At 66.7% G+C, this 57671-nt stretch carries 48 protein-coding genes (2 of these 48 cut by a window edge); 21 read left to right on the top strand and 27 right to left on the bottom strand.

All coding sequences use genetic code 11. The features are described 5' to 3' along the window. Window positions 1-461 carry the 5' portion of a M56 family metallopeptidase gene (locus tag LR394_RS43425; RefSeq protein WP_231449038.1) on the bottom strand. The gene continues 307 nt to the left of window position 1, outside the view, so the window shows 461 of its 768 coding nt (coding positions 1-461); its start codon is at window positions 459-461; its stop codon lies beyond the left edge, outside the window. Continuing rightward, entirely contained in the window at window positions 458-850 is a 393-nt protein-coding gene (locus LR394_RS35345) for a BlaI/MecI/CopY family transcriptional regulator (RefSeq protein ID WP_231449037.1), read from the bottom strand. Before LR394_RS35345 ends, LR394_RS43425 begins: the two co-directional genes overlap by 4 nt. Before the next feature lie 166 nt (window positions 851-1016). Between LR394_RS35345 and LR394_RS35340 the strand changes: the two genes are divergently transcribed. Further along, a complete protein-coding gene (locus LR394_RS35340) occupies window positions 1017-3014 on the top strand; it encodes a cytochrome c oxidase assembly protein (protein ID WP_231449036.1) in 1998 nt (665 codons plus the stop codon). Between the two features lie 18 nt (window positions 3015-3032). Here LR394_RS35340 and LR394_RS35335 read toward each other — a convergent pair whose 3' ends face one another. The 4 genes from LR394_RS35335 to LR394_RS35320 are packed head-to-tail and all read right to left on the bottom strand — an operon-like array spanning window position 3033 to window position 8128. Then, window positions 3033-4313 carry a pyridoxal-phosphate dependent enzyme gene (locus LR394_RS35335; protein ID WP_231449035.1) on the bottom strand — a complete coding sequence of 427 codons (1281 nt, stop codon included), beginning with the start codon at window positions 4311-4313 and terminating at the stop codon, window positions 3033-3035. Continuing rightward, the gene (locus LR394_RS35330; RefSeq protein WP_231449034.1) at window positions 4300-5700 is read right to left on the bottom strand and encodes an alanine racemase; all 1401 of its coding nucleotides are present in this window, start codon (window positions 5698-5700) and stop codon (window positions 4300-4302) included. The genes LR394_RS35335 and LR394_RS35330 overlap by 14 nt, the downstream gene beginning before the upstream one ends. After that, window positions 5697-6968 (bottom strand): heavy-metal-associated domain-containing protein, encoded by a 1272-nt coding sequence (locus tag LR394_RS35325; protein ID WP_231449033.1) that lies wholly within the window; start codon window positions 6966-6968, stop codon window positions 5697-5699. The genes LR394_RS35330 and LR394_RS35325 overlap by 4 nt, the downstream gene beginning before the upstream one ends. Continuing rightward, a complete protein-coding gene (locus tag LR394_RS35320) occupies window positions 6965-8128 on the bottom strand; it encodes an aminotransferase class V-fold PLP-dependent enzyme (protein WP_231449032.1) in 1164 nt (387 codons plus the stop codon). The genes LR394_RS35325 and LR394_RS35320 overlap by 4 nt, the downstream gene beginning before the upstream one ends. A gap of 133 nt (window positions 8129-8261) precedes the next feature. On the opposite strand from LR394_RS35320, the gene LR394_RS35315 reads away from it, so the two are divergent. The 5 genes from LR394_RS35315 (at window position 8262) to LR394_RS35295 (ending at window position 12832) form a co-directional block, all read left to right on the top strand. Continuing rightward, window positions 8262-9014: a DsbA family protein gene (locus tag LR394_RS35315; RefSeq protein ID WP_231449031.1), complete on the top strand. Its 753-nt coding sequence runs from the start codon at window positions 8262-8264 to the stop codon at window positions 9012-9014. Between the two features lie 69 nt (window positions 9015-9083). Continuing rightward, the gene (locus tag LR394_RS35310; protein ID WP_231449030.1) at window positions 9084-10112 is read left to right on the top strand and encodes an ABC transporter substrate-binding protein; all 1029 of its coding nucleotides are present in this window, start codon (window positions 9084-9086) and stop codon (window positions 10110-10112) included. Further along, window positions 10109-11116, top strand: coding sequence for a FecCD family ABC transporter permease (locus tag LR394_RS35305; protein WP_231449029.1), 1008 nt, complete (start codon window positions 10109-10111; stop codon window positions 11114-11116). The genes LR394_RS35310 and LR394_RS35305 overlap by 4 nt, the downstream gene beginning before the upstream one ends. Window positions 11117-11177: 61 nt before the next feature. After that, window positions 11178-11951 (top strand): ABC transporter ATP-binding protein, encoded by a 774-nt coding sequence (locus LR394_RS35300; protein ID WP_231449028.1) that lies wholly within the window; start codon window positions 11178-11180, stop codon window positions 11949-11951. After that, window positions 11948-12832: a DJ-1/PfpI family protein gene (locus tag LR394_RS35295; protein ID WP_231449027.1), complete on the top strand. Its 885-nt coding sequence runs from the start codon at window positions 11948-11950 to the stop codon at window positions 12830-12832. Before LR394_RS35300 ends, LR394_RS35295 begins: the two co-directional genes overlap by 4 nt. Here LR394_RS35295 and LR394_RS35290 read toward each other — a convergent pair. The 9 genes from LR394_RS35290 to LR394_RS35250 form a co-directional block, all read right to left on the bottom strand. Further along, window positions 12829-13008: a hypothetical protein gene (locus LR394_RS35290; RefSeq protein WP_231449026.1), complete on the bottom strand. Its 180-nt coding sequence runs from the start codon at window positions 13006-13008 to the stop codon at window positions 12829-12831. The two genes, LR394_RS35295 and LR394_RS35290, sit on opposite strands and share 4 nt — an antisense overlap. Window positions 13009-13160: 152 nt before the next feature. After that, on the bottom strand, window positions 13161-14402 hold the full coding sequence (locus tag LR394_RS35285; protein ID WP_231449025.1) for a DnaB-like helicase N-terminal domain-containing protein: 1242 nt from the start codon (window positions 14400-14402) through the stop codon (window positions 13161-13163). A gap of 76 nt (window positions 14403-14478) precedes the next feature. After that, window positions 14479-15456, bottom strand: a complete 978-nt coding sequence (locus LR394_RS35280) for a hypothetical protein (protein WP_231449024.1) — start codon at window positions 15454-15456, stop codon at window positions 14479-14481. Further along, the gene (locus tag LR394_RS35275; RefSeq protein ID WP_231449023.1) at window positions 15453-17393 is read right to left on the bottom strand and encodes a type IV secretory system conjugative DNA transfer family protein; all 1941 of its coding nucleotides are present in this window, start codon (window positions 17391-17393) and stop codon (window positions 15453-15455) included. Before LR394_RS35275 ends, LR394_RS35280 begins: the two co-directional genes overlap by 4 nt. Before the next feature lie 3 nt (window positions 17394-17396). Further along, complete coding sequence (locus tag LR394_RS35270; protein ID WP_231449022.1) at window positions 17397-18908, bottom strand: hypothetical protein; 1512 nt, start codon at window positions 18906-18908, stop codon at window positions 17397-17399. A 66-nt stretch (window positions 18909-18974) separates the two neighbouring features. Beyond that, complete coding sequence (locus tag LR394_RS35265) at window positions 18975-20738, bottom strand: SCO6880 family protein (protein ID WP_231449021.1); 1764 nt, start codon at window positions 20736-20738, stop codon at window positions 18975-18977. Further along, window positions 20735-22921 (bottom strand): hypothetical protein, encoded by a 2187-nt coding sequence (locus LR394_RS35260; protein WP_231449020.1) that lies wholly within the window; start codon window positions 22919-22921, stop codon window positions 20735-20737. Before LR394_RS35260 ends, LR394_RS35265 begins: the two co-directional genes overlap by 4 nt. 217 nt (window positions 22922-23138) lie before the next feature. Beyond that, window positions 23139-23939 (bottom strand): hypothetical protein, encoded by an 801-nt coding sequence (locus tag LR394_RS35255; RefSeq protein WP_231449019.1) that lies wholly within the window; start codon window positions 23937-23939, stop codon window positions 23139-23141. A gap of 5 nt (window positions 23940-23944) precedes the next feature. After that, complete coding sequence (locus LR394_RS35250) at window positions 23945-24232, bottom strand: hypothetical protein (RefSeq protein WP_231449018.1); 288 nt, start codon at window positions 24230-24232, stop codon at window positions 23945-23947. Between the two features lie 779 nt (window positions 24233-25011). Here LR394_RS35250 and LR394_RS35245 point away from each other — a divergent pair. Then, window positions 25012-26031 carry a C40 family peptidase gene (locus LR394_RS35245; RefSeq protein WP_231449017.1) on the top strand — a complete coding sequence of 340 codons (1020 nt, stop codon included), beginning with the start codon at window positions 25012-25014 and terminating at the stop codon, window positions 26029-26031. Between the two features lie 212 nt (window positions 26032-26243). Here the strand turns inward: LR394_RS35245 and LR394_RS35240 are convergent, their stop codons facing one another. Beyond that, window positions 26244-26621 (bottom strand): hypothetical protein, encoded by a 378-nt coding sequence (locus LR394_RS35240; protein WP_231449016.1) that lies wholly within the window; start codon window positions 26619-26621, stop codon window positions 26244-26246. Further along, the gene (locus LR394_RS35235; protein WP_231449015.1) at window positions 26618-27028 is read right to left on the bottom strand and encodes a helix-turn-helix domain-containing protein; all 411 of its coding nucleotides are present in this window, start codon (window positions 27026-27028) and stop codon (window positions 26618-26620) included. Before LR394_RS35235 ends, LR394_RS35240 begins: the two co-directional genes overlap by 4 nt. Before the next feature lie 116 nt (window positions 27029-27144). Here LR394_RS35235 and LR394_RS35230 point away from each other — a divergent pair, with 116 nt between their 5' ends. Continuing rightward, window positions 27145-27828: a hypothetical protein gene (locus tag LR394_RS35230; RefSeq protein ID WP_231449014.1), complete on the top strand. Its 684-nt coding sequence runs from the start codon at window positions 27145-27147 to the stop codon at window positions 27826-27828. 164 nt (window positions 27829-27992) lie between these two features. Further along, window positions 27993-28466 carry a hypothetical protein gene (locus tag LR394_RS35225; RefSeq protein WP_231449013.1) on the top strand — a complete coding sequence of 158 codons (474 nt, stop codon included), beginning with the start codon at window positions 27993-27995 and terminating at the stop codon, window positions 28464-28466. Window positions 28467-28517: 51 nt separating this feature from the next. Here LR394_RS35225 and LR394_RS35220 read toward each other — a convergent pair whose 3' ends face one another. Both LR394_RS35220 and LR394_RS35215 read right to left on the bottom strand, forming a co-directional pair. Continuing rightward, the gene (locus LR394_RS35220; protein ID WP_231449012.1) at window positions 28518-29261 is read right to left on the bottom strand and encodes a hypothetical protein; all 744 of its coding nucleotides are present in this window, start codon (window positions 29259-29261) and stop codon (window positions 28518-28520) included. Beyond that, on the bottom strand, window positions 29158-29736 hold the full coding sequence (locus tag LR394_RS35215; protein ID WP_231449011.1) for a helix-turn-helix domain-containing protein: 579 nt from the start codon (window positions 29734-29736) through the stop codon (window positions 29158-29160). Before LR394_RS35215 ends, LR394_RS35220 begins: the two co-directional genes overlap by 104 nt. A 456-nt stretch (window positions 29737-30192) precedes the next feature. Between LR394_RS35215 and LR394_RS35210 the strand changes: the two genes are divergently transcribed. From LR394_RS35210 to LR394_RS35195, 4 genes are all read left to right on the top strand, one after another. Continuing rightward, on the top strand, window positions 30193-31419 hold the full coding sequence (locus tag LR394_RS35210; RefSeq protein WP_231449010.1) for a hypothetical protein: 1227 nt from the start codon (window positions 30193-30195) through the stop codon (window positions 31417-31419). A gap of 129 nt (window positions 31420-31548) precedes the next feature. Beyond that, the gene (locus tag LR394_RS35205) at window positions 31549-32493 is read left to right on the top strand and encodes a hypothetical protein (RefSeq protein ID WP_231449009.1); all 945 of its coding nucleotides are present in this window, start codon (window positions 31549-31551) and stop codon (window positions 32491-32493) included. Window positions 32494-32579: 86 nt separating this feature from the next. Next, the gene (locus LR394_RS35200) at window positions 32580-33089 is read left to right on the top strand and encodes a hypothetical protein (RefSeq protein WP_231449008.1); all 510 of its coding nucleotides are present in this window, start codon (window positions 32580-32582) and stop codon (window positions 33087-33089) included. 250 nt (window positions 33090-33339) lie between these two features. Then, a complete protein-coding gene (locus LR394_RS35195; RefSeq protein ID WP_231449007.1) occupies window positions 33340-33942 on the top strand; it encodes a hypothetical protein in 603 nt (200 codons plus the stop codon). A 179-nt stretch (window positions 33943-34121) separates the two neighbouring features. Here LR394_RS35195 and LR394_RS35190 read toward each other — a convergent pair whose 3' ends face one another. Further along, on the bottom strand, window positions 34122-34991 hold the full coding sequence (locus tag LR394_RS35190) for a Shedu anti-phage system protein SduA domain-containing protein (protein ID WP_231449006.1): 870 nt from the start codon (window positions 34989-34991) through the stop codon (window positions 34122-34124). Window positions 34992-35043: 52 nt separating this feature from the next. Between LR394_RS35190 and LR394_RS35185 the strand changes: the two genes are divergently transcribed. Then, complete coding sequence (locus LR394_RS35185; RefSeq protein ID WP_231449005.1) at window positions 35044-36198, top strand: hypothetical protein; 1155 nt, start codon at window positions 35044-35046, stop codon at window positions 36196-36198. Window positions 36199-36389: 191 nt separating this feature from the next. Here the strand turns inward: LR394_RS35185 and LR394_RS35180 are convergent, their stop codons facing one another. Beyond that, window positions 36390-37670, bottom strand: coding sequence for an AlbA family DNA-binding domain-containing protein (locus LR394_RS35180; protein WP_231449004.1), 1281 nt, complete (start codon window positions 37668-37670; stop codon window positions 36390-36392). Between the two features lie 489 nt (window positions 37671-38159). On the opposite strand from LR394_RS35180, the gene LR394_RS35175 reads away from it, so the two are divergent. Then, window positions 38160-39839 carry a ParB/RepB/Spo0J family partition protein gene (locus LR394_RS35175; RefSeq protein WP_231449003.1) on the top strand — a complete coding sequence of 560 codons (1680 nt, stop codon included), beginning with the start codon at window positions 38160-38162 and terminating at the stop codon, window positions 39837-39839. Window positions 39840-40018: 179 nt separating this feature from the next. Continuing rightward, window positions 40019-40951 (top strand): DUF4192 family protein, encoded by a 933-nt coding sequence (locus LR394_RS35170; RefSeq protein WP_231449002.1) that lies wholly within the window; start codon window positions 40019-40021, stop codon window positions 40949-40951. A 418-nt stretch (window positions 40952-41369) separates the two neighbouring features. On the opposite strand, the gene LR394_RS35165 is transcribed toward LR394_RS35170, so the two are convergent. From LR394_RS35165 to LR394_RS35155, 3 genes are all read right to left on the bottom strand, one after another. Beyond that, complete coding sequence (locus LR394_RS35165) at window positions 41370-43088, bottom strand: UvrD-helicase domain-containing protein (protein WP_231449001.1); 1719 nt, start codon at window positions 43086-43088, stop codon at window positions 41370-41372. Window positions 43089-43093: 5 nt separating this feature from the next. Further along, entirely contained in the window at window positions 43094-44836 is a 1743-nt protein-coding gene (locus tag LR394_RS35160; RefSeq protein ID WP_231449000.1) for an ATP-dependent nuclease, read from the bottom strand. Window positions 44837-45072: 236 nt separating this feature from the next. Next, entirely contained in the window at window positions 45073-45891 is an 819-nt protein-coding gene (locus LR394_RS35155; protein ID WP_231448999.1) for a hypothetical protein, read from the bottom strand. Window positions 45892-46296: 405 nt separating this feature from the next. Here LR394_RS35155 and LR394_RS35150 point away from each other — a divergent pair, with 405 nt between their 5' ends. Then, window positions 46297-47433, top strand: coding sequence for a DUF3560 domain-containing protein (locus tag LR394_RS35150; protein WP_231448998.1), 1137 nt, complete (start codon window positions 46297-46299; stop codon window positions 47431-47433). Window positions 47434-47740: 307 nt separating this feature from the next. Next, entirely contained in the window at window positions 47741-48184 is a 444-nt protein-coding gene (locus tag LR394_RS35145) for a hypothetical protein (protein WP_231448997.1), read from the top strand. A gap of 166 nt (window positions 48185-48350) precedes the next feature. Here the strand turns inward: LR394_RS35145 and LR394_RS35140 are convergent, their stop codons facing one another. Both LR394_RS35140 and LR394_RS35135 read right to left on the bottom strand, forming a co-directional pair. Next, window positions 48351-48890: a hypothetical protein gene (locus LR394_RS35140; RefSeq protein WP_231448996.1), complete on the bottom strand. Its 540-nt coding sequence runs from the start codon at window positions 48888-48890 to the stop codon at window positions 48351-48353. 290 nt (window positions 48891-49180) lie between these two features. Then, window positions 49181-49849: a DUF6338 family protein gene (locus tag LR394_RS35135; RefSeq protein WP_231448995.1), complete on the bottom strand. Its 669-nt coding sequence runs from the start codon at window positions 49847-49849 to the stop codon at window positions 49181-49183. Window positions 49850-50214: 365 nt separating this feature from the next. Between LR394_RS35135 and LR394_RS35130 the strand changes: the two genes are divergently transcribed. Together LR394_RS35130 and LR394_RS35125 are read left to right on the top strand one after the other, a co-directional pair. Then, entirely contained in the window at window positions 50215-50814 is a 600-nt protein-coding gene (locus LR394_RS35130) for a single-stranded DNA-binding protein (RefSeq protein WP_231448994.1), read from the top strand. 111 nt (window positions 50815-50925) lie between these two features. Continuing rightward, window positions 50926-51687: a hypothetical protein gene (locus LR394_RS35125; RefSeq protein WP_231448993.1), complete on the top strand. Its 762-nt coding sequence runs from the start codon at window positions 50926-50928 to the stop codon at window positions 51685-51687. 158 nt (window positions 51688-51845) lie between these two features. Here LR394_RS35125 and LR394_RS35120 read toward each other — a convergent pair whose 3' ends face one another. Next, a complete protein-coding gene (locus tag LR394_RS35120; protein ID WP_231448992.1) occupies window positions 51846-52652 on the bottom strand; it encodes a hypothetical protein in 807 nt (268 codons plus the stop codon). Window positions 52653-53203: 551 nt separating this feature from the next. Between LR394_RS35120 and mobF the strand changes: the two genes are divergently transcribed. Beyond that, window positions 53204-57671, top strand: partial view of a MobF family relaxase gene (gene mobF / locus LR394_RS35115; protein WP_231448991.1) — the 5' portion only. The gene runs 512 nt beyond the window's last position; 4468 of the gene's 4980 nt are visible here — the first part of the coding sequence; it begins with the start codon at window positions 53204-53206; its stop codon lies beyond the right edge, outside the window.

Below are 57671 nucleotides of genomic sequence, written 5' to 3'. Positions count from 1 at the left end.
CTACGCTCGTGGGCCAGAATCGCGCGCAGTTCGGCGTCGTCCGCCAGTTCCAGGCATCCTCTGGTCACCACCACCATCGGCTGAGCGCCGTTCGGCAGGCAGTAGGCCAGGGCCCGGTCGTCGTCGACCACGTGCACCCGCAGCTCCGGGTCGTAGATCGCCACCATGGCCAGAGCGTCCTGGTGGCGACGCTGCGAGCCACGCAAGGTGTAGACGGTCTGCAGCAGCCGGCCGAGCATCCACAGCAACAGCAGGCCAGCAATCGCCCAGGAGTCGGCGGAGAACGCCAGGGTGAGCAGCAGCGTGTAGGCCGTCACCAGCGCGTAGACCACCCAGGTGATCGCGGCAGCCTTGGGTGCCCGGCTGGTCCATCGCGCGCGGGACAGCAACACCGGAACCGGCCACAACAGCGCCACGACGACCAGAGGCATCAGGGTCCGCCCGGCCAGCTCCGCACTCACGGGCGGCGTCGCCGGCCCAGCCGCGACGTCTTCGACCCGGCCTGGGGCTCGTCCAACGCCTGACGCAAGGCATCGGCATCTGCGGCGGACACCGAGCGGACGAACATCGACAGAGCCAGCCGGTGGTCGGCGCTGTCCTGCAGGACGCTCAGCATCGCCTGGGCCGTCAGTTCCTCACGGCTCTGCACCGCCCGGTGCCGGTAGACCCGTCCGTCGCGCTCGCGCAGGACCATGTCCTTGGCCCGCAGACGGTCCAGCACGGTGTGCACCGTGGTCAGGGCCAGCTGACGATCAGCGAGCAGGTCGACCACCTCCTGGGCAGTCAGGCCCTTGGGATGGTCCCAGAGACTTTCGAGGACTGCCCGTTCCAGATGATCTCGCCGCACCACGTCGCCGCTCTCCTTCGCTCTACATGATGTAGAGAACCCGAGTGTAGGACCCGGCGACGCCGGGTACACGCCGCGGGGTGGCCGGATGGCCTAGGAATCGTCACTATCCTGCCGCCATGCTTCTACGTGTCGTGGAATTTCCAGGTGCCCGGGCGAGCCACTCCTCATGAGCGCATCAGGCTCCGCCACGCCTCCGTTCCGTCTCCCGGCCCTCGTCACCGTCGCAGCCGTCGTCACCACGGCGGCCACGCTCCAGGCCAGCGGTGGCCTCGAGTGGGCCGGTCCGGCCCGCCATGGCGCACTCGTCCGCTACGGCCTTCCCCTAACCCAGACGGCAACCCAGGTGATGGCCGCGGTCACGATCGGCCTGCTACTGGTAGTCGCCTTCTTGGCTCCGGACCGCTCCAGAGACCGGTGGGCGCTGACCGGGACCCGTCTCCACGCCGCTGTCTGGGCCGGGTACTGCGGTTTCGTCTGGTTCCTCTTCGCGCTGGCGGTGCTCCTACTGAGCGTCGGCGAGCAGACCGGCACCAGCATCGGCTCGCCGGACGCACTGATGCAGCTGTCATTCTTCGTCCAGAACGTCGTGCTGGGCCGGATCCTGACTCTCTCCATGCTGCTCGCCCTGCTGGCCAGCCAGCTCGCGCTGAGCGCGCGCCGCACAAGCACGGTCGGCTGGGCCTTCCTGGTGGCCGTGGCAGCCCTGGTGCCGCCGAGCCTGAACGGGCACTCCTCGGGCGCCGACGACCACGTCAACTCGGTCAACAGCCTGCTGGTGCACTCGCTGTCCGCGGCCATCTGGGTAGGTGGCCTCATCGGCCTGGTCATGCTCTCGCCCTATCTACGTCAGCCCCTGGAGGCGGCCCGCCGCTTCTCGCCGGTGGCAACGGTCTGCTTCGTGCTGCTCGGCCTGTCCGGTCTGGACAGCGCGTGGCTGCGACTGGGTTCGTGGAATGCGATGTTCAGCCCCTACGGAGCTCTCCTGGCCGGAAAGGCCGCCCTGCTGGTGATCCTGGGAGCCGTGGCCTGGTGGCACCGGCGCCGAATGCTCGCCGCCGAGCGCGCCGACCCGCGCCGCACGATGCTGCGGATCGCGGCCGTCGAGGTCGGCCTGATGGCGGTGGCGATAGGGCTGGCCGGCGCGGTGAGCCGCAGCGTCCCTCCGGTCGCCGAGGCGCCATCCAGCAGCGACCCCGACTACGCCTTCACCGCGCTCGTGGGATTCGAGCGTCCACCAGAGATGTCCTGGGCCACGATCTTCACCCAGTGGTTCCCCGACCGGATGCTGATCATGCTCTGCGCCGGTCTCATCATCGGGTATGCCCTCGGGGTCAGGAAACTGAGGACGCGTGGGGACGCCTGGCCGTGGTGGCGCACGGTGTTGTGGGTGGCCGGGTGCCTGCTCCTTCTGTGGGTCACCAGCGGCGGCCCGGTCAAGTACGGGATGATCGCCTTCAGCGGTCACATGATCATGCACATGCTGCTGATGATGGCCGTGCCACCGCTGCTGGTCGCCGGTAGCCCCGTCACCCTTGCGCTGCGCGCCGTCCCGGCGCGCCGGGATGCCAGCGCCGGAGCGCGGGAATGGCTCTTGAGCATCGCCCATTCACGTGTACTGGCCGTTCTGGCCCATCCGGTGGTGGCCGCGGTGCTGTTCAGCGGCGGGCTCGTGGTCTTCTACTTCACGCCTCTGTTCCCGCTGGCCATGTCCACCCACACCGGGCACATGCTGATGACGTTCCACTTTCTGGCCAGTGGTTACCTGTTCTGCTGGGTGCTGATCGGCAGCGATCCGGGACCGCCCAAGGCTGCCTACCCGATCCGCCTGATCATCGTGATGGCGACCATGGCCGTCCACGCCTTCGTCGCCGTCACCCTGATGACCGGCGAGGTGCTCCTGGCGCCGGACTGGTGGCCGCAACTGGGGCTGACCGACGCCGAGGCCCTGCTGGAGGACCAGCGGCGCGGGGCCATGATCGCCTGGGCGGTCGGGGACGGTCCCACCTTGCTGCTGATGCTGGCCGTGACGATCAGCTGGTCCCGCTCCTCGGGCAGGGAGGCCCGTCGTTACGACCGGCAGGCCGAACGCGACGACGATGCCCAACTGGCCGCCTACAACGCCTACCTCTCGGCCCTCGGCAGCCGGAAGGCCCCGCCCTCGTAGTCCTGTAGTCCTCGGAGTTCAGGGCGAGCGTTCCAACAAGAGCCCGGCATCGCGCCAGGCCCGGACACCTCCATCCAGGGCCAGCGCGTGGGCTCCCGAACGCGACAGGATCCCGGCTGCGCGCCGGGCGTACTCCCCCACCGGGCAGGCCAGCACCACGGTCTGGCCCGCCGGAAAGGGGTTGCCCTGTGCGATCATCTGGTCCAGGAGATCGTCCCTCAGGTTGATCGCCCCGGGCAGGTGCCCGATCCGGTAGGCCAGAGCGCCCCGGGTGTCCACCACCAGCAGATCCGACTCGTCCAGCCGCTCAGCCAGATCGGCCGGGGTGATCAACGCCCCCGCCGGGGCTTCCTCCTGGGGCGTCTCACTGCCGAACAGGTCCGGCCGCCGCACCCGCAGATAGGAGAGATACCACTCCAGCCGGTCACAGATCATGATCACCGCCGTGCGGGGTCCGGCTTCGCAGACCGCCAGATGCCGACGGGCCGCAACGTAGGCGGCTCCCGCGGTGGGCCCGCCCAGCACCCCGAAGTCCTTGACCAGGTCGAGCATCCCGTCGATCGCATCGGCTGAGCGGACCGCGGCGATATCCTGGTACAGCTCGCGTCGGAACAGCCCGACCTCCCACATCTCCGACTCCGAGCGGATTCCCGGGATGAAGTCGTCCGCTGCCGAGACCACGCCCACCGCATGCAGATCCGGCACCGCCGCGCGTAATGCCTGAGCGGCGCCTCGGGTTGAGCCGCTGGTCCCGAGGCCGCCGAACAGGTGATCCACCGCACCGAGATCAGCGAGGATCTCCTGCCCGGTGCTCTCCACGTGGGTCTGTACGTTGTCCTCGTTGGTGTACTGCGAAAGGTGCAGGAAGCGGCCCGGAATCTCGGCCATCCGCCGCTCGATCACCGAGAACGCGTCGTCCGGCACGGTCGGGTCCGGGCACTCGGACAGCCCCGGCAACTCCTCCAGGCCCGCTCCGATCAGCCGCAGCACGTCGCGCACCTCCGCCACCTTGGTGCGGTTGCTCAGTGCCAGCAGCCCCGAACCGTGCAGCCCGGCCAGGATGTGCAGCGCCTTCGCGGTGTTCCCGCTGGAGGCCTCGATCAGTGTCTTGCCGTCGCGGATCTCGGCCAGATGAGGTTTGAGCATTCCCCAGGCGATGCGGTCCTTCACCGAACCGAACGGGTTGTAGAACTCCAGCTTGGCGTAGAGCTCCACACCTGCCACCCCGTGCCGGGCCGGATCGAGGCGCAGGAGCGGGGTGTCGCCGATCAGGCCGGTGATGTCATCATACACGGCCATGGTCGGCTCCTTCGGGGGTGGCGGTGAAACCCTGCCCAGAAAAGACCACTTCGAGCTTGGGCAGCAGCGGGTGCCCCAGCGCCGGAGCGGCCGACAGGTCCATCTGGTAGGCGGCCGTATTGACGAAGGCCAGGACGTCTCCGGGCTCCGGAGCTCGCGGCAGGAAGACTTTCCGATGAGTAATCATGTCGCGCTCCAGGCAGAGGTTGCCGGCCAGGAACACTCCCTCGGCAACAACCCCAGACGCGTGCGCGCCGATCAGCACCGGGTCGACGAAGAACTCCTGATCGGCCGGGGACAGCCGGTCCCGGCCAAGGTTCAGCACCACCAGCCGGTGCGGTCCGGCAACGGAGACGGACTGCACTCCGGCCACCGTCACACCCGCGCCGTCCAGCAACGCCTTACCCGGCTCCAGCCACAGTTGGAGCATCGTGTCCTCCAGCACGCGAGCCAGACTGCGCCCACCCTGCCCAGGAAGCGGTGCGGTCAGCGTCCGCTCCAGCTCCTCCGCCGCAGTGACCCGGTTGGCGAACTTCTGCACCACCGGAACGCCCTGAACGACGCCGTCGCGCACCTGGTAGCCCAGGCCGGTACCGTTCCAGGTGAGCGCGGGACCGGCGCCGATCAGCCCGGCCCGCAGAGCGTTCGTGTAGGTATCGAAATCGCCCGGCTCACGGAGGAAGACCTGCGGTAGGCCGCCTCCGGCATTGAGAACCCGGGGACTGAGCCCGAGACGGTGCAGGTCCTCGAAACGCGTCAGCACCCGGGCCAGGCAGCCCAGTCGCTCCCCCAGGTCGACGCTGTCGAGGTGGAACGACAGACCCAGCAGGTCCAGATGATCGGGATCAGCCAGCACCAGGCCGATCGCCTGCCGGTAGGCCTCCTCATCCATTCCGAACCGGCTCGTCCGTCCTGGCGTGGAACTCGAGCACCGCAACAGCACCCGGGCCGGGCGTCGCAGCGAGCGAGCGCGCTGAGCAGCGCGCACCAGTTCCCAGACGCTGTCGACATTGAGGACGATGTCACTGTCCACCAGCGTCCGCACGAACTCCCCGGACTTGGGGCCGCTGCCCTCAAGCCGGCCATGGTTGATCCCGGCCTGCAGGGCGGTTCGGAGTTCGGCCTCGGAGGCAACATCCACCCCGATTCCCGCACGTTCGGCGGCCGTCACGAACACCGGTGCTCGGTTGGCCTTGTGCGCGAAGAAGATCCGGTGATCCACCTTCCTCAGGACCTCGCGCAGTCGCTCCAGGTTCTCGGCGAAGACCTGCGGAAGAAGCACATTGACAGAACCCTGCGCGGCCCACCGGATCACCCCGGAGTCCTGGGCCAGCAGCCGTTCGACCAGCGGATGACAGCGAGGGTGCAGGGTGGGGCCGAGGCTCACTCAGACACCGCTGCGCCGAACGGAATCACCGTGTACCCGGCGTCGCGGACCGCGTCGTAGGCCAGCTCCCGGGCGTCCTTGGTCCGGAAGTCCGCCCGCACGCGTTTGGTCTCCAGATCCACTTCGGACACCGCGAAGCCCTGACCCTCCAGAGAGGCGCGGACCGTGTCGGTGCAGTGCTTGCAGTTCATGTCGGGCACATGGAAGATGCGCTCGTCCTCCGAGACCGAATCCGCTCCGTCCGTGGCCGCATCTGCCTCCTTGACCTTCACCGTCGGCTGCAGCCGCACGAAGGTTTCCACCAGAGCGTCGACCGCCGTGGCCAGGACCGTGAATCGAGTTCCGTCAACGGTGACCGGCATGGCCGCCAGACATCTGGGCGCTTCCCCCTCCGGCAGCAGGGCGTACTGCTTGGCCACGTCGTCCAGGTCGTGGTGGTACTTTTGCACGGCCTCGGCCAGGCCAAGGTGTTCCTCGTGCACGGCCCGGCCGATCACCTCGTGAGCCGAGGCGATGGTCCTGAACTTCATCGCCCGCAGAGTTTCGAGGCTCTCGCCGCTGTAGCGCACCAGAACCTCACCGTCCGGACCCCGACCCGGCCGGGTCTCCAGCCGCACCGGGATCATTCCACGGCGATAGCTGGAGGCCTGGAGTTCCCAGTACCAGGTCGTGGCCACCGACGTGAAAATGCCACTAGCCCGCAGGCCCTGGGCGAACTCGGCCACGGTTGGGTAGGGCAGCTGCGAGGCCAGATAGCTGTGCTGCACCAGCGCCCGTGCGGTTGCCTCCAGTCCGACCCGCAGCAACTGACGCGGCTCGACGTCGGTCGTCGTGGCGGCCAGAACCTGCCGATCGTCCTGGGAGAGCAACTGCGAGCGCCGCACCAGGCGCTCGTCCTGGTCAAGCGCTCGCCACAATGAGATGAGGGCCTCCCGGGCCAGGATGGGGACCACCGGCCCGAAGCCTTCCGGTCCGAAATAGCCGACGTTCGGCGTCCCTTCGCTGTCCACCCAGCTCAGCCGGTGCGAAGCGCTGGTCACCTGGTCCGGGCGGCACGGATTCATGCACTTGGTGAGGTACTTGCGCTGCGCGGGAGTCAGGTGGCTGCGGCGGGCCGGGACGAGGGGAACGCTGCGGTAGGTGATGACGTGTGGCTCCGCCCCGGGCTCGGGGAGGCCAGGGGCCAGGAGGTCCGGGTGCACCAGGCGGGCGATGATCTCCGCCGCCCGCGCACGGTCGTACCCCTCCACCACAGGAAGTTCACTCATCGTCCTCCGATCAGAGACTGAAGACACGCGAGCAGGTCGTCCACCTGGCCGGTGTCGGTGTAGACGTGCGTGCTGATCCGCACGCTGTTCTCGTACGGATGCCCCGGCAGAAGACAGTGCCCACCCGCCCGGACCTGAAACCCGTGCTCCGAAAGCGCGAAGTCGAGGTCATGAGCCGAAAGCCCGTCGATCTGGAAGGACAACAGGCTCGTGCCGGCAGGCACGGCCTGTTCCGACGCTTGTACCGACGATGCCGGTCCTGGTGTCAGGCGGATCCCTTCGATCAGCCGCAGTCCCTCGGCCATGCGAGCGATCAGCGCGGCCGAGTGCTCCGCGATCCGCCGCAGTCCCAGGTCCTGCACCAGGTCGACAGCCGCGCTCAGGGAAACGATCCCCGGCAGGTTCACGGTTCCGGACTCAAGTTCGGCCATCGCGCCCGCGGGCAGGTCCCCCAGAGCCCGGTCGCTCAGGTACAGCACGCCGACACCGGGTAGCGCAAACATTTTGTGGGCTGAGAAGAGCAGAACGTCGGCTCCCAGCACCGAGACGTCCACCGGCAGGTGCCCGATGCTCTGGCTCGCGTCCACCAGCCACAGGGGCCGACGGATGGCGGACGATGTCAGCTCGGTGACGTCGATCCGGGCACCGAAGATCTGGTGGACGTGAGTGAGACAGACCAGTCGGGTGCGCGTCCCGATTCTGGCCAGCAGGTCCGCGGTTTCCGGGCGACCGTCGCGTCCGATGCAGTAACTGGTGGCGGTGATGCCCTGCTGCCTGGCCAGGCGTAGCCAGGGGCGCAGGGCAGAAGCGTGGTCTGTTCGGCCGTAGAGGATCTCGTCGCCCGGCCGAAGCGTTTCCGCACCCCAGAGGTGAGCGATCAGCGAGTGGGAGTGACTGGCGCCGGCTGTGAAGAACACCTGTTCCGGCCGGGCGCCGATGAAGTCGGCGATCTTATGACGGGCCTGAAGCAGGAGCACGTCGGACTGCGCCACCACCGGGTGCCCACCCCGGCCGGCACTGGCCGGGGGCCGCAGAAGCGCCTTCGTCACCGCGGCGATCACCGGCTCGGCGAGCGGTGTCGTCGTGGCGCTGTCCAGGTAGGTGACAGTCGAGGAGGAGAGAGCGGGAAACAGCTGGCGCGAAGCAACCCCGACACCCAAGTTTCGGCCTCTCGTTCGAGGAACAGAGCAGGATTTTACGTCACGTAGAACCCCGGAGGGAATGGCGAAACACGACTCTCTACTCTGTGTAGAAAGTTCGGCACGACACTGGGCACCGGGAGGGCATAAGAACATGGCAGGCAGAGAGTCCATCGGGGACCGTGCGGCGAAGGTTGCGCAGTTGCGCTCGAGGCAGGCGAAGGCCGAGGCTAGAAGACGCACCTTGCTGGTCAGCGGCATCGTGGTGGTGCTGGTCGCCGTCATCGTCGGGTCCTTCGTGCTGGTTCAGAACACCCGTCGCGGCGAGGCGGTCGCGGACACGGCCGCACCTGCCAATCTCGGCCCCTCAAACTCCATTACCCAGGGCGACGACGACGCCCCGGTCAAGGTCGTCGTCTACGAGGACTTCCAGTGCCCCTACTGCGCCGAGTTCGAGGCCGCGAACCGTGAACAACTGACCGCCTACGTGGATCGCGGTGACGTTCAGGTGCAGTACCGGCCCATTGCCTTCCTCGACCGAGCCTCCACCGACCAGTACTCCACCCGCGCCCTCAATGCCGCCGCTGCCGTGTTCGACCGCGCGCCGGAGTCCTTCGTGGACTTCCACAACCTGCTGTTCGATAACCAGCCCACCGAAGGCGGTGCGGGCCTGAGCAACGAGCAGTTGATCGACTACGCCGCGGAGGCCGGCGCCACCGAGCCCGAGATCGCCAGCGCCGTCCGGGACCTGACGTACGAGGGCTGGACCGCCCGGATCACCGAGCAGGCCTCCAAGGAAGGGATTTCCGGCACGCCGACGGTTCAGGTCAACGGCACCTCGCTGGAGAGCCTGGATGCCATCTCACTGAAGACGGCGGTCGACGAGGCCCTTACCCAAGACGGGTAGGGCCACCCCATCGACTTTCTACGACTTGTAGATTGACCGCGAGCCGCCCCCCCCTCAAGGAGCCATTGCATGAAACTCTCCCTCGGCCGAGCCCCCGTCATGGTCTGCGCGAGCACGGCCCTGCTCCTGGTCGCCACGGCCTGCGGCGATGCCGCCGATTCCAGCTCGTCCGGTGCCTCGGGGCCCGGCCCGGCCAGCTCCAGCGCCGCCTACCCGGTCTCGGTGGAAAACTGCGATCGGACGCTCACGTTCGAGTCGGTTCCGCAGCGGGTGGTGAGCTTGTGGCAGGCCCCGACCGAGATGATGCTGGCCCTCGGCCTGAAGGACCGGATCGCCGCGATGGCCGGCAACTACGGCGCCTTCCCCGAGTCGATCGCCTCCGACACCAAGGACATCCCCGCAATCGGCACCTCGATGGCCTGGCCGTCCAAAGAAGTCCTGCTGAGCCAGGAACCGGACCTGGTGATCGGACAGTCGCTGGAGGGCTTCGCCTTTGACACCTCGGCCGGCTACGCCTCGGTGGAACAGATCGAGCAGGGCGGGGCCCAGGTGTACGGCGTCAGCATGTGTGGCGCCACCGACAACCTGAACATGAGCATCGACACCCCGGCCTCGGGTCTGCGTGACCTCGGGAAGATCTTCGGCGTCAGCGACCGCGCCGAGGAACTCGTCGCCCAACTCGAGGCAGACAAGAAGACCGTCGTCGATGCAGTGCAGGGACAGCCGGACGTCAAGGTCGCCTTCTACAACGGTGGCGAAGGCCCGCTGATCGTGCTGGCCGGCGGAATCTACGACAGCGCGATCAGCACCGCCGGCGGTACGAACGTCTTCCCAGCCGACTCCTTGTACATGAGCAAGGAGGAGTTCGCCGCCTCCGACGCCGACGTGATTTTGGTCGGAACCTTCGAAGGGCAGGACTTCTCGACCCTGAGCGACTACCTCAAGAAGACATTCCCCGATCTGCCCGCAGTCCGCGACGGCAAGCTCACTGAGATTCCGGTCGCCGACACCGACGCCTCGATCTCGGTCATGAAGGGCCTCACCCAGATCGCCAACGCACTGCACCCTGACCTGCACCTCCCGGTCCCGCAGTCGTGACCACTGTCCCCACCGCCCCGGCTCCCCCGATGCCCGGCCGGATGCACCGGCCGGGCACCACGGTGTTCGCCCTGACTGTGGCCTGCGCGATCGCGGTCGTTCTCTCGGTTGCGATCGGTTCGGTCTACATTGCTCCGGAGCAGGTGGTTTCGGTGATCGCCGGACACCTGCTGCCGTGGTCGGCTGACTCGTCCGCGACCGATGTCCAGGCCCGGATCATCTGGGAGTTCCGCCTGCCCAGAGCCCTGTTGGGACTCGTCGTCGGATCAGCGCTCGCTGTAGCGGGCGCCGTGCTGCAGGCGGTGGTGCGAAACCCGCTCGCCGACCCATTCATCTTCGGGGTCTCATCCGGAGCCTCGGTCGCCGCGGTGGCCGCTCTGACGCTGGTCACCGGCACGCTCGCCGCAGTCTCGGTACCGCTGGCGGCGTTCGCAGGTGCGCTCGTCACCACTTTGACCGTCTTCCTGCTGGCCCAGCAGCGAGGCCGGGTGACCGCTCACCGCCTGGTCCTGGCCGGAGTGGCGATGTCCTACCTGCTCAGCTCGGTCACCAGTTACCTGGTTTTGCGGGCCAGCGGACCCGGCGAAGGAGTCAGCCAGGTGCTGTCCTGGCTCTCGGGCAGCCTGGCCGCCGCTGACTGGGGCGATCTGGGCCTGCCGACGCTCGTTCTGCTCCTGTCCACCGTCGGGCTGACGCTGCTCGCCCGCGTCCTGAACGCCTTCCTGATCGGGGACGAGACTGCCGCCAGCCTGGGGGTGGACGTCGGCCGCGTGCGCCTGGGCCTGTTCGTGATCACCTCGCTCCTGGTCGGCGTCGTGGTCGCGGTCAGCGGCGCGATCGGCTTCGTCGGGCTGGTGGTACCGCACGCGATCCGGATGATCGTCGGCTCCGACCACCGCTGGGTCCTGCCCGCTTCCGCGCTCGCCGGAGGACTACTCCTGGTCGTGGTCGACATCATCGCCCGCCTGATCCTGGCCCCTCGGAACTGCCAGTCGGCCTGCTGACGGCCACCGTCGGAGCACCGTTCTTCCTGTGGCTGCTACGCCGCTCCGGACGGGGCCAGGCATGAGCGACCTCGAAGTCCAGGGGATCAGCGTCGAGCTTGCAGGCCGCCGCATCATCAACCAGATCACCCTCACGGCCAGCACCGACATCGTCGGACTCGTGGGCCCCAACGGCAGCGGCAAGTCGACCCTGTTACGCACCATCTACCGGATGCTGCGGCCTACCAAAGGCCACATCCTCGCCGAAGGCCGGGATGTGTGGGGCATGCGCTCCCGGGAAGCAGCCCGCGTCATCGCCGCCGTCGTCCAGGACAGCCCCAGCGACCTCGAACTGACCGTGACCGAATGCGTCGCCACCGGCCGGGTACCCCACGGCCGGCTCCTGGGGGCCGGCACCTCCGACGACCAGGCAGCCGTCGAACGTGCCATGAACGCAGCCGGAGTCACCCATTTCGCCGACCGCGGCATCAGCACGCTCTCCGGCGGTGAACGCCAGCGAGTCCAGCTCGCCCGTGCCCTGGCTCAGGAACCCAGCATCCTGGTTCTCGACGAGCCGACCAACCACCTCGACATCCAGCACCAGCTCAGCCTCCTCGCCCTGGTGCGAAGCCTGCGGATCACCACCCTGATCACCCTGCACGACCTCAACCTCGCCGCCGCCTACTGCGACCGCGTTGTCGTGCTCTTCGAGGGCTCGGCCGTCGCCACCGGGACCCCGCAGGACGTCCTCACCCCGGACCTGCTCCAGCAGGTCTTCGGGGTCAAGGCCGCCACCATGACCAACCCGCTGACCGGGCGCCTGCACCTGGTCTACACCGATGGGAACCAACAGTGACCGACGAGATCGCGAACCACCTGGCCGACATGTCGCACGACCCCGAGCCCAAGGACGCTGCCGCGCAGGAAGCCTTCGACCGATCCGTCGCGGCCCACGAAGCCCTGGCCGCGCGGCCCGGCGTTACCTTCACCGCCGACGAAGACGTCGTCATCGTTCTACACCCCGGCTTTGACACGCTCGACGCGATCGGCCCCCACTACTTCCTGGCCTCTATGGTCGGCGCCACCATCCACCTGGCCACCACCAGGGCCGCGAACGAGCCCGTCCTCAGCGCCGGCGGACTCCCTATCACCCCCACCACGACTCTCCAGGACGCACCGGCCTCCCCCACCGTGCTACTGGTGCCCGGCGGCGACACCGCCGTCCTACTCAAGGATCACGCCGCCATGGAGTCCATCCGCAACCTTGGGCACAGCGCAGGAACCGTTGCCAGTGTCTGCACCGGTGCCATCGCCCTAGGCGCCGCCGGACTGCTGAAAGGCCGCCGCGCCACCTCACATTGGTCGGTCCGCCATCTGCTGGCCGGTTATGGGGCAATCCCGGTCGATGAACGGGTCGTCATCGACGGCAACGTCGCTACCGCAGCCGGGGTCACCGCCGGCATGGACCTCGCCCTCACCCTGGCCGCCCAACTACGCGGCGACGACTACGCCCGATTCCTGGAGCTGGGCGCCGAGTACGCCCCACAGCCGCCCTACGGCGCCGGCACCCCGGAGAACGCGGGCCCCGAAATGGTCGCACTTGCCCGTGACTTCTACGCCCCTATCGAGCACGCCCTTCGCGCAACCAGACTGTGGCCTGGGGACCAAGCCGCAACCGCCATGCACGGCGGTCAAGAATCAGGCTCATCAGCCCCCGGCCCCAATCCCGCGCGCTAGAAGAGCCCCTTAGCGAATCGTTGATGCTGTCGATCGAGGGTGCGAGCCAGGTCAGGGTCGGTGATGCGCAGCCATCCGTCGGGCGAGGCGATCCACCAGTACCCGCTGTAGCGGACGAAATCGGTGATCAGCGGGGCTAATGGACGGGCCTGCTGATCACGTAGGGCCTCTGTCATGTGCGAGTGGGTAACAACGAGGTCCTGAACCTGCCCACTCGCCGTCACCACCGTGGCCGGTGAGGCGATTACAGGCGCCGTTGATGCCGGGCGCGCCAGGGCCGCGGTGCGCTGGCCAGCGCTGGGCTGGCTAGTGGAGGGCTGGGCGCCGTTCATCGTTCGGTCCTGGGGGTCGGACGCTGAGTCTCGGACGAGGTCGGCGCGGGTGGTTTCAGCGAAGGATCCAGAGGTATGACGGATGGGCGCCGAACCGGCTGCGCGGTGGCCGCCCGCCGCTGAAGCCCAGCACTACGCGCGGCAGCGGGGTGAGGCTGCGGTGTGTACTGCGCTTTCGGTTGGGGGACGTTCTCGCGCAGCAGTTTGGTCATGTCCTCGGTGACGAGGCGCTGGCCGATCTCGATGGCGGTGCGCGGGGTTTCGGTGGCGGCCAGGCGGGTGAGGTAGACCAGGTCGGGTTCGGTGCCAGCGCCGGGGGTGTATCCGGGGATGGTGGGTGGTTCCGGCGCGGGGCTGGTGTTGTGGTTGAGGCGGTTGGCGGCGCGTTGGAGTTCGACTTGCCAGGCGATGATGACGTCGTCGATGGGCTGGCCAGCGTGGGCGGTGATGAGGATGGTCTGGTACATCTCACGGCGTTGCCCGCTGGTGAAGGTGCTGTCGGCCACGAAGGTGGCCAGGACATCGCTTTGGTCAGGGTTGCGCAGCAGGTCCGCCAGCAGCTCGTCCTCCAGCCGCACCCGCTCCCCCACCGAGGCATCCTGCGGCCGGTCCGGGGTATCCGTGCTCGAGACGAGCTCCGGTTCGGCGGTCGCGCTGCGGGGTGTGGTCGAGGTGATAGTCCCGGGATCTGGTGAGGGGTTGGCTGGTGTCTGGGTGAGGGTGTCGGGGGTGTTGGCGAGGGTGCTGTAGATCTCGACCTGGCGTTCCAGGGCTGCGAGGAGCCGGGCGCGGTGTGGGTCTTCTGCCGTGGTGACGCTGTCGCTGGGTGCCTGCGCTGGGCCGGGTTCGATGCTGACGTCGGCGGGGCTGGTGCTGGTGGTGGCGATGTTGTGGGCAAAGGCTTGGGAGGCGTCGGCGATTTCGCGGCGGAACGCGGCTGTCTGGATCATCTGGGCGTACGCGTCGGCGTGCGCGGGGGCCGGGGCGCTGTCGGCAAGGGCCTGGACGGTGCTGGGTTCGCTGCCGATGCGTTCGGCGACGGCGTCGACGAGACCGGGGCCGTTCAGGTGCGGTTCGGTGGTGCGCAGTTCTTGGATGGCGGTGAAGACGTGGCGGTGCAGGCGCTGGCCGAAGTCGGTGGCTTCGAGCAGGCGCATCGCGGCGGTGTGCTCGTTCTTTTGTTGGGTGAGCAGGGCGCCGAGCAGGGCTTGCTCGGCGCGTAAGGTCACGGATGACATGGCATCTCCGGTGGTAGCGAGGTCCAGTGCGGGACGGAGGCAGCGTCCCGTGCTGGGGTTGGTGTGCGGCTGAGTCTTATGAGGTGGCCGGGCGTTCCGGGGTGCGGCGTGGGCGTTGGTTCTTCACGGCGTCGTCCGCTGTTCGCAGGCGCTCGGCTGATCGGTCCAGCCGTTCGATCAGGTCGTCATTGACGACTTTCTGCCATAGCGGTTGCGTCGCAGGGTCGTTCGCCGACGGATGGTTGTCCGGGGTCGTGATGGCAGGGATTCTCGTCCACCAGGAGTCCTCGAACTGGACGTAGTCCTGGACGAGAGCGCCCAGTGATCGGGCTCGTCCGTCATCCACGGCGGCCATTAGGGCTGTGTGCTCGATCAGCATCGGATCGCCGGGGCCCGAGGGATGCCCGGTGTTGCCGGGGTCGGGGGCAGTCAGGAGTGGTGCGGGTGCCCCGGTTCCGTCGTTGCCGGCGATCCAGCGTTCGTGCAGGTCGGGGTTGACGTCGTGCAGGAGAGTGGCCCCGCGGTGCCCGGCGGGGCAGCCGGGCGCGTACTGAGTGCCGGCCGCGTGCAGGACCTGCCGTAGCTCGGCATGCCAGTACCGGGCAGCCTGCCCTGCACCCGGGCTACTCACCCGCCCGGAGCCCGGAGCGTCGCCCGTGCCCTCCCCGTCGTCTGTCGGCGGAGCCGGGGCGGTGGCTGGTGGTGGGTTGCGGTAAATCTCTTCGCGCCACGCTTTCAGCGCGCGTAGTTCCTCGACCAGGCCGGGGTGCTGGTACCAGCACAGCGGCAATCGTTCCTCGACGGACAGCTCGTAAGCGTCGTGCAGCCAGCGCACCCACCCGACCAGACCCGACCATTCCCGCGAGCGCGCCGGTTCGGTCATGGCGTGCCACTCGTTCAGATCCGCAACCGGAGCACTTGCCTGAGCGGCATCGGCCGAGGGTGGCTGGTCGGTACGGTCTCGGGCACGCATGCTGCGGGGCATGCGGCGGGTGCGGGCCGACGGCCGCAGCCGGGCGTGCGATCCGTTCTCCTCATGCAGCAGGTCACTCATCGCGCCCTCCTGAAGCTGGGCAGCACGCGCCGTACGGACGTCAGCCGGGAGGCCGGTGGGGCCAGGCGGGTCTCGTCGTCCGGCATGGGGTACCCGGGGTTAAGGGCGGCGAGCTGGCGCGCGGTGTCGGTTACCGAGTGGGCGTACTCGTGGGCGTGGGGGCTTTCGTAGTGACGCTGCATCCGGGTGAGGACGGGCGGGATGCTGGTGTGCACGATCAGCGCTTCACGGTCCTCGGTGGAAAGAGTGCGGATGTTCTCCGCCGAGAGCACCGACCGATCGGAGAGGCTGGTGTGGGTCGTGGTCCCGGTGGCCGATCGTTGAGTGGTGACGAGGGTTTCGCGGTAATGGCCGCAGAGCTTGGAGAAGTCGGCCAGCTCGTCCCCGGACAGACCACCCAGAGCGATCTTCACGGTCGCCGATCCCCAGAGCATGTCGGAGCCGTTACGGCCCCACCCCGCGCGGGCCTGGGCGATCTCCTGAAGCACGGCCAGAACGAAGATTCCCGAGCCGGCTGACCAGGACATCAGCGAGGGCAGGTGCGGCAGCGGCGAGATGTTCGCGACCTCGTCCAGGAACATCCCCAACGGCGGATCCAGCCGACCCGACGGGGTGCGGGAGCCGAGAGCGTTGGCGGTCTGGGTGATCTCGTCCACGAACCCGGAGATCAGCGGGGCCAGGCCCGCGGCTTCGTGTTTGGGCACGACGAGGTAGATCGTTCCTTCGCGGCGCAGGAACTCCTCGATGTTGAAGCTGCGCCCGGCACCGGAGCTGAACACCTCACGTGCCGTCGCCGACAGAAGTGGGGCGACGGAGGTCATGGCGGTGGTCCACATGTTGGAGCGGGTTTCCATCGGGGCGCGGTAGATGCCGTGCATCATCGCGGCCACGCCCATGGCGGCCTTGGGCTGGTCGCGCAGGAGACGGACAGGCTCGTCGAGGTGTTCGTCCAGAGCCCAGGTCAGGACATCGTCCATCGTGCGGCCCGTGAGGGCGGCGGTGTGCAGCCACCCAGCCAGGAGGTTCGTGGCGGTCGCGCCGAAGAACCCCGCGTTGGTGGAGTCGGACATGCCCCCGCCGTCGCCGGACTTGCCGACCTGGACCATCGTGTCCGCACGACGGCGGGCAACATCGAACTCCTCACAGCCCTCCACAGGCGACCAGCGCAGGGTTTCGGGCCAGCGGGTTCCGGACAGGTCCATCACCGCGACCGGGCCACGCTCACGGCGGATGGCCAACGTCGCCTTCACGACGTCCGTGCGGACCGAGGTCACCAGCGCGGGACCGGGCCACGAACGCAGCCACGGGATCACGATCTGGCTCGACTTACCCGAGCGGGCCGCGGCCAGCAGCAGCACCGACACATCGATCGCCGTCGCCACCTGGCGTCCACCGGCGCGTCCGAGATCGACCATGACATCGGCCGCCTCGATGAGCTTTCCAGTCAGCCCGGGGCGCAGCCAGGACGCCTTGGCCAACGCGGCCTGCGGCGACAACAGCGCCTCCAACTGCCCCGGGGACGCGAAACCCCGCACCTGGCGGGAGCGCCCCGAACGCCGCAGCACCAGCCTCAACCCGACGCCGAGACCGGCCAGCACCAGGACCGCGCAGATCAGCATCCCGAACAGGCCCGGCAGATGCTCCCGGGCGCTTTCGGGCCATGCCTGGCGTGGGTCGCTCCAGTGGCCGGGCAGGTCGGCGGCAATGGTGATGCTCTGCCCGATGCTGATGTCCAGCCACCGGGCCGAGAACAGCAGCCCAGCCAGTTGCCCCCACAGCCACGTCCCGACCCCGACCGAGGCGACCAGGGCGAGCAGGCCGGCCAGGAGATAGTCGCCGGGACCGTCGAGCAGGCCGCGGCCAACAGTGACGCGGTCGTTGCCGATGCTGCTGGCCTTCGCGGTGGCCCGGTCGGTGGACCCACCGATGCCCGCCATCGGTTAGACCATTCTTTCGTTGGTGTAGAACAGTTTCCGTTCCATCGGCGAGAGGATCACCTGCACGACGTGGGAGGAGCGTCGGCCGATCTTCCACAGCGCGCGGCCGACCTGTTCGCCGTTCCAGCCGGCGATGTGGGCACATTCGGTGTCGGTCAGGCCAATGGCGTCGCGGGTCATGGCCAGAGGTGCGGTGTCCTGGCGAAGGCAGATCCGCACGTCACAGGAAGAGATGAGGTTCCGTGCGATGGCGACTTCGGCGGAGTCGGCGGCGCCTACGGCCTCGAAGTCGGCCAGGCGGTGTGTGGACAGGACCTCGATGGTTCCCTTCGCGCGCGAGAGGCGCAGGTCGGAGTCGACCTTGCGGATCATCGCGGGAATGCGCATGGCGCGCCAGAGTTCGTCGCGGATGACCAGGCGCACGCCGCCGGTGGGGTCGTCGATCGCGGCCTGCCCCCACGAGGAGACACACGCCAGGGTCATCGCCACGGTCTCGTCACCGCGCCCGTCCAGACGGGACAGGTCGACGGTCTGGATCGGGGCGTCGAAGTCCATCCGGACCGTGGTCGGCCCGTCGAACAGTCCGGCGAGCGAGCCTTGGACCATGTTGCCGAGGGCATCGGCCGCGGGGCGGATCATCTCGCGCATCTCGTCCGGGTCATCACCCGGAACCCGCAGTTCGCGGGCCATCTCCCGGGTGGGGTCACGCAGCAGAGCCCACACCTGCGGGATCGTCGGGTCCGGGAGCCGGTCGGCGCCGGTGTCCTGCCCGGCCGCGTGATGAATGGCCAGCGACAGCGCGGCTTCCTCGGTCGGGGTGAGGTCACGGGCCAGGCGCACGACCAGGAGCGAGGACAGCAGCGCGATGCGGCGGCGGTGGATCTCGTCCAGCCGCTCACGACGCGCTCGGGCGTCCTTGGGCAGGTTCGCTCCCAGCGGCCCCGCGTCCAGCGGGTTCAACCGGGCCGGCAGCCCCGGGCCGATCTCCAGCGGTTCGATGCCCAGCGCCCGGGCCAGGGCCGCGTACTCGTTCTTCACATCCCCCAGGACAAAAGCCTTGACCCCGTAGGCCATCAGCCGCAACGCGAGAGCTTTGATGGTGGCCGATTTCCCGGCGCCGGGGACGCCGGTGATCAGGATGTTCGGGTTGCTGATGATCCCGGACAGCAGCCATTCGATCGGGTGCGCCGAAAAGGAGCCGCCGGAGAGGCAGTCGACGCCGATGTACGCGCCGACCGGTGGCATGGATGCGCCGTGCAGCCACGGGTACAGGCCCTGCATCTGCCCGGTCGAGGCCCGGAACACCGGCACGGCCGGGGTGCGAGGGGCGTGCCCGGAGTACGGGCGCGCGTACCCCCGCCGGGGCGGAACGACTTCCCTCCGCGCCCTGGCGGGTTTCAGGCTCGCGGGCACCAGCTCGGGTTGGCTGGGCAGGCTGATGGCTGTACCGGATGCTGCGGTCAGGAGAGAGGCGAAGTCTGTCTGCGGAACGTGTTCGCGGGTGCGGCGTCTCATGGCGTCGTCCTTGCTGGGAGCGTGAAAGTCAGATGCGAGTGCGGCGTTGGACGCCGGGCCCAGGGTTTAGAAGCGCTTGCGGGGCAGGCCGAATCCGAGGGGCAGGGCGCTCATGGCGAAGCCGACGTCCTGCGCGTACCACATGCGACGCAGTTCGATCCGGGCCGCGGCGGCGTCGGCCTCGAGCTCGGCGCAAGCGTCTTCCAGGAGGCGTTCGTCGGTGACGGTGACGGTGACGTACCCGGTGAAGCGGACGAGGCCGTGGCCGGCGGCGCGGTCCATGTCCTGGGCCCGGGCGCGGTCCAGAGCTGCCTGCTCGTGCTCGGGCACGATCTGCCCGGTGCGCTGACGCATCCGCACCGCCACACTCCGGGCGGTCCGCTCACGCATCACGTCCCGCTCCGCCGTGCGCGGGCCGAGCGGTTCGATGTGCAGGCTGAAAGCCCGCCGGTGCGTCGACTCGCCCAGCAGCGGCGCCAAAGCGGTGGAGAACACCTGGGATCGGGGCCAGTCCTGCACCCAGAACGTCGCCGAGAATCCACCGTCGTGCCGGTAGGAGCCCGGAAGAGACTCTGCCGCAGCCGGACCCGCCACCGCCGGAGCCACACCCGCAGCTAGCGCGCCACCGTTCGCGGTGTGTGGGCCGCTGCTGAAGTGCCCGGGAGCCGGGCTCGCGGCGCGGCGTTCGGCGAGGGTCCGGGCGGCGTGGGGGTCGTAGGCGGTGCGGATGACCTCGGCCAGATCACGCGGGCCGAGCCAGGACTCGATCTGCACATCCGCCCCCGCGACCGAGGACGAGATCGCGCGCAGCTGCCGGGTGAGAACCTTCACCGCGCCGGCCGTTCCGCCACCAGCCGCCCGGATAGTGGAGGCGGCGCGGCGGGAGTCCATGGTGAAGGCCAGGAACCCTTCGCGCTGGCTCGTGGTCACGCCGGCGGTGGCGAGCAGGCCGCTGGTGATCTCGCGCGCCAGCTGGGGTGCGTTGGTGCCGAGGTGGTCGGTGTGCCAGCGGCGTAGCGCCGCGCCGGAGGCGGGGCTCATCCGCTGCAGGGCCTGGACCCGCACGATCAGCTGGCCCTCGGTGCACAGCCCCGACAGCAGCGCGCCCCAGCCGTTGACTCGGGCTTCACGGCGCTCGGAATCGACGAGTCCGATGCCTGGGTAGGACACGCGCGCCACGGCCGTGTAGGTGCGGTCGAGCCGGTGATAGGCCACCGCCAGAGCCCCGTCGCCCTCGTGCATCGCCCCGGCCGCGGTGGCGCCCATCTGCGCTTCCAGGAACGTCAGCGGGGCCAGCACCCCAGGCAGGTCCATCTGCGCTGCGCGCCGCTGGACCAGCCACCGCCGGCGCCCACGCTGATCGCCAAGATCCTGCTCGCCGCCGCTGTTGTCGCGAGGTTCGTCGGCGTGTTCGTCGGCGCGGTCATTGTCGTGGTGGGGTCCGTCGACGTCGTCGGCGTTGTCGTCTTCGGTGTTCGTCTCAGGCGCGGTGGTGGGTGCGAAGGCGGCGGAGACGAAGCGGTGCTGAGAACGCACGCGCAGAAGCTGGTAGCTCACGAAGGCCGCGACCCATTCGTCGAGGGTGCGTCCGCCGAGGCGGATGAACGCGAATCCGGCCAGTAGCAGCGCGATCGGCCAGGCGATCGGGGCCAGCTGGATGCGCTGGGCGGCCAGGGGCCAGATCGCGGCCAGGACTGCGGCGACGATCAGCGCGACCCGTTGTCCGGAGACGCCGAACATGAACGCGACCTTCTCGGGCTGCCAGCCCAGATACGTCCGGTACCGGACCGCTTCACCGTTACCTGTACGAGTCACCGTCTGACTGCTCATCGTCCCTGCCCGTTCTCGTTCGTCACGTCACGACCGGCCCCGCCACGGGGGTTGGTGCTGGTGTTGCCGGTTCCGTTGTCACGGCCGACGTTCTGGTTGCTGTTCTGGGGGCCCGCACCGTTGCTGGTGCCCGTACTGGGCGGGCTGGCGTGCCCGTGGGCTCCATGCCCGGGATCGACCGGGCCATCGGGGTTGTTCGTGCTGTGATGGGTGCTGTCTGTCCCTCGCGCAGCGGGATGTGACGCCGTTCCCGGGGAAGGGTCTGCCACCACTGAGGTGCCATGCTCAGAAACCTGGCTCTGCGTCGAGCCGCTCTCGCTGGTCACTGGGCTGGTTGCGTGACTGCTCTGGTTGCGGGTCACGGTGTTCTCGTGAACGCCTGGCCGAACGGCTGTGTCTGTAGCGTCCGACGCCGTCGCATCGGTGGCGGCGTTCGACGTGGCGCCCTCGGACGCGGCGGCCCTTGATCCCGAGACCTCAGCCGTGGCCGGAGCGGAAGAAGCGGTGGCCGAGACCTCGTCGCTAGCCTCGGCCGTGGAGGTCACGTCGTCCTCCATGCCCGGGCTGGAGTCTGTGGCGGGCTCGGGGTAGGCGAACAGTTCCCCCTGTCCCGGGGACACCGAGCCCGGCCCGGGCTGCGGCAGATCGTTCTCGTCAGTTCCTGCCGAGGTGTCCGCCGAGGCGATGAGCCCGGTGTCCGGGCCGGGAGCGGGGCTGAGCTGTGCATCAGAGGTCATCGAAGGGTCCCCGGCCCAGGCGCTGTCGCTGGTGCTGCTCGCGCTGGGCGGCATCGCCATCGCACCGGCACCGGCACCGGTGTTCGTGCCGGCTGCGTCGCGAGTGGCCGCGTCCTGTGTAGGAGGTGTGGGCGGTGTGCTGGTCATGGAGTTCGTGTCGCCAGATCCGTTGGTAGAGCCAGCAGTGGTGCTGTCGTCGTTGGAGTTGGTGTTCCAGTCGGGGGTTTCGCTCGTGGCGCCGTGGTGGCTGGAGGGCCAGCGCATGCTGGCGCCGCTGGGGTGTCCGGCGACGGCGGGGTGGGGGTTGGGTCGGTCCAGGCCGGCGTGGGAGGCGGTCTGTTCCATCCGTCCGACCAGGCTGTTGGCCGCGCTCTGGGCGGCGCTGAGCCCGGCGGCGACCAGTGCCAGTGGTGTCGGGCCCCCGGCAGCAGCGGCCTTGCCGATCCCGGCCGTTCCGGCGCCGCTCTTACCGGCCCGGGCTCCGACGGCGGACATGGTCCGGGACTCGCTGTCCGCGGCGAACTTGTTCGGGCTGGCCCCCGAAGGCCCCGCTGCGGCGAGGTCTGCGGTTCGCCCGGCGGCCAGGCCGATGGCTGCGGCCAGGCCGGAACCTCCGCCGACAGTGACCTGAGCGAACGTGAAGAACCGGGCGATGGCGGGCCAAGCCAGGACCGACAGCAGCAGGATCATCATCCCGCCCAGCAGTGTGCCCAGATCATCGGCCTGGCCGGTGACGCCGAAACCGATCGCGAAAACCAGCGCGATGATGGGTTTGAGGATGATCAGCTGGATCGTGGCCGAGACCAGCTTCGGCCACCACGAGCGCGTGGCCTCGCTGATCTGCCCGGCCCCAGCGATCGGGGAGGTCCCGATCAAGATCGCGATGGCCGCGTTCGACAGCAGCAGCTCGAACCACAGCACGAGGGTCAGGATGATCCCGATCAGCGCCATGATCAGCAGCAAAGACGCCTGCTGGCCTGGAGTTTGGAAGGAGAAGACCTTGGCCAGTTTCTCCTGCAGCCCGTCAATGTCACCGAAACTGGCATTGATGATCCATGCGGTCAGGTCGTTGGAGGCCATCAGCGCCGCCGACGTCACCGTCAACGTCGCGATGAACGACAGCAGCGCCTTTCCCAGACCCGCCAATCCGTAGGCCAGGGGCGCGCCTTCGTGCGTGATCGCAGTGCGGGCGACCTGCCACAGGAACAGACCCGCGCCCACGACGATGGCGATGCCGAGGCTGATCGCGTACACCCCCCGGACCCCGGCCGAGAGCGGGTTCATGTCCGGGAAGGCTGTGAAGGCCTTAGCGAACGCCTCCAGCAACGAGGTGGCGGCTTCGGCGAAGGACTTGCAGACCGATTCCCAGGCCGAGGAGGCGACACCTCCGACCAGGCCGCCCGCCGCGTCGGTGACGCAGTCGACGGGATCTAGAATGCAGGGCACGATGCTCCTCACGCTCAAGGGATGCTGAAGCCGGCAGTTGCCCCTCAGGGCCAGGCTTGACGGGGTGACGCCGGCCGGCAGTCCCGGGACGTCACAAGAGGCGAATCACGCGCAGCGGATCCGGCCTTGGATCGGCACGCTGCTCACCATCCCCACCCGCAGGTCCTTCCGTCCGGCAGGGGGCGAGTTTTCGGCGGTGGTCGGGTTGGTTCTGGTTTCAGGGCTGGAGGTCTCGCCATCCGAGGCTGATGGCTTTCTGGCTGAACGGGGTGGCCAGGAGCTCGTTGTTGGCGGCCTGGTCGTTGTCCTCGTCGCGGGCCAGTTTCCAGTCGCCGTTTTCCCAGTGCAGCGCGGCGGGCTGCACGATCACGCTCGAGGTCGTACCCGCTTCCTGGGTGGTGACGACCAGGTAGCTCAGGAAGAGGACGGTGACTTCGCCCGGGACCGTGGATGGCTGGATCTGGTACTGCTGTGGGCTGACGGCCAGGGACGACCCGGACGGCAGGGGTCCGGTCGGGGGCAGCCCGTAGTGCTTACGTGAACTCTGAGCGCCCTGGGCGAACTCATCAGCCGCATTGGCCCATGCCTTCTCGGCGATGACCCGCCCGACCGCGGCCTTGCGGTCCGGATCGAACGTTCCCATCTGCGCCAGGAACTCGGCCCCCGCCGAGACGGCGCCGGCGGGAGTGCGCGGGTAGCGCACCGCGACCCCGTTGACCAGCTCGCGCCCGGTCACCAGCTTCAGATCACCCCGAACCGCCGTCACCCCAGGAGCGGTCGGCCTCTGCTGCGGGATGGAGGTTTCATCTCCCGAGGGGGTGCCGGCCGGGTTCGCGAGCGACGCCGCGGCGGGGGTGGTGGGGGTACGGGTTGCCAGGGTCATTCCCGCCAGGACTCCGGCCGTCACGAGGACCAGGCCCAGAGCTGCCGCCAGCCAGATGCCGGTGCGGCGGCGTGGCTGCAGGAAGGTGTTCCCGGCGTTCGCGCGGCGGCCGGAGGTCCTGAGGGAGAACGGCATTGGTTTCAGCCCGCCGCACCGAAGACGGTGTTGACCATCGGGATGGCGATGACGGCGGCCAGGACCCCGCCCAGGCCCCAGAGGAAGGCCCGCTTTCCCTTGTCGACGTGGTCGGGACGGTTGGACAGCGAGCCCGTGGCCATCAGGCCACCCGAGGCCAGACACGTCACACCACAGGCGATCAGGACCGCCCACTTCAGGTACGACATCAGCAAAGTCACGCCGTTGGAGCCCGCCGTCGGGTCCAGCGGGGCCGGGTTCGGGACGTTGTTCGCGGCCTCGAAGACAGCCATCAAGACAGAGTGAGACATCAGGGAGAACTCCTTGCTCGGGGAAGCTCCCGGCGCCATGCCCGGCGGGAGTGGACACTCTCCGGGGTGACGGGGGCTGTGAGTCAGGTCGGTCATCACCGACCGTCAGCGTTGCTGTCAGGCAACTGTCGGGGAATGCGAATCAAGAATCAATACGCAAAGTAGTTGCCGGGCGATCTTCACTCGCTCGGAGCATCGCTCACACTAAGCAACAAGATGGCCTTGGCCTGCACGAAAGACTCCGACAACGGACCAGATGCACACTGGATTGATTGACTCGGCAATTACTTCGCGTGATGGCGAGGCTATTTCCGGCGCTAGCGGGTTGACGGCGCTCCGGCCATCGGAAACTACTTTGTGTAGTTGTCTGACGGCCGACCCGGCGAAGATCGTCTCGTGATGTAGGCGCGGGCGCCCTGGGCTTGCGATGGTCGGCCTGGACCTCTCCCCGCTCGGGGAAACCATTGACGCCCTGGCCCTTTTCGAGCTCCGTCGCTCGGAGGGTGCCAGTGGGCGTCGCGCATCCCAAGGACATCCCGCATGCCGATAGCCGCTGCACCCTGCCCGAAAACCCGCACCCGAGTGTGGATCTCCGTCGAAACAGCCGCCGAGTTCACGCGCTCCGGGATGACCGACGGGCGTTTGCGGCCTGCTGCCACCCACGGCATGAACGGGTTCGCGGTCGGCGCTGGTGATGGTTGCGGTGCTGGGCACTGTGCCGGGCAGGGCAACTGATGACGTCGAGGCTGATCCTTGGAGCCTTGGCGACGCCGCTGGTGCTGACGCTGAGCGTGGCGATCGGCGCCGTCGGGGCCGGCGCGCTCAACTCCGGTTCAGCCGACGCGGCCGTCTGCACGGCCACCGGCACCGCGGGGACCGCCGGCTCGGCCGATCTCCTCGTGGACGGTGCGCCAATGACGGCCGCGCAGGTGGCCAACGCCCAGATCATCTCGGCCGTGGGCACCGGCTTGGGGGTCTCCGGGCGGGGCCAGACGATCGCGGTCGCCACCGCCATCCAGGAGTCGCGGCTGCGCAACCTGGACTACGGCGACCGCGACAGCCTCGGGCTGTTCCAGCAACGCGCCCCCTGGGGCAGCGAGGCCGCCCGCATGGATCCCATCAGCGCGTCGCGGATGTTCTACACCGGTGGCGCCGCAGGCCAGCGCGGGCTCCTCGACATCTCCGGGTGGGAGAACATGTCCCTGACCGTGGCCGCTCAGGCCGTCCAGGTCTCCGGCCACCCCGACGCCTACGCGCAATGGGAAACGGTCGCGGCGAGCCTGGTGGAGTCCTTCGGCCAGTCCAGCGGCAGCATCATCTGCACCGGACTGGACAGCGACCCCGGCGTCCCGGACGACCTGGCCGGCGACCTGCCCGACGGCTACGCCCTGCCCGCCGACACATCCCCGGCCGTAGTGACCTCGATCGTGTGGGCGCTGCAGCAGCTCGGCACCCCCTACCAATGGGGCGGCACCTGCACCGACCCCCACTCGGGCATCGCGTCCAAGCGCTGCGACTGCTCCTCCCTGGTGCAGCAGAGCTACCGCCACGCCGGGATCAGCCTGCCGCGCACGACGTCCCAGCAGATTCACTCCGGCAGCCCGGTCTACGACACCGCTGCCCTCAAGCCAGGCGACCTGATCTTCCTGCCCGGTCACGTCGGGCTCTACATGGGGCAGGGCCTGATCGTGCATGCGCCGCAGACCGGGGATGTCGTAAAGATTTCCCAACTGAGCGGATGGAGACCCCGGATCACCGGCATGCGTCGCATCGTCGCCTGAATCACACCACTCCAGGAACTCTTTCACCCGCACAGGCCTCGACAGCACCTCACCCGAACCGAGACCCAGCAGAACGCAGACCAGCCACCACTGCGCCAACCACACCGACGTCCCACCCCTCGGCCCCTCCACGCGCTCACGAAGGCGGTGCGCCAGCAGAACAACGACCGCCCCCGTCCAGGGCAACCACCGCATCGAGGTACTCAGAGCCATCACGCAGCCCCCGTCCTCGGGCGCGCATCACGAGGCGACGACACGGCACCTCGATCAGCAGGAACGTCGTCACCCGTGAGCGTCGGGACATCGGCGCCCAGGCACGCCAGCAGACCCTGCACCGGCACCCGAATCTTGCGCCCAGCGCGCAGCACCGGGACCGGGAACTCACTCTTGCGCAGCAGGTCGAACGCCAGCGTGCGCCCGAACCCCAGCACACTCGCCGCCGTCGCCAGATCCGTCGTCACCCCCAACGCCCGCACCGACTCCACCGTCCACACCCGAGACCCCGACTCCCGCTCGCCGCCCACGGAATCCTGAGCCAGCCACTGGGACTGCACGCTCGCTGCACCCATGACCATCCCGTCCCGGCTCACGACTGCACCTGACCGGACGAAGCCACCGAGCCACCGCACGCACCAGCCGCGTGCCGCCCACCCGACGCCCGGGGCGCCGAGTGCCGCCCCTGCTCGCGCTGGCCCTCATTGCCCTCACCGCCGGAATGCTCGGCACGTTCGGGGACTCGGGTGTGCGCACCACCGCAGGTCCTGCTCGACGGGGACAACCGCACCGCGCGAGGCGTCGAGGCCGGCGCCGTGGGCCGCAGGGTCTGCTGCTCGCGCAACCACGAGCGCACCTCCACCGGGTCGTACCGGCGCTGGCTACCCACCCAGTACATCGCCGGCCCCGCACCATCGGCGACCAGGTGATGCAAACGCCACACCGACACATGCAAGAACGACGCCGTCTCCTCGTGCGTCCACAACCGATCCACGCCCTCCATGGCCATACCCACCATCTCTCTGCGATATTCACAAGTTCTTGACCTGCGGACTTGCCGTAGCTGGATCCTGTAGCCACAGAATCGACAGGTCAACAGTCGTCAGATAATCTGTGAATATGACAGAACAGGAACAAGGGCAAGCAGGCGTGAAACCGGGCAAGCAGGGCGCTCCCGCAGCGAAGGCGACCGAGGTCGCCGCCCGCCGGATCCGTCAGCTACGCCGCGAGCGAGGCTTCAAGAGCGCCACCGCCTTCGCCGAACGCTGCGCTCAGCTGGGCGCCCCCGCCATCACCGACAGCATGATCGCGAGCATCGAGACTATGCGGCGCGGGATCAGCCTGGACGAGCTCCTCGTCTTCGCCCTGGCTCTTGATGTGCCACCGGCCCAGCTCCTGACTCCACCGGACCACACCAGCGAAGACCCGGGCACGCCGAGTGTGCTCGCGGTGACTTCCACGGTCCGGATCGAAGACCCGGACCTGGCGCGGCGTTGGATCATCGGGGACCAGCCACTCCCCGGCACCCGCGAAGAGGTCTACTACGCCTTCGCCCTCGAACACCCCACCGAAAGCGCGACAACCGAGCAGGCACTCTCCGCCCAGACCCGGGCTGTCCTGCGCGACGGCGCAGCACACCTGGCCGCCCAGTACGACGCCCAGATCGAGCAGTTCACCCAGACCATGCGCACCCAGGTCACCGACCTCCTGGACGAGCTCGATCACGCCGTCGCCGGCACCCCCGACCAGATCGCCACCAGCATCCAGCACCTGCGCAACCGACTCGCTCCGCCAACCGCATGACCCAGCAGCGAACGACGAGGTACCCCGCCCCGCCTCGCAGACTCGGCCGAACACAGCTCGCCCCGAGGTATGCTCCGGTATCTACTCATTTCACCCACGGTGCATCTCAGGGTGAAACCCAAGCCGAACAGAAGCATTCTTCTGTCGAGACCAAGGGATGGGATATGTCGTTCGCAGACATGCTGGATGCGGGGATCAGCAGAATGACCGAGCCAGCACCGGAAGTAATGCTTGAGCGCTGGTTCATGAATGCCAACCCGGAGCAAGCTCGGACTATGGCTATAGAACATTTGCACCGCCCGCGGGAGCACGAGGATCTTCATAAGTGGTGGCAGAATCCCGGCAGCTCTATCCATTTTCCAACCTCGCATGCCGACCTGGATCAAGCTGCATATGAACTGCGCGGCACCACGCACCAGGTAAAAATTTTCAGCGCAATCCAGAGGGTCGAAGGCAAGGTCAAGCAAGGGACGCTCGGTTTCACGCACCTCGAAACCTCACTCGAAGCCTTCAAAGCGGCGATGCTCGGCGTCTACGCCAAACGCGAACTCCAGATCAAACTCCTGCGCCCCGCACGGATCGCGGGCTTCCAGGGCCCCCGCTGGTGGCACTCCCAGCTCCCCGAACTGCTGAAATAGGGCCTCAGGATCCGGCCGGCCGCTGGAGCAGGAATGGGTCTGCTGACCTGCTCATCGTCCTACGGACCGTGCACCTTCGTTACCCATCGCCTGCTCGATCTCGGTCCGAGTCCTCCACGTCATTGCCTCGCTGGCTCGCTGGCTCTTTCTATCCAGTGCAGGTGACTGGCGCGCATCGAAAACACCATCCCAGAGAACGTGAATTGCCTCACGGGTTCGCACGCCATTGACCCTGACCTGGACAATGACCGACGTGCCATGAACTGCCAAAACGTTGGGTTTCTTGCCGCCGATCACATGATGGAGGAAGTCGGCGAACTGTTCCATGACGGCGAGTGAGCCGACGAGCATCAGGATCGGACCATGTTTTCCCTTGGGAAGCCCAAGGGTGCCATCGCCGTCGATCATTCCCCGCCAAAAGGCTGCGTTCTCAGCCAGAGAAGCACTGGCGGGCAGGCCCGCACTTGACTTGCGATGGACTATGCCATGCCGAGCAAGATCTTCAGCTAACTGCCGGCTACTGACCTGCGCTCTCGCTTTCATCTTCTCCGGCGCATCATTAGAAAATCTGACGGACTCGATCCGGATTTTTACTTGTAGGCAGCCGAGAAACTCAAGCCAGGCCGCAATGTGCCCCTCGTCTTTCGCGGCAAGGGAAAGAGTGATCCGATTCGTTGTGCTGATGGTTCCATCAGCCATCAGGAACCCAGCCCAGTACGCAGCGTCGTCCTCCCATGCAGGCAGGTTGTCCTTCGTGGCCTGTGCTGAAGGCGAAGGCGTCATCGCGTAGGTCATGAAGCCGAATCTTCCAGCCCGCCCGGTGGACGCTGACGCCGGCATGCTTCAGCCGGTTGCTGATGGCCGAATCTGAGACGCCCAGATCTGCAACCAGCTCTCCTGTCGATTCTCCAGCCTGGTACCGGGCGACGATGTCAGACGCGGTGTCAGCGAGCTTCGCGGTCGAGCGCAACGCGATCCCGGCCTTCTTCACCTGCTCGACGACCCAGGGCTCGGAAACTCCCAGTTCCCGTGAGACTTTCGAGCAGGATTTACCGGCCTGGTACAACTCCACCGCCCTCTGCCTCTTGGCCTGATCATGGACGGGTCGGGGCCTGGTCGCGGGCTTCAACCCCAAGGTTTTGGCTGCCTTCTGCACCGTCTTGTACGACACCCCGAGTGCGGCAGCAATCTCGGTTAGAGACTGTTTGTCGTCGATCCGGGCGCGGACTTCTTCCAAGCCGTCAGCGTCAAGGGCAGGGCGATTGGCCATGTGCCCACCGTAAAGGGCAGCACCGACAACCTTGGTCAACGTGCGCTGAACCTCGAAGGGCACCGACGGTTGCGTTCGCCGTCTCACACCGATCCAGCCTCAGACGGGATGCAGGCTCGCCCCGTTAACGGTCCTCTTCGTCGCGAGACATCAAGGCCGCGGCAACTGGCGCCCCCGGGGTGGGTGAGCCATGCAGCTTCGGGTGCGTCGCGCCGATCGTCAAGCCCTGGCCGCCGCAAGCCCCCGACCGCGCGGCGTCTGCCTTGCCCCAGGGCAAGAACGGCCCTGAACGGGGCAAAGACGCTCGCGTGCGGGATCTTTGCCTGATGCGCCAGGGCCGGGCTTGACCCTCGGCTTGTTCGCCGCACCCGCTGTGCCTGCTCATCCCCACCCCCCTGGGGAGGGCCAGCCACCAGCTGGCCCCCGAGCACAGCACCTGCCGGGAGGCACCCCATCATGAGCGCGAACACCATCGTCCGGGCCGAACTCGAGGACCCCACCCGCAACATGGCTCTCGCGAACCTGGCGACCCTGCTCAAGGACCAGTCCACCCGCGCCCTGGACGTCATCGCCGGATCCGGCGCCCTGCACGCCTCCGGCGGCCAGCTCATCCTGCGCGACACCGTCCCGCAGCTCGGCGCCGACGGCGTCACCATGACCGCCGGGACCTACGCCATCAACTCCACCGCGACCGGCCAGCTCGCCGAGAAACTCACCATCCCCCAGGCCTACCTGCGCCGCCTCGGCCAAGATCACCCCGACCTCTTCGACGCCAACGTCAACGGCTGGCTCTCGTGCACCGACAAGCGCTTCCTCGTCCGGGCCCTGCGCACCCGCCCGAACCCGAACAACGCCCCGGACGCGCCGTTCAACGCCCGGATCGCCGGCCTCAACGAGGCCCTCGGCGGCGGAGTGGACGGGACGGTAAGGGCGTTCCTGTCGGACTCCTACTCCCGGATCGACCACCTGGACGTCCTGGTTGCAGCCCTGGACGGGGTCAAGCAGTCCGGTGAGCAGGTGGTCGTGGAGGGATGCGACCTGACCGAGCAGCGCATGTACGTCAGAGTCACCGCCCCCGGCGTGCAGGCGATGGCCCCCAGTCTCCTGAAGAACTACCGCAGCCCGTTCGACTCCCGACCCGGAAGCGAACTACCGGTGGTGTGGGGCGGGTTCGTGATGCGCAACTCTGAAACCGGTGGAGGTGCCTTCAGCATCGAGCCGCGGCTGACCGTGCGGGTGTGCCGCAACGGGATGGTGATGGAGCAGTCTGTGCTGCGCAAGACGCACCTGGGCGCCCGGTACGCCGGCGGCGAGGGCATCGTCACCTGGTCCGCCGAAACCCTCTCCAAATCACTGGAACTCATCACCTCCCAGGCCCGCGACGCCGTGAGGGCATACCTGGACCCGGAGTACGTGGCCAGGATGGTCCGTCAGCTCGAAGCGATCTCCGACAAGCCGGTCGAGGACGTCGACAAGACCCTCAAGGTCGTCGCGAGCAAGTTCAAGTTCAGTGACTCCCAGCAGGACTCGATCCTGGCCCACTTCATCCGCGGCGCAGACCTCAGTGCTGGGGGCGTCATGCACGCCATCACCTCCACCGCCCAGACCCTCGACGCTGACACCGCCTACGAGATGGAATCCGTCGCGGTCCAGGCCATGCAGCTCGCCGCCGCCACCAACTGAACAACCCGCCACACAACCCGGGCCCGGGGCACCTCCATCGAGGAGCCCCGGGCCCAACCTCTCCACAGCCCCCGTCGGCTGCCCGCGCAGCAGCCGAGCAGAAACCCTCTCTCGGAAAGGACTCTCAGCGTGAGCATCCACCTGGACACCGGTGCTCTCGTCACTGCGGTTCCGGTTGCGGAACCGGACGCTTCCATCACCGTGCTGCCACCGCGTGAACGTGGGCTGCACGAGTGCGGGGCGCACGATTTCGAACGAGAGGTCGCCGCCCATCTGGAACGACTTCTCCGCCAGCCGGTCACACGGCTGGTGCACCGCGAAAACCCCTGGTACCGGCGCGTCTGCCCGGCCGCGACGTTCACCGACATCACCATCGGCGGCCACCACGTCGCGATCACCGCGTGGACCTCCTACGAAGGCCGGCGCTACGACCCCACGCAGTACGCCCTCACCCTCGACGAGCAGTCCCTGGCCTTCTGCCGGCTGCCCGTCGACGACCTGGCCGGGCAACTGGCCCGGGCGGTCTGGCTGCACCACCTCGATCTTCCCGCACACGAACACCCACCCGCCACCGGCGAGGACGAAACCCCGCCGTCCACGCCCATCGAAGAGGAGCCCTCTGTGCACGCCGACCAGCCACTGCTCGACACCGTCATCGCCCTGATCCGCCAATTCGTCCCCGACACCACCCGCATCACCCTGACCACCGGTGACGAACCCGGCCAGGGCTTCCACCTCACCGACATCCAGACCCGCTCACACAGGTCGATCGCCACCAGCGAGCCGAGCCTGATCGGCCGGCTCGACGACGACCTGTGGACCTACCTCAACGACCTGCGCTGGGACGCAGCCGTCGGCGAAGACGACTACGGAACAGCCCACCTCGACCTGAACGACGACCTGGTCACGGCCCGGACGGTGTGGTCCTGCATGACCTGCGGCTTCGACTCCGCCCTGATCCGCGAAGAACGCGACCACGCCCACGACGCCTTCGACAGCGCACACCCAGCGGCCTGGCACGCCGAACACATCCCGACCGAGAGCGCACACGCCGAGCACCACGACCACCGCTGAACACACCACCGTCGGTCCGGGGCCACCCAGAAACGGCTGGCCCCGGACCCTTCTCTCCACCCTCAAGCGTGAAAGGTATTTCTGTCATGACCCGTTCGGACATCCCGCTGGTGGTGCTGGTGACGTCGCAGCACCTGTACGACACCACCCATCAGATCATCGCGCAGATCGGCTACCAGGACTCCAAGGGCTGGTGGCAGACCCCCACGTGGGGCTGGTGCCAAACCGCCAGTCAGTACGCGGATTTCCAGATCACCGGCTACGTCGACCTCGAGAAAGGCACCGTCTGGGGCTACAGCCACTACTTCAACCCGCACCAGATCAGCCTCGACCAGGCCGAATCCATCGTCAAAGTACTCCGGAAGATCAAACGCGGACTGGACCGAGCCGACACCGAACGCGGATACATCCCCGACAACAGCTTCCACGAATACGTCATCCGCATCACCGCCGCCCTCGGCATCACCGACTACCGCGTCCCCACCGGCGACAGCCCCAGCAACAGCGGTCACGACGTCCGCCAAGTCAGCGGCGGCGGACTGCGAACCTGGCTCCACCACCGGGTCAACGAGATCGCCCACCTGGCAGCCAACTGAATCCACGCTGTGCCCGGCGGCACGCCATAACGTGAGAATCCTCTGCAGGAGTGACACTTTCGTCGCGATTCTGACCGCTCAGGCTCGCCTCCTCAGCCGGGCCGCGGCCAGGGACCTTGTCTGTGGCCCCGGAGCGGGCAAGAACGGCCCGCTGGGCCAACGGCGGTGGTTCGCCCTGGACTCGGCCGGGCTGGAGGAGGCGGGTGACGCCTGCGGTCAGAATCCGCACGCCGGAAAGGGCGCTCTCCTCATGCAGTACATCAAGTTCGACACGTCCGTGATCATGCTCGTCCCGGACGAAACCGCTGTCCCCGAAATGGAAACCCGACTGGCCCATGACCTGCTTGATATCAATGACGTCCACCGGATTCTGGTGTCCGCCCGCCCGAAGGCCATCCCGGCACGCCCTGGCGTGTGCCGGATCGGCGGTCACGACTTCCTCAGCGACTGGAACCTCCCCCCGGACCGGGACGTGCCTGACGTGTGCCGCGAGCACGTCATCACCGCGATCGAACGGGACCACGCGGAGATGTTCGACTACATCCGCGAAGCCACAAACGGCGAGCTACAACCGCGCATCGAGCACACCGGCGGCGGTACCATGACCATCATAATCCCGCTCCCAGGAGCGACCGGCGAGGACTGGCCCGTCCCGCTGTACATGGGCCTGCAAGAAGACACCAACGACCTCGGCCGCTGGGCCGGCGGAGTCGGCTTCTACCTCACCGAGGACGACGCCATGAGCGGCACAGAAACCACCGTCGTGCGTTCCTACAAGTACGAGTACACGGGCCGCGAGTGGGCGCAGCAGGTCGCCGAGCACTACCGTCGCCTGCGCAGTGGGACTCGCTGACCTGGATCTCGGATTGAGTCAGCGTTCGTCAGGAAGTGCCCTCGCGCTACTCTCTGTCCAAGGGCACTTTGGCTGACGCCCGTGCTCCTTGCTGCGCGAGTAGGTTGCCGCAGCAGAGGCTAGCCGCACGAAGGCTCCCTCCATCCCGATAAGAATCGCCTGTCTGCGGCAATTCGCAGTCAGCGTCGACGAGCAACCCGAACGTGGACGCCGGGACCTCGCTGCTTGCGCAAATCGATCAGTGTCTCGTGAAGTGATTCCTTACGCTCGGCGGAAATATCAGGGCACTCGTCGATAATGTCGTCCAGGCGAGCAACGTCCGTAAACGGCGCACCTTCGATGACTGAGAAGGTTGCGGGCACGGAGATCGCTTCATACTGACCTTGCGACCGAAGCTTTACGGCACCCCAGTCCGTAGCGTTCCTATTGGGACTGATGGAATCAAATGTCATCATCTTGATATCGGATTGGATTTGGGCCCGCTTGCGGTCTAGGAATGGGTTTCCGTGGAACTCGGTCGACCTGCCGTGCACAAGTATGTATTCGGGCTTCCAAGCGCGCTGGGCCATATGCGTGGGGATCTGGTAATCCCTCAGGAATATTTCACGATTACCCGGCTGGTCGAACCAGGAGCGCCACTCGACGATCTGATCAATAGACTGTGTCAACTCATGACTCTGTACTTCGCCAGCCGTGAACCACGGCTTGTCCGCCCGTTCGATTTCGATGAAAACCGGCATGAGATGGGCGCTGTCCGTGGCGATCCAGAGGAAATCAGGTACGCGCTTCCTGAGACCGGGGAGCGGGGGTTGGGAGATGACGGCACTAGGCCAGGGAGAAAACCCGGTTCTCATGCTGTTCCCGCTTGAGCCAGGCAGCAGACAAGGGTGACGTTCAAAGAACGACTGAGCTTTTCGCTCGACGTTGAATTCGCCTGCATTCAAAAGGCGCTGGTACTCAAGGGCAAGCGCATCCACGTACGGCCCAGCATCGGGAGCTCCACTGCCCGCAGGTGCCGCATAGCCAGGTAGCGGCGTAGTCCATGTCATCGGTCTAGTCTGCACTAGCCAAGCCTCCCGAGACGCGGTTTAGACTTGAGACATGATCGAGCCGACTAGCCCGGCCGAGGTACTGTCCGCTTGGAAGGCCTGCGTCAGCGGAGCGCGAGAGGAACACAACAGCAGCGGACTGACCCCTGATCTTCCTTGGACGGACGGCGAGTGGGAGGACCGTTCGGATCTGAAGGTAGCCGTTGATCGGAATCGAATTCTGGTAATCCCGAACAAGGAAGTGACAGCGTTACGTAACGCGTGCGCCCGCTGGCCCAAGAGATCCGAGGATGGTCACAATCAGCTGACCGCAAGTTCGCTTCTCGTTGCGGTGGCCGAGCATCGAGCTAGGAACGACCCAGACTGGACTCCGCCCATTTTGAGGGGGGTTCAAAAATCGGTCGTGACCGTACCCGTCGGCGGAATATTCGGCACGGACGACGTAGTGAAACTCGGGACGAACTGCGTGGCTGGCCATATGGGCAAGTCCGTTCAATCCAAAATCGACTCTCTGGTTGCTGAAACAAGTCCTGAGATCGGGATGTTTCGCTTCACGGACGACGTGACATGGAGTCAGGAGTGGGTTGCCGCTGAAGAAGATGATGGACTGGCTGCGGATTACGAGGAGATGCTGATCAACGACGAAGGCTGGACGCCTTTCGTCGTCGCCTTGCGGGTGAATGATTTCGGCTCGGCGGCGGTGGCGGCAGCGCTCCGCGCGGTCCAGTGTTTCTGCGCTGCTGCCTGGATTTTGGACACCCCCGCTGACGTCAACCGTCGCATGCCGTGGATCTTAGGCTGGGATGGTCCTACCATGCCCTACATTACAGACCAATCTGAGCGCGCAATGGAGTTCTTCACCTCAGATCCATCAACACGCCGCAGAGAATTCGCCTTGCAGGGATCGGTTAAATGGCAGCCATCCCATGAGCCAGTTTCAGTAGGCTCGGCAACCTCTGACGATCTCGCAGCCCTTCTCCACGTCGTCAACGGATCCCTCGGAACGGACAACCCCGCGGCAGCTGAGTTATGCGCCTTAGTCTATGCGGGCCATTTTGGAACCAGCTTCGGAGCTGGGCAGATAGCTCTAGACATTGCCACAGGGCGGGCGCGATCGCTAATTGACGCGAGCCCAGCCGAGGATGCGCATCTAGTCCTTCGACGTGCTCTTCACACCCTTGCAATAACAGGAAACAGCGTTCGCTGAATGTCTGATTTGCATGATCTCGCGCCCCCTACCTCTGTTCGCCTCCGCCGCTGGCCGGTATGAACGCTTTCGGCCAGAATTCAGCCCAGTTGCTGCTGCCCGTAACGGCAGAGTAGGATATCGGAACTGGCCGAATAGTATACCGACGAGGCCGGATCAGTGGCCGGGGCCTGTTCCTGTTCCTGTATCTATCATTCGTTCTGCGGCGATCGCTGAAGCTGCTCCAGGCGGCCTTCCATTCCAATTAACCCTGCATCGGCACTAATTTGCGTAATCCAGTAGTCCACCTGTTGATGCCTTTGCTCCGTGATTTCGAAGTTGGTCGATGGGTCTGCCACGAGATCCGCGCCTGACGAGAAGTCGTTATCAGATATTCTTACAAGACCGGACAAGTCCAAGAGATTGGCAATGTTTCCGTCGCTCTTCAAGGAGAGTGTTCTGGGTTGAGGAACTACTTCAGGGACTACTCCGGCCAGGCTGGCCAGGCTCGCGACCACCGTAGGACTTGTAATGCCTTCGAGAACGCCGTCGAGCAATTCTCGCAGCCAAGAAATCTTCAGCCAGTTACCTGTTGCGGGTTCGCTGTTTGATTCATCATAAAATTCAAGATCGCTGCTCCCGATTACATCGAGGGTGAAGGTTAGGTCCGATAGCGGCTGACCGTACTCCTGCGGAAGCACGACCCTGGCGACCGCTCGAATCTCCTTCAGTGAGCCCGATGCGGGCGGCATCGACCACTCCAACTGCGCACGCCGGGCGCGATTCAGGCCGGCGCGTCGGAAAGAGCTCGACACGGTGGCGCCATTATGGCCGCACCACTGCTCCAGTGCCCGCGCGATCGATGATTCATCAAGGGAGGATGCGAGGTCGTCGACTTTTCTCTCGGAGAGCGGTCTCCAGCTTTCTGGATCAGCAAGAGGAATAACCATGCCCGTCCTCAGTGCAAAATCGTAGGTGCCGCTCGTTGCAGGCGCGCTACCGGTCAGTGATTCCAGACGCCTGGAGCTAACTGGCGATTGTGAGCCTTCTTGAAGAAGGCGTGCGAGATGAGCGCGATCAGCATACGCGTTCGCTCCAGGAATTCGAACATGTGCAGCCCCGTTCCTCAGAAGGGGGCGCGGGCACGTAGCGGTATCGACGCGAATGACCTGGATATACTTTCCTGAATCTGTGGCGACGTCAATAATCTCGGGAACCCATACCGGCTCGAAGCTTTTCCAGCAGGCGTCGGCTATCCTCACTTTTTCTCTTTCGTCGACACCCACGATTTTGCGATCGTCTGTCACTCCAACAAGAATTACCCCGCCGTAAGAATTTGCCATGGCCGCCACTGACTCGACGACTCTTTTCGTGTACTGTTCCTTGAACTCCAGGACTAAACTTTCCGAAACGCTGTCCTGAACGAGCTGACTGATCCGAGCGAACGTGATGTCGTCCGGAGGACACTGGAGAATCGTAGCGATTGCGGCCATGAGATCAGCATGACCGAACCGTGACACGGACGGGTGGCGCAACGCCGTGAAAGATGGAGTCCGGCAGCTTGCCGCCCCGGGCGCCAGAGGTGTTCGCTTACGGCGTTGCGCCGCCGGGCGGAAAATTGAAAACCGTTCAATTCGATCCCCTCGGACATTTCGTTGCGAAGCCCTCAAAGCCGTTCGTACGCAGGTCGCCCCTGTCGGCTCGCGCTTTCGTGCACTGACTTTCCAGCGATGCTGACGGTTGTTCTGGACCGTTGCGGTACCTGGTTCTGCCCTTGAAGCCTTGCCTCCCGTTCATAGGTCCTGGCAACGGGAGTGCTCGGAACATCTTGGTTCGCAAGAACGGCTCACAAGATCTTCCGCGCTCGTTACCCGTTGCCAGGACCACCATCGGGAGGCAGAAACCGCCTTCGGTCAGAACAGCCGGCACCGCGACTGCGGCCCGCCGGCTGACCTCACCGCACCGAAGGAAATAGACGCACCATGCGTATTTTCGCCGACATCTCACCCCGCCAGCTCATCCCGAACGACCGCAACCGCGTCATCACCGAGACCGCGGTCGAGGAGATGATGGCCTCCATCCGCGCCCTCGGCATCCTCCAGACCCTCCTGGTCGTCCCCGCCGACGCCACGACCGAGAACACGGCGGACGAGGACGCCGAACCTGAGAAGAAGTGGCGGGTCATCGCCGGGCACACCCGCCGCGAGGCCGCCCTGCGCCTCGAGCTTGCGACCGTGCCGTGCCTGATCGCCGAGAACTCCGATGAGGCCACCGAACTCCTGCGGATCTTGGGCGAGAACCTCAACCGCAAAGGCCTCACGGTCCTGGAAGAGGCCGACTACTACAGTCAGCTCGCCCTGCTGGACGTCACGCCCGAGCAGATCCAGTCGACCCTGGCCTTGCCCGCCGAGCGGGTCCGGTCCCGGCTGGCCCTGAATGACCTGCCCGCGACCGCGCGCCCGAAGGCCGCGCAGGCGGTGGAGGCCGGGACGCTGGACCTGACCCAGATCGCTGCGCTGAACTCCTTCGCCGACGACGAGAAGGCGATGAGCCGGATCCTGAAGAAGGACCACAACACATGGGGTTTCGCCCACGCCCTGGCTGAAGAGACCCGCAAACGCGATCGCCGTGAGATGGTCGCCCAGTTCAAGGCACAACTCACCCTGGCCGGCGTCAAAATCGTCAACACCCCCAAGAACTGGCCCTACACCTCCCGCGAAGCCGAAGCCTCCACCCTCCTGGACACCGACGGGAACGCGCTGGACCCGAACGAGGTCAAGGCCAAGCCGGGGTTCGCAGCGTTCATCAACACCGACTACACACCCCGCATCGTCGTCATCTGCCTGGACCCCGAGGCCTCCGGGTACACGCGAACGCAGTACACCCGGTTCGTGCCCGACGCCGAACGCGAGGCGAAGGAAGCCGCTGAGCGAGAGCGAGTCGCGTACCAGGAGGCGCTGGTCGACGCAGCGCAGGTGCGCCGGCGGTTCCTGCACGAGAAGTACGCCACCGCCCGGGCATCCAAGAAACTGTTCCCCGAGGCGTTGCGGTTCGTGGCCGGGCGGCCAGAGAAGGCCCGCATCAGCAACACCCACTTCAGCGACCTGGCCCTGACCCTGGCCGGGATCCCCGCGACGGTCGCCAACCTGGACGAGGCCGCCACGGGCGCGGGGATGGACCGGTTACAGCGGATCGTGGTGGCCCGCTGGCTCACCACATCCGAAGCGAACCTGGACTCGATCATCGCGCAGCGCTGGGACGTCGACGAACCCGCCGGGGTGGCCTACCTGGAACGGCTCACCGCGGCCGGGTACGAACTGTCCGAGGCCGAGCAGCGACTGCACACCGAGATCACCCAGACCATCGCCGACGACGCGGCCGAAGACCAGGACGACGAAGACACCAACGACGACGAGGACGACGAGGACGACGAGCCGGCCGAGGACGACGACTCCGAGACCGACACCACGGCCAACGCAGACGACGAAGCCGTAGCACTGGAGACGCACGACGGGGACCAACTCGATGAGAACGGCCCGGAGGTGACGGGATCCGAGTTCGTGTCACCCATCGTTGACGACATCGATGCTCTGGCAGCCCAGTTCGAGTCTGTCGAGGCTGATGAGGTCACGGACGAGCTGGTCGGCGCGTCGAACCACTGATCACCCCGGGGTGGGCCCGCGCCCTTCGGGGTGCGGGCCCACCCTCCACCTATACCCGTTGACGTATTGCAGTGACAGGACTTTGAACCATGAACGCCGACAACTTCTCTCAAACAACATCATCCACGCCCGGGCGCTCTGGTCCGGTTCCGACTGTCCGCCTGAGCGACCCCGGGGCCATGACGCACGCACTACCGCTCATCCTCGGGATCGAGCACCTAAGCGATGATCTGGTGCTCCTGGCCACCAAACGAGGCGCCAACGTCCTGACCGCGCGGACAGACCTTAGTGCCCTGTCCGAGCGCCTGGTCTGGCTTTCGGTCCAGCACGCCCTGATCAAAGCCGGCGCCGAACAGGTGCACGTCGTCGCCTACCCCGCCGGGCCCGTGACCGATCAGGTGCTGAAGGACCTGCACGCCCACCTGATGCACTTGGCCGAAAAGACACCAGCCGGACTGGAGCTCGGGTGGGTGATCACCGGGGCGAACGGGCGGTGCTGGCTGCACGACGTGGCCGGTAGCGCTCCGGCCGGGCCGGGAACAGCCGTGCGTGAGGAACCACAGACCGCTCTGGCACTCAAAGTCGCCCGTGGTGTGCCAGCCGCATCCCGAGCAGACATCGATGCCGCCACCAGGCCACTTCCACCAACCATCCTGGCCAAGGTCAGCGCGGCCATCGAAGCCCTCCCGGCCGACATGTTTCCGGCGCAGGCCCGCACGGACGTACTACGGGCGCTGGAACGACGCCGCGAGCGCCCGCTCGCGTGGACCGCCAGCGAGGCCGCGAGCGTACTGGAGGGGCTAAGGGACGTGTCGGTGCGCGATGAAATGGTCCTGCTTTCGGACGAGGTCCACACGACCTGGACCTGGAGCACGCTGCTGCCGTACGCCCCGCTGCGGTGGGTGGCGCCGGTGGCAACCCTGGCCGCGTTCTCGGCCTACCAGCACGGCCACAGCATCCTGGCCCGATCCGCGCTCAACCGTGCTTTGCACGCCGACGGGGGCTACCCCCTTGCCCGCTTCCTCATGCAGGCATTGGACGTGGCCTTGAGCCCCGAGGACATCCGAGTGAACATCCTCAGGCCAGCTGCCGGCCGACTTCAGCAGCCGTAACCCGCACGGTGAGGCGGTGCTCCCGAACATCATCGGGAGCACCGTCACAGACTCACTCCCTCGCCTGGTGGGCAGTGCAGTCCATCGCCCGCCGGATCTTCTACCGCGAGCAGCAGACCGCCTAGTTGCAGGATCCCGTGAGCTGGCTGTCGAACGTACAGTCCTCCGAGTTACTGGAGCCTTGGGCTCCAGCACCCTGCAGCCAAACTTCCTGGTCGTGGAAGCCGTGGCCGTGTTCTCCAATTGCTGCGCCAGAACGGGTCACTGGAGTCCAATCTCACCGACGCAGTGGCATTCTCGATCTGCACCGACGACTGAACTCGTACCCATACTGTGAAAGACTCTGCCAGTGGCAGTCGCTGCCCTGGTGGGGCGCCTGAGCGCCGCCGTACACTAGTAGTCCCATTGGATGGGCTGCTCATGCGCGCGATGTCAACGGGGCGCAGCCGACAGGGCGAACCAGGATCACTCCGTGGCGGGCCCGTGTGATTGCCACGCGGAGAACACGTCTCGCGGCCTGCTCCTTCTTGGCATCCCAGGCGGGATTGAGTAGCGGGGCTGAGTACTGCCCTTCGACGATGATGACCGCGTCGAACTCCTTGCCCTTGGACTTGTGCATGTTCATTAAGGTCACCGGGAGGGACTCCATCTGCGCGGCGTCCAGGGTTTCGTTGGCCAGAACGTGGCGAACCGTCCCGACAGCGTCGCCGTAAGCGTCTCGCCCGTTCCACTGGTCGATGAGGGCCCAGGCCAACGCGTCTGTTGCCTTGAAAAGCCGCAAGAGACGAGCCTTCCCGAAGATCTCTTCCAGTTCCTTGGCGCCATGCAGGCGATTGCGGGCTACCTGCCAGTCCTGCACGGGATCGCCGCTGAAGTTGAGGTCGGCGTCGAAGGATCCGGCAATGATCTGTGCGGTCTTGGATTTGACGGTTTTGCCCGCCTGGTACGCCGTGACCGCCTTCTCGATTGTGGTAATGGTGCCACGGGCGCCAGCTGTACCACCGGCAAGCTTGATGCGATAGAAGTCTGCTATCGCGTTCAACGTGGCAACGATCGCGTGCTCACGCAGCTGGTCTGGCCATTCGAGGATCGAAGCGACCACGTAACCGGCTGCAGCCGAAAGGTTGGCATCCCAGTTCAGCTCGTGTTCAATCGGAAGAAGTCTCTTGCCTTGGTCTTGCGGATGGGCTTTTTCGTCCGCGAGAGACTCGGAAAGTTGGGCTGCGAACTGGTTGGTCGTGGTTAGCAGCGCGATCGTAGGCATCCGGCCAAGCTGGGGTTCGAAGTGCTTCTGCAAGCGGTCAATGGCCAGGTGCGCGAATGCCTCACATTGGTTCGGCCATCGATAGTTCCACGTGATCAAGTTCTTGGGCGGTAGTACGGATGCGTCGTTGCGCAGTACGGCGTTGGCGTAGTCCAGCAGCCCGCTGGTCGGGCTGCGGTGGTTGTCCTTGGACAGGTCGAAGGAGGTGGGTTTCAGATGTTCGACGGCTTGATCGATTCGTGCTTCGTCGACTCCGTCGATGAAGTCGTAGATGCGCTGATCGCCGTCGGCCAGGCAGATGATGGTGGAGGTCTCGCTGAGGGCGCGCACGGCTTCCCACTGATCGTTGTTGGTGTCCTGGAACTCGTCGACAATGATCAAGGGGTAGGTGTCGCTGTAGATTTCACGTACGGCCCGGTGCGTGGCCAGGACAGCGGCTGCGGTCTCGGCTAGGCGATCGAACACGTAGCGGCCTTGGACTCGGGCGAGGCGCCTGGTTTCCTGTTTCCAGTCGCCGTCAAAGTCGGCGCGTAGCTGGTGCTCGCGGTCTGGGACGATGAACGATGACGGTGTTCCTGTCATCAAGGGTCCATGCGCGCGTACAAGTTCGAGGAAGAACGAGTGAAAGGTTCGTACCTCCAGCCTGTTGCGGTCCGTCGATGTGAGCAGGCCCTGCATGCGGTCCGAGATCTGCCGGACTGCGGCTCGGGAGAAACTGAGGAACAGGACGCACTGCTCGTCTTCCAGGTGAGCGATGGCCTTGCTGGCCTTGAGTAGAGCGATGGTCGTCTTACCGCATCCCGGACCGCCTTCGATGAGCAGATGCCCAGCAGTGTCGAGAATTTCTTTTCGCTTTTCATCGAGGGTCAGCATGAACGTCAGCTCGCGTCGTTGGTCGGCGGTACGGCAGGTATTTCCGAGTTCGGAAGGTCTGTGTTGACGTCGATCAGGAACGTGACCAGAGACTGCGGAAGGTGTTCGAGCCTGGAACATTCGGCGAGCAGGAGGGCCGCGTACCCGCCAGCGGTTCCCTTTCGCTTCGTCAGCAGATTCAGGACGTAGTCGCGCACATCTCCATCGTTAGCAACCGGTGGAAGCGGATCACCGCCCGGGTAGTCGTCGCGTAGTCGCGCGCTGGCGGCGAAGGCCCGCTGGATGTGGATCGGCGTCTCCTCGACCAGGAGAGCCTCGATTCCCTTGTAGGGGATTACCTGATAGCGGGTGAATTGTTTGGCCTTTTGCTGCAGGGATGCCTCAAAGGGCTTCGTCGGGGTGTCGTGAATCCCGAACACCGGCTTGCCCATGGCCGCGAAGACAGGCCCGTACAGGGGAACGACCGTATCGCCGCCGGCATCGAAGATGGTGATGCCTGCCAAGTCGAGGTGCAAGTAGTCAGGGATGCTCGGGTCCGCGTCGAGGAAGTCGGAGATGGCATGCAGGACCGCGGCCTCGGTAGCTCCCTCTACCACGAGGACTGCTCGCGCCAGGACTGCCTCAGCGAATTGGCGCCGGTTGTCCCGGAAACGTTTGATCTTGAAGTCTGCGGGTAGCGCGACCGTGTTGCTTTTCAGGACGCCGGTGTTGTCGCGGCTGAAGACGACGATGTGTTCTGGGTCGAATTTTTCGATGATGTAAGGAGAGTGAGACGTGATGATGACTTGACCCATGCGCTGGACGACGAAGTCGACCAGGCGCCGCTGCGCGTGCGGGGGCAGTGCGATCTCAGGTTCTTCCATGGCGAAGATGACCGATTCATCGCCTCTGAGCTCGGCGATATACGTCAAGAGGGCGAAGACCAGCAGGTTCAGCGAGCCGGTACTGAGCCGGTTGAACGGTACCCCGTGGGCGCCCGGCAAGGGGGCCAGGAACAGCCGAAGGACCTCACGCAGGTGCTCGCGGGTCAAGTCCGATACCCGAACATCGACCGCGCTCGGGTCATCGGTCAGGCTGAGGAAACGCTCGACACGAGAACGGACTTCGGTCTGAACCTTCAGGAACGGCGAATCATCGCCGATCAGGACCACTTCGGCCAGTTCCTGCAGTGCCTTCTCCCACAGCTGCCCATGGGACTCCGACTCAAGCCGGACCACGGTGTCCAGCAGAGAACCACGCTGAAAGCTTAAAGCTCTGTTGCCCGTTCGGTTTGTCCGCAGATACAGGAAGCCGACCATACGCTTGTCTTCGCGGGTGAAGGACTTGAGCCCCGATCCGAGTCCCGAGTACTCATCAGTGAGGTCGTCGGCGACCGGTGTGGGGTGCGTGAAGAACGTTCCCCCCTCGAAGTCGTCTTCGGCCGCATTGAATCGGCCGATGAACGCCACGGGCAGGCACCATTCTCCCTCGCCACCTGGCTGATTGCCTTCTGCTGGCCCTTCAACAAAGTCGTTCTTCTCGACCGACCATCGGCGAAGATGGCTGCGAAAGCGTCGCAATGCGTCCGGGGCAAGGCCGGTCAGCACCACGTCGATACGTATCTCGATCGGTCCCTTGTCTCCGTCCTGGTAGTGAGCTGCGTAGAAGTCGTACTCATCGATCACCGGCCGGCGAAACATCCGCTCCGGGCCGAGAACGAGCTCCAGTGCCTCGCAAACCGTGGATTTCCCCACGCTGATGGAACCCACGAGCAGAGCGTTCCCGTCCAGGGTGACGGTTCCCTCGCGGACTCCGCGAAACCGAGTCAGCACCACACGCCGAACCTGCATCTCCAGCTCCCAGCATTTGCTTACGCTTACCTGCCGTCAACTCTTTGCAAGCTGCGGCCTCGTCATCATGCCGGAAACCGCTGCGAAGAGATCTTCTGACCGCTACACATCGTTTTGCGAGGCCATCGTTCAGCGTCTCCCGAGACGGCCGTGGTTCAGTCGCATGCAGGCAACGCAGTGTTGCCGAGCAGTAGGGCGTCCACCTGTCGGTGATGCCCGAGCACGTCGAGCCTAGGCTCGTCCTGCAGCAAGCCGTTCATCTCGTTCAGCGCGTCACGAGCCAGGCTCGTCGCGCCGTGCTGAGCGAGGCGCTTCAGTTCCTCGTCATCTAGCAGCCGGTTCATCGTGCCGGTCCACTGCGCCTGCAGGTGCCACGTGACCCGCAGGGACTCGTCGTAGACGAACTCGACCGGTTCGACCGGGGCAGGGCCGGGCGGGATGAGTTCCACGGTCGGCACCGAGTAGCCGACATTGTGGTAGGCCGCTTCCAGGATTGTGAGGTTCTGCACGATAGTGGCGTCGATGACGAGCCCGGGCTCGGGCACGTGGATCACCATGTGCCCGTCGGTCGTGCCCTGGTCCGTCACCACCGGCGCCTGGTCTCCTGAGCCGGTGTCGGTGGCCTTCCAGCCCTGAAGGGGCCCATTGGCCACGCGTTGGTAGACCGTAGCGGTCGCCGCAACGGGATGCGCTGCGATCCCGAGATGCCCCAGCGCCCCGGCGATCTGGTGGCAGACGATGACGCAGGTCCCGAGCTGCGATCGGCTGGCGCGCTGATGCCATGCAGCCGGGACCGCATAGATCGGGACTAGCGGTCCCGGCACCAGGTGCAGGGCCTCCAGCAGCGGACTGACCTTGTAGGACGGCATCCGCTCACGATTGAAGCGGCCCACGGCTCCAGGACGCTCTGCCTTGGCCCGGCGCCGTGTGCTGTGTGCACGGTCGTTCTTGCGTGGCCGCTTCTTCGGGCTCATCCAGGTCCCCTCGCTGCCCCGGTGGCCAGGCCCCCTGCTGGCTCCGGACGAATCGTAGCGATCCCCCCTCGGCCTCACGTGCGCACCAAGCTGCTGCGCCCCGGACCGGCAGGCCCGCGCGGCACCTGAAACCTCGCGCGGGCGAGAGCCCACCTCCGTGGAACGTCGGTCCTGCTGACGCCCGGGGCTGGCCGGTGAGGCTGGCCTCGCGGCCAGGCCGGTCAAGAACCGCCCGCGGGCATCGGCAGACCATCATCTGCAGGCCCTCGTCGATGCCTGCGCTGGGCGTTCTTGACCGGCCGGTGGCCTGGCAAGGCCCGTGGCGCCTCAGCCAGCTCCGGCCGGCGCAGCAGCACTAGCCGCTGCGCGCGTGGCCGGTTCTTCATCAGCGCCCAGGGAGTTCACGTGCCCGACCCTCACACCCCCACCACCGCGACTACCGAGGCCGTCGCCTCGGCCAGCACGGCCAACCCCCCGCCGACCCCAACGTCCTCGCACACACCCCTGGCTGCCGAAGATCCCCAGACCACCAGCACGCCGCACGAGCCCTCAGAGCCACACCCATGGTTCCTGGACATCGACGGCGACTGGGTCGCCGTGACTGGCACCACCAAAGGCGACCCGCTGATTGCGGTTCTGCTGCCGCGTCCGTGGGTGTGGTCGCGCACCGCGAGCGGGTACGTTCTGCCGCGCTCGCTGAAGCCCTGGACCCGCCAGTCACGCATCGATGAGTTCCTGCGCACCGCGAAGGACAAGGGCGTCACCGTGGAGGTCGAGGACTCCGGCGCGACTCTGAGCGAGGCGGAACGCCGTCAGGGCCGTGAGGAGCGCCTGGACATCAAGGCCGAACGCCACGAACACGCCGCGGCCAAAGCCACCGCCCGCGCCGACGCCGACGACGCGGCCAGTGACCGGATCAGTTACGGCTACCCAATGGGCCAGCCCATCCTGATCGGGCACCACAGCGAGGGCCGCCACCGGCGGGACCTGGAACGCCGGGATCGCCTGGACGAGCGCAGCCTCGAAGACCGCCGCGAGGCGCGGGCGCGCGCGCAGCTGGCTCAGGGGATCCGCCGGGTCCAGGAGCAGGGCGAGAGCCCGGTGACCATCGGCATGCGCGTCGAACGCCACCAGGCCGAGATCCGCCTCATCCAGCGTCGCCTGACCCGCCACGACCTCGCTGTGAAAGAACAGGCCCTGCCGGAGGAACAGCGCACCGGCCTGACCGTGATGAGCCAGAGCTACCTGCAACGCAGCATCGCCGAACGCGATCGTCTCCAGGAAGCCGTTGACCTGGACCAGGCGGTCCTGGCCGCGCTGGAAGCCGAGGGCAAGCTCACGGTGTTCGGGCCGCACAACGTAAACGTCGGCGACTTCGTCTTCGCCTCCGGGTACTGGCACGTGGTCCGCAAGGTCAACAAGAAGACCGTCTCCGTGCCCTCGGTGGTCGGCGGGGACTGGCTGGACAAGCTGCCCTTCCTCAAGATCACCGATCACCGGGCCCCCACCGCCGATAGCGATGCCGCTCCGGAGCCAGCCTGATGAGACAGAGCAGGCTGACTCGTCGTCCGCCCAGGAAGTGGCCCCAGGACCTTAACCGCATCCTCCGTGTAAATCAGGACCATGACTGTTTACAGAAGTGTTCCCGCCGAGGAACCGTGCCCGATCTGCGGTAGCGCCAACGTGGTGAAGGAGGAACGCCACATCGCAGGTAGTCGCTGGGAGAACAGCGGTGCGCCCTACCAGTGCAGGGAGCCGCGATGTCCCGGTAGAACCGGTGAGTACATCGCTCAGCCGACGCCCTGACCTCTCGATCAAGGCTGGGACCATCGGATCCGATAGTCCCAGCATGGGGGAAACCAAGAACCACATGATACCGAGCGACCCCGAACGGGCTGCCTACCGCTGGTGGCTCCTGCTGCACCCCGACGGCAGGGAAGCCATGCTTACCTGGCAGCTTGATCCGGCTAGCGAACCACCGCAGTCGGCCGTCCAAGCTCAAGGCCCCGCCGGCCTGGGCGTCACCGACCAAGGCATCCACGACGAAGCCGAGGTCTTCCTGAAAAACATCAACATGAACCAGTGGACGCAAGAGGCCCTTACCTGGCCCCTCCTGCCCGAGAACATTCGCGAGCAGGTGCTGCGTCTGGACACCTCGCTGGACGATACTTTGGCAGGAGAACTGAACCTACGCGGTTTCCCGGTGTCCGTCGTCGCCCCCGGAGTTCCCATGGCGATGCTGCCTGTGAAGGCCGTTCCGTTCGTGACCTGGATCCGCACTCTTGTCAGCTGAGCCAAGCCCGTCATGGGTCACTCGGATCAGACGCTGATCAAGGCGGCAGTCACTGACTTCGCCGGGCCGGAGTGACCACCTGTGGTGAATCCTCCCATCTAGAACCTCACGGTGGCAGTTTCGTCCTCGCCGTGCCTTGTTCGAGCACGTGGTGTACGCGCTACCTCTATCCAGCTCGGTCGCCAGCGTCCAGGCGGTCGGAGCGCTCGACTCGCAGGGTGATCTGGTCGAGGACTTCGCCCTGGAGTTCATCGCGAAGCAGGTCCCACACGGAGGAAGGGCGCTGCATGGAAAGCATGGCCTTCATTTGCGCTCGGGCCTCCGCAATTCGGCTTTCCGCTTCGGCAGTTGAGGGCTGATTGGGCATCGCGCACACCAGTGGTACGACTCGCGGGCCGAGGCATGCGGCGTGGACGCCTAGTTCGGCACCTGCAAACGCAACGTTCGACCCCCGGGTCAGGGTCAGCGCCACATCACGCAAGACGCCCAGCTCGTAGTCGATGCGTCGTTCGCGGACCAACCGGCGATCGGCCTCCGCTGACTGATCACGGCTGATCTTGATCGAGCGAAGAGCCAGAACGATGGCTACCGCGCTGGCCAACGCTCCGAAGATCTGCGCGATGTCGACAACCCATGCCAGCCAGTCCCGGTCACTGCTCAGCTCTAGGACGGCCGCAAGGTCTGATGTCTTCGTGTTGATCCACACGGCAGGCAGGATGCCAGGCGTTCCCGGGCGAGGACCCGGCGGGCCGGTCCTGGTGTAGATCGAGCAACCACGACCCCGTGATCAGCTGTTGCTGGCCTTTCGCGGTGTGACGCCAGAGCCACCCGTAGGCGGAGTGGCCGGCTTCGAGACAGCTGCTACGGGCTGCGCTCCGTGGGTGACGTCGCTCGATGACGGCCGAACCATGGGCTGCGGGGATGCGCCACGGTTCTCGTTGCCTGCGGTGCCGCGTGAGGTGTTGTCCTGAGACATGGGTTCTCCGTTGTGACGGATCACGGATTGATCCACTCGACGATGGCGCCCTCGGGAAGGGAGACCCAGACGCCGGCCGAGTTGGCGACCGGTTCTTTGATCTCTCCCAGCTCGTTGACGTGGTGCTGATCCTCAATGAATATGTCGCGTGGCTCAGGGTAGGTGCTGAGGTAAGAATTCGCGCCCATCCAGCCCCCGACCCACGTTGATTCACTGATTCGGATGCGTACCCAGCACCCGCCTCTGCGCGGTGCGGCGAAGTCCCAGGCAGTCGGGGTAGGGCTGTACGCGCTGCGGCGCTTGCCCGGCAGCCTAAGCCAGCGCAGCCCCCGTCTCGTGGAGACCGGGACCCAGGTGAGCGGCCCGTATGCGATGAAGGCCAGAGCCGCAGGCAGGACGATGCCCAGGATCAGTAGCCCCCAGGCGATCTCTCGCAGGTGCTGCGGAGCCCAGGCGCGTGGGTTAACAAGCATCGCGTTGGCGCGCTCGCCGCGCACGAGCAGGTAGACGACGAGATAGAAGGCGTCCAGCAGCGTGCTAACCAGCAGCGCCTGCAAGATGCGGCTGGACATGTCGCGATCGTGGCCGCGAAGTCCGGCGTACCTGGTACGGACCGCGGCGTGAACGACCCCAGGCAGGACCATCACCAGAAACACTGCGACGTTGAATTGGGTCGCCGGGATTTCCATTCGCTGATCGTCCCACCACGACGATCGCCAGAACCTCCATAAAACTCAAGCCGGGTGACCGCTCCCACGGCGCCTGACCTCGCTAGCCGCTCCGATATCGGTGACGTGGTGCGTGCGAAGGCTGGTTGTGACAGGTACGCCCGACGGCCCCGGCTCTACCCACTCCGGGAATCGTACAACTGCTTGCCGTCCGGGTTGCGAGCCGACGCCAGCGTCCGTGGCTGACGGCCCTCTAGCGGACATCAGGTGTTCCTGGCGGGTGTTGCTCTCGGTGTCAGCACCAAGTCATGGACCACCCCACGGACGTGACCGCGCAAGGGCCGCCCGAACATTCTGGCCGACGGCTCCGCTGCGCTACGCCCTCAATGTCGAGCCAGGATGCCCGGTCTTTCCCCCTTGACGCGCACGCCCTCGGGCAGTCCCACCCGGCACTCGCCACCGCGGCACCACCACCCGGAGCGCACCACGCGCCCCGAGAAGGTGCCGCACCCACCAGCGCACCGCGCGCGAGCACCCGGGAGACACCGATCATGCTGTTCAACTTCGTCATCGAGGGAAACATCGCCCAGGCCCCCGAGCTCCGCTTCACCGACTCCGGTGTCGCGGTCTGCAACCTGCGCCTCATGTACAACGGCCGCTACCGCAACAACGCCGGCCAGTGGGTCGACGGACGCACCGTCGCCATCGACCTCACCTGCTGGCGCCAGCTCGCCGAACGCGCCGCCGAACTCAACAAGGGCGACACCATCATCGCCGAGATCGGCGACGACCTACGCGCCGAGTCCCGCAACAACTACACGTCCCTGCGCGCGACCGCCCAGAACATCTCGGTCTCCATGCGCTGGCACCCCGCCACCAGCCTGCGCGAACCCCGCCCCACCGACCAGCAGTCCCAGCAGCGCCCAGTCCTGAGCGAGGTGCCCGCCGACGGCGGCTACTCCACCGGCATCCCCCAGCCCGCCTGACCCACCCCGCAGTGCCCGGGTCGGCCCCTCAACGGGGGTCGACCCGGGCGCACTCCGCCCACATCTACCCTGGCCCCCGCGCCCGCATCACTTCCAGGAGCACGCATCCTCATGCCGGTCACCGCGCGGTTCGCGCTCAAGAACGTCGCCCCCGATAACGCCCTGTCCATCTGGGGCGCCCGCCTCAACGTCGACCGCACCGGATACGTCGACCTGCCCCCGGACCGCTACGGCTGCGACGAGAGCCCCTACAGCGCCGCCCTGACCAACCTGATCAACTGGCGGTACCCGATCGACACGATGCGCCAGAACGTGAGCCATCTGCTGACCGACGGCAGCCTCAGCCCGGCCGAGTCCCGCGACGTCATCCTGTACCTCGATGAGCAGCTCGGCGTGCACGCGGACTCGCGGGCCTCCCACGGCTACGTCTACATCACCGCCTGGCTCACCCAGTCCCGCGTCACCCTCATCCTGGACCCCGCGACCGTCACCCCGGCCGAGCTCGCCACCGAAACCCGGCGCAACATCAAGGCCTACCCCACCATCGCCTCCCTGATGACCGCCCGGCCCGACCTGGCCGAAGGGTTCCAGCGCCTGTCCACGACCCGGGAAATCACGTCCCGGTCCTGGGATCGGTGGCCCCGGGAAGCAGCCGGCCTGGTCTTCCAGGAGAGCACCGACACTCTCACCCCCGTCCTGCCGGTCGATGCGACCAAAACCCACCACGGCAGCACCGGGTACGGCGTGCGGTGCATGGAGTACCAGCTGCCCGTCTTCACCTCACCCACCTCCCGATCCCTGGCCCTGAACCAGCGCAGCGACTGGAACATTGACTGCCCCTGGTGCCTACAGACCAAACCCGACTGGGCCTGAACACGATCTCGACACGGGCTGAACGTACGTGAGTGCCCGGACCCCAGGGGGTCCGGGCACTCACCGTTTTGTCGATCACGGGTTACTGCTTCAGGTGCCGTCCTGGTCGATCAACGCGCTACGAAACACATTCTTCGGCCGCTGCGCGTTGGTGGTCGTCATGCCGTCGTTGGCTCGGACCCAGTGTTTCCCGATGAGCGCAGTGAATCCGCAGAGGCCGCGAAGTCCGATGAGTCGGGGGCGGTGGGGCAGGCCGTCTGCTGGCTGGACGATGCAGTAAGACGGCGATGGCGGCGGGGACCGCTCAGGCGCCGCCCGTCAGTGTGGGCCTCCAGGATCTCGCGCAACGCCACCGCGCCCAAGCCCGTCAGCTCCCGCAGACTGACGGCCGTTTCGCCGAGCTCGTGCAGCCGCGCAACCGCCAGTTCCATGTCGTGGCGCGGCGCCGCGCAACGTTCCTGCGCCTGCGCCACGATCTGCTGCGCGCGTTCGGTCGCTGCCCGCATGATCTCCTCACTCTCCCCCTGCGCCTGGTAGAAGCCCGTGAGCGCTGCCTCCACGGAGGCTTCGCGTTCCATGACGCGGGTGTCCCGGGCCATCTTCACTGCCCGCGCCTTGCGCAGCGCCGCCATCTTCACCGTTCCCCGGCGCCCACCCTTGCGACCGTTCGTCTCGGGCGCCGAGGCCGCCGACGCGCTCTGCCCGGCCTGCTTCTGCTCGGTCGTTTTCTGCTCGCCCTGTGCCTGCGTGTTCGGCTGCGTTCCCGAACCGGTCTGCGCTTTCTGCGATGTCGTCATGCCCAGCACCATCCACGCCACAGGCACTCGCCAGGAAATCACGTCCCCGATCACACGACTTCGCCCCATCCGCAACGACGCCCAGACCAGAGCGCGCGAGGTGCAGCACTTCTCGACCTGCACCGCACATGACTCAGCCGCCAGCCAGGCCGGCGACACGATCGCCATCCGGCGATCGATGCCAGCCCACCTTCCAGCCAATCACCTTCCAGTCAGAGCAGGAAAACCTCCGACACCTCTTGCATGAGCAGTCCCGACCCGAGAACCTAGACCCATCAAAGACATTGACAGAGAGGCCATTTCGTGACGCCAGGGAACGCGGTGGACCGTTGGGGTTCAGTTGCGTCCGGCGGCGTCCGTCACCGTGTGCGGTCTGCTCGAACGACCTGTGTGGTGCAGGTTTTGGTGGGTGGTCTGGTGGTGGGCCGCGCAGCTTGTGGGGGCCGCTTCTCACGCCTCAAGAGCCTTCGGTCCCTGGCGGGACGACCCTTCGGGCCGCTCTTGACCCGTGAGCCTCGGCGGCTCCCACTCTCAGTCCTTAACGGTCAGGCCGGGGGCCTGACCGCTGTGCGCGCGGCCCACCACCAGCCCACACGACCAGACCAGAAACGATCCTCGATTCAGCTCCACGATGCGCGTGGTGGTGGAGCCGGCCGCACGGCAGGCCCGTTCACTCCTCGCTCTCTCAAGGCGCAGAGGCGGGGGTGGTTGGCGTGGTGATGACGATCGCGAAACTGACCGCCGGGGACGGCTACCAGTACCTGATGCGCGACATCGCCATCCTCCCGAACGCCACGCCCGCCAACCCTCAGGCCAATCCTCAGCCTGGCCAGGACCCCAGCGCCTACTACACCGCCGAGGGCAACCCGCCCGGTATCTGGATCGGGCGAGGGCGCCATCTGCTCGGCCTCAACCCCCGCGAAGGGCACAGCGTCCGGGTGGTGGAAGCCGAGCACATGAAGGCCCTGTTCGGGCTGGGACTGCACCCCGAGGCCGACGCGAGAATCGCCGCCTACCAACGAGCCCACATCACCGCTGGGATGAGCCCAGCCGAGATTGAGAAGGTCAACTCCGACGCCCTACGGTCGGTCACGCTTGGGCGCCCGTTCGCCGCGTACAAGGCGCTGCCGCCGTTCGCCGAACGCGTCGGTGAGCGCTTGGCCCAGATCATCGACGAGACCGGCCGCATCCCGACCCCGGCCGAGGAAAAGCGGATCAGGGCCGAGGAAGCCCGCCGCCAGCACGGCTCCGTCGCCGGCTACGACCTCGTCTTCGCCCCCGTGAAATCCGCCGCGCTGCTCTGGGCCCTGGACGAACGTAAGTGGGTTCAGGACGCGGTCATTGCTGCCCATCACGAAGCCAAAGACGCGACCCTGGCCATGCTGGAGCAGCATGCCGCGTTCACCCGGACCGGCACCAACGGCATCGCCCAGATCGAAACCCGCGGCCTGGTCGGCGTCTCCTTCGATCACTGGGACTCCCGCGACGGCGACCCCAACCCCCACACCCACGTCGCTCTTTCGAACAAGGTCCAGGGCATCGACGGAATCTGGCGAACCCTCGACGGCCGCGCCCTGTACCGACTCACCGTTGCGGCGTCCGAGCACTACAACACCGCGTTCCAGATCGCCGTCACCGCCCGGACCGGCGTCCGGTTCGAGGCCAAGAACATGGGCCGCGGCAAGCAACCCGTCTACGAGATCGCCGGGATCAGCCCCGCCCTGATCAAGGACTTCTCCCGCCGCCGCAGCGCGCTCACCGCTCGCTACGAAGAACTCACCAGCGCCTACCGGCACCAGCACGGACACGACCCCTCAGCCGCCGTCGCACACAAGCTCGCACGACAGGCCAACCTCGACACCAGGCAAGGAAAGAAGGCACCCCGCTCCCTGTCCGCGATGCGCACCACCTGGACGCAGCAGGCCCTCACCCGCCACGGCTCCCACGCCATCCAGCAACTCATGGCCGCCGTCCCCAACCCCAACACCGCGATCCCCGCCAAGCCGGCGGTGCAGGCGATTTCGGTCCATGAGCTGGCCGCACGGGTCGTGGCGAACGTGGGCGAGAAGCGCTCCACCTGGACCGTCTGGAACCTGCGCGCCGAAGCCGAACGGGTCGTCAAGGTCGCCGCCGCACAGCACCAGCCGATCACCGGAATCACCGCCCAGGAAGACGGAACTGAACCGACTACTGTCGTGGTCAGGAGCCTGGCCGACCACCAAACTGCGGTGAGCGCCGTGGTCGCGGCCGCTACGTCTCCGGCGCAGAGCATCAACGTCGAAGCGCCCGCGCTGCTGGCCGAACCGGCCAGCCTTCAGCGCTCGGACGGAACGTCGGTGTTCGTGCAGCACGCCGCCGGCCGCTACACCAGCCAGGCCCTCCTGGACGCCGAACAGCGCTTGCTCAACGCCGCCAAGACAGGCCCGAGCATCCCCGCCCAGGCTGCTCTCGGTACCGGGCCGCGTCCCGTGCCGTCCGTGGAGTGGGTGAACGCGACGCTCGACGGGTTCGAAGCCGTTTCCGGACGGAGTCTGGATGCTGGGCAGCGGGCCCTGGTCGCGGCGTTCGCGAGCGATCAGCGGATGCTCGTGGTCGGGATCGGAGCCGCCGGAACCGGCAAGACCACCGCCATGATCGCCTACCAGCACACCCTCACCGCCCAGCAACGCCGCCTCATCCCACTCGCCCCCTCAGCCGCCGCCGCGGCCGTGCTCGGCGACGACCTGAACACCCCAGCCGAAAACCTCGCCAAGTTTCTCCACGAACACCTGAACGGCCCCCACAGCGCCGAACTCGCGGCAGGTCGCACCGAGAACCTGCCCGAGAACATCCGCCGACTCGCCGTCCGCACCGGGGACGTGATCCTCATCGACGAGGCCGGAATGGCAGGAACTTTCGCACTGGACCGGATCACCGAGATCGCCGCCCATCACGGCGCGAGCGTGCGGCTGATCGGTGACTACCGGCAGCTGTCCGCCGTCGAATCCGGCGGCGCCCTCAGGCTCATCGCCTCCGATGCCGGAGCCGTCGAACTGTCCACGCTGCACCGCTTCCGCAACCCCGCCGAAGCCGACGCCACCCTCCAGCTCCGCACCGGCGACACCGCCGGACTGGGCTTCTACGAGCAGCATGAGCGGATCAAGGGCGGCTCGATCCAGGCCATGACCGACGCCACCTACGCCGGATGGTGGGCCGATGTGCAGGCCGGGAAGATCTCCGTGATGACCGCGGCGAACAACGCCGACGTCACCACCCTCGCCGCCCGAGCCCGCGCCGACCGCGTCACCGCCGGCCACGTCGAACCAGACGGCGTCACCCTGCACGACGGGAACACCGCCGGCACCGGGGACTGGATCGTCACCCGCCACAACCAGCGCCGACTGAGCTTGAATCAGGGCCGGGACTTCGTTCGCAACGGCGACACCTGGCACGTTCTTCACCGCCACGATGACGGCTCGCTCCAGGTCCGCCACCTCGAGCACGGCGGACAGCTTCGACTGCCCGCGGCCTACGTGAGCGAGCACGTCGAGCTCCTCTACGCCAGTACGGTGCACCGCACCCAGGGCTCCACCGTCGACACCGCGCACACCCTGATCGGGGCCGGGATGCTGCGCGAGCACCTGTACGTCGCACTCACCCGCGCCACCACCGAAAGCCACCTCTACGTCGCCACCCACCACCTCCTCCCGGTGGACGAAGACGCCCGCACCGACGCCGCCGCCCACGACCCCAACGCCCGCGCCGCCCTCGAAGTCCTCCACACCGTCCTGAACGCCGAAGGCGCCGAACGCTCCGCCACCCAGACCATCCGCGATGCCCTCGCCGACAGCGAATCGCTCGCCACGTTGATGCCGCGCTACGTCCACGCCGTCGAACGCGCCAACGCCGCCGAACACCGCCGCATCCTCACCCAGATCCTCGACCAGCCAGCCGCGACAACGCTCCTGAACGACCCGGCCTGGCCCGACATCGCCCGCGCCCTGCACACCGCCACCCGCGACGGATGGGACCCCCGCCACGTCCTGAAAACCATCACCACCGAGGACCTGTGGAACGACGTCCCGACCGTCCCCAGCCCCACCCTCGGCGGCAAGGACCAGCATGTACCTGCTTGCCTGGCCCCGGCCGGCCCCACCCGCGCGCAGGTCCTGGCTGACCGGATCGCCACCCTCACCACCCGGCACTACGCGCCCGCCCCGATCGCCCAGCCCACCCCCGACGACAGCACCCGATACGCACACCTCATCGCCGCCATCACCGGAACCCGCCCCGACCCCGCCCACGCACTCAACCACCCCACCGAAGCTGGCACTTTCGCGCCTATCCAGCGCCCCGAGCCGGTGGCCAGCCGCACCGTCTACAGCGGACTGCTCGGCCCTGTCATCGGTTCCCGCCTGGCTCAGAAGGCCACCACCGAGACCGCCTGGCCCGCCCTGCAGAACACCCTGCGGCGTCTCGACGACGCCGGGCACAACCCCGCCGAGCTCCTACGCCAGGTCGCCAGTCGCCGTGAACTCACCAACGCCCGGAGCATCAGCAGCGTCCTGACCTGGCGTCTGATCGACTACACCCGCAACCACCCCGCACCGTCCCCGGCACCTGCCGGAAGCACCGACATCCGACCAGTCACGGGCACAGCCCAACCCCAGCAGACCCACGATGCTGGCGAGGCCTGGACGAGCCTGGCCTGGCTCCTCAAAGCTCAGGAAGTCCAGGGCACCGACATCACCCAGATCCTGCCCACCAGCACCCCGACCAACGGCCGCTCGGCAACCCTGCAAGACCTGATCACCCACGTGCGCCGCTACGACACCACCCACACCCAGCTCACTCCCGCCAAGCCCCGCCTACCACCCTGGACACCCACAGCACGCACAAGCGATCCCTACATTCACGAGGCCGCCGAACAGATCCGCGCCCGGTTCCACCAGCTCGCCGAGCACACCCTCAGCGCCCATCCCGAATGGCTCACCACCCTCGGAACACCACCCGACGACCTCATCCAGCGCAGCACCTGGCTCAACCAGGTCGCCGTCGTGGCCGCCTTCCGCGACCAGCACCAGATCCCCGACGACGACCTCGCCCGGCCCCTGGGCCCCTACCTGGAGACCACGCACCCGCACCACCACGCCTACTGGCAAGCCGCCCACGCAGCCCTCACCGCCCACCAGATCGCACACCACAACA

This window comes from Kineosporia babensis, from assembly GCF_021129305.1.
GTDB lineage: Bacteria > Actinomycetota > Actinomycetes > Actinomycetales > Kineosporiaceae > Kineosporia > Kineosporia babensis.
The sequence above is the reverse complement of the archived record's forward strand: the minus strand, read 5'-3'. Positions and strand labels throughout refer to the sequence as shown.

Coding starts and splice junctions, on each gene's coding strand:
- LR394_RS35155 (WP_231448999.1), bottom strand. CDS start 45,891: ATGAGCCCGAAGAAGCGGCCACGCAAGAACGACCGTGCACACAGCACA.
- LR394_RS35250 (WP_231449018.1), bottom strand. CDS start 24,232: ATGGCTGTCTTCGAGGCCGCGAACAACGTCCCGAACCCGGCCCCGCTG.
- LR394_RS35230 (WP_231449014.1), top strand. CDS start 27,145: ATGACAGAACAGGAACAAGGGCAAGCAGGCGTGAAACCGGGCAAGCAG.
- LR394_RS35145 (WP_231448997.1), top strand. CDS start 47,741: ATGGGGGAAACCAAGAACCACATGATACCGAGCGACCCCGAACGGGCT.
- LR394_RS35175 (WP_231449003.1), top strand. CDS start 38,160: ATGCGTATTTTCGCCGACATCTCACCCCGCCAGCTCATCCCGAACGAC.
- LR394_RS35235 (WP_231449015.1), bottom strand. CDS start 27,028: ATGGAGGGCGTGGATCGGTTGTGGACGCACGAGGAGACGGCGTCGTTC.
- LR394_RS35275 (WP_231449023.1), bottom strand. CDS start 17,393: ATGGCGGGCATCGGTGGGTCCACCGACCGGGCCACCGCGAAGGCCAGC.
- LR394_RS35310 (WP_231449030.1), top strand. CDS start 9,084: ATGAAACTCTCCCTCGGCCGAGCCCCCGTCATGGTCTGCGCGAGCACG.
- LR394_RS35280 (WP_231449024.1), bottom strand. CDS start 15,456: ATGAGTGACCTGCTGCATGAGGAGAACGGATCGCACGCCCGGCTGCGG.
- LR394_RS35315 (WP_231449031.1), top strand. CDS start 8,262: ATGGCAGGCAGAGAGTCCATCGGGGACCGTGCGGCGAAGGTTGCGCAG.
- LR394_RS35325 (WP_231449033.1), bottom strand. CDS start 6,968: ATGAGTGAACTTCCTGTGGTGGAGGGGTACGACCGTGCGCGGGCGGCG.
- LR394_RS35220 (WP_231449012.1), bottom strand. CDS start 29,261: ATGACCTACGCGATGACGCCTTCGCCTTCAGCACAGGCCACGAAGGAC.
- LR394_RS35200 (WP_231449008.1), top strand. CDS start 32,580: ATGACCCGTTCGGACATCCCGCTGGTGGTGCTGGTGACGTCGCAGCAC.
- LR394_RS35270 (WP_231449022.1), bottom strand. CDS start 18,908: ATGAGACGCCGCACCCGCGAACACGTTCCGCAGACAGACTTCGCCTCT.
- LR394_RS35285 (WP_231449025.1), bottom strand. CDS start 14,402: ATGTCATCCGTGACCTTACGCGCCGAGCAAGCCCTGCTCGGCGCCCTG.
- LR394_RS35180 (WP_231449004.1), bottom strand. CDS start 37,670: ATGGCCGCAATCGCTACGATTCTCCAGTGTCCTCCGGACGACATCACG.
- LR394_RS35255 (WP_231449019.1), bottom strand. CDS start 23,939: ATGCCGTTCTCCCTCAGGACCTCCGGCCGCCGCGCGAACGCCGGGAAC.
- LR394_RS35165 (WP_231449001.1), bottom strand. CDS start 43,088: ATGCTGACCCTCGATGAAAAGCGAAAAGAAATTCTCGACACTGCTGGG.
- LR394_RS35120 (WP_231448992.1), bottom strand. CDS start 52,652: ATGGCGATCGTGTCGCCGGCCTGGCTGGCGGCTGAGTCATGTGCGGTG.
- LR394_RS35195 (WP_231449007.1), top strand. CDS start 33,340: ATGCAGTACATCAAGTTCGACACGTCCGTGATCATGCTCGTCCCGGAC.
- LR394_RS35225 (WP_231449013.1), top strand. CDS start 27,993: ATGTCGTTCGCAGACATGCTGGATGCGGGGATCAGCAGAATGACCGAG.
- LR394_RS35170 (WP_231449002.1), top strand. CDS start 40,019: ATGACGCACGCACTACCGCTCATCCTCGGGATCGAGCACCTAAGCGAT.
- LR394_RS35135 (WP_231448995.1), bottom strand. CDS start 49,849: ATGGAAATCCCGGCGACCCAATTCAACGTCGCAGTGTTTCTGGTGATG.
- LR394_RS35210 (WP_231449010.1), top strand. CDS start 30,193: ATGAGCGCGAACACCATCGTCCGGGCCGAACTCGAGGACCCCACCCGC.
- LR394_RS35190 (WP_231449006.1), bottom strand. CDS start 34,991: ATGACATGGACTACGCCGCTACCTGGCTATGCGGCACCTGCGGGCAGT.
- LR394_RS35335 (WP_231449035.1), bottom strand. CDS start 4,313: ATGGCCGTGTATGATGACATCACCGGCCTGATCGGCGACACCCCGCTC.
- LR394_RS35215 (WP_231449011.1), bottom strand. CDS start 29,736: ATGGCCAATCGCCCTGCCCTTGACGCTGACGGCTTGGAAGAAGTCCGC.
- LR394_RS35130 (WP_231448994.1), top strand. CDS start 50,215: ATGTCGAGCCAGGATGCCCGGTCTTTCCCCCTTGACGCGCACGCCCTC.
- LR394_RS35300 (WP_231449028.1), top strand. CDS start 11,178: ATGAGCGACCTCGAAGTCCAGGGGATCAGCGTCGAGCTTGCAGGCCGC.
- LR394_RS35185 (WP_231449005.1), top strand. CDS start 35,044: ATGATCGAGCCGACTAGCCCGGCCGAGGTACTGTCCGCTTGGAAGGCC.
- LR394_RS35340 (WP_231449036.1), top strand. CDS start 1,017: ATGAGCGCATCAGGCTCCGCCACGCCTCCGTTCCGTCTCCCGGCCCTC.
- LR394_RS35125 (WP_231448993.1), top strand. CDS start 50,926: ATGCCGGTCACCGCGCGGTTCGCGCTCAAGAACGTCGCCCCCGATAAC.
- LR394_RS35290 (WP_231449026.1), bottom strand. CDS start 13,008: ATGACAGAGGCCCTACGTGATCAGCAGGCCCGTCCATTAGCCCCGCTG.
- LR394_RS35265 (WP_231449021.1), bottom strand. CDS start 20,738: ATGAGCAGTCAGACGGTGACTCGTACAGGTAACGGTGAAGCGGTCCGG.